This is a genomic window from Candidatus Sarcina troglodytae, from assembly GCF_015708635.1.
Lineage (GTDB): Bacteria > Bacillota > Clostridia > Clostridiales > Clostridiaceae > Sarcina > Sarcina ventriculi.
This window is the reverse complement of the sequence record NZ_CP051754.1, coordinates 1499460-1557130: the sequence shown is the minus strand read 5'-3', so window position 1 is coordinate 1557130 and position 57671 is coordinate 1499460. Positions and strand designations below refer to the sequence as shown.

At 27.9% G+C, this 57671-nt stretch carries 55 protein-coding genes (2 of these 55 cut by a window edge); 51 read left to right on the top strand and 4 right to left on the bottom strand.

What is annotated here, in order from left to right:
* From rlmN to HH195_RS06965, 6 genes are all read left to right on the top strand, one after another.
* Positions 1-664: the 3' portion of a dual-specificity RNA methyltransferase RlmN gene (gene rlmN, locus HH195_RS06990; protein ID WP_196370434.1), read on the top strand. The gene continues 374 nt to the left of window position 1, outside the view; the window shows 664 of its 1038 coding nt (coding positions 375-1038); its start codon lies off the left edge, out of view; its stop codon occupies positions 662-664.
* 11 nt (positions 665-675) lie between these two features.
* Entirely contained in the window at positions 676-1407 is a 732-nt protein-coding gene (locus tag HH195_RS06985; RefSeq protein ID WP_055257203.1) for a Stp1/IreP family PP2C-type Ser/Thr phosphatase, read from the top strand.
* Positions 1397-3637 carry a Stk1 family PASTA domain-containing Ser/Thr kinase gene (gene pknB, locus HH195_RS06980; RefSeq protein ID WP_196370432.1) on the top strand — a complete coding sequence of 747 codons (2241 nt, stop codon included), beginning with the start codon at positions 1397-1399 and terminating at the stop codon, positions 3635-3637. The genes HH195_RS06985 and pknB overlap by 11 nt, the downstream gene beginning before the upstream one ends.
* Positions 3638-3752: 115 nt before the next feature.
* A complete protein-coding gene (gene rsgA / locus HH195_RS06975; RefSeq protein WP_196370430.1) occupies positions 3753-4622 on the top strand; it encodes a ribosome small subunit-dependent GTPase A in 870 nt (289 codons plus the stop codon).
* Complete coding sequence (gene rpe, locus HH195_RS06970; protein ID WP_055257200.1) at positions 4616-5272, top strand: ribulose-phosphate 3-epimerase; 657 nt, start codon at positions 4616-4618, stop codon at positions 5270-5272. Before rsgA ends, rpe begins: the two co-directional genes overlap by 7 nt.
* A complete protein-coding gene (locus tag HH195_RS06965; protein ID WP_058991992.1) occupies positions 5273-5905 on the top strand; it encodes a thiamine diphosphokinase in 633 nt (210 codons plus the stop codon).
* Between the two features lie 260 nt (positions 5906-6165).
* On the opposite strand, the gene rpmB is transcribed toward HH195_RS06965, so the two are convergent.
* Positions 6166-6357 (bottom strand): 50S ribosomal protein L28, encoded by a 192-nt coding sequence (rpmB, locus tag HH195_RS06960; protein WP_055257198.1) that lies wholly within the window; start codon positions 6355-6357, stop codon positions 6166-6168.
* A gap of 189 nt (positions 6358-6546) precedes the next feature.
* Between rpmB and HH195_RS06955 the strand changes: the two genes are divergently transcribed.
* The 6 genes from HH195_RS06955 to HH195_RS06930 all read left to right on the top strand — a co-directional run bounded on the left by HH195_RS06955 (position 6547) and on the right by HH195_RS06930 (position 12353).
* Positions 6547-6894 carry an Asp23/Gls24 family envelope stress response protein gene (locus tag HH195_RS06955; RefSeq protein WP_055257197.1) on the top strand — a complete coding sequence of 116 codons (348 nt, stop codon included), beginning with the start codon at positions 6547-6549 and terminating at the stop codon, positions 6892-6894.
* Positions 6895-6906: 12 nt separating this feature from the next.
* Positions 6907-8550 (top strand): DAK2 domain-containing protein, encoded by a 1644-nt coding sequence (locus HH195_RS06950; protein ID WP_196370428.1) that lies wholly within the window; start codon positions 6907-6909, stop codon positions 8548-8550.
* A gap of 117 nt (positions 8551-8667) precedes the next feature.
* Positions 8668-10701, top strand: coding sequence for an ATP-dependent DNA helicase RecG (gene recG, locus HH195_RS06945; RefSeq protein WP_196370426.1), 2034 nt, complete (start codon positions 8668-8670; stop codon positions 10699-10701).
* A gap of 27 nt (positions 10702-10728) precedes the next feature.
* The gene (gene rsmD, locus HH195_RS06940; RefSeq protein ID WP_055257194.1) at positions 10729-11286 is read left to right on the top strand and encodes a 16S rRNA (guanine(966)-N(2))-methyltransferase RsmD; all 558 of its coding nucleotides are present in this window, start codon (positions 10729-10731) and stop codon (positions 11284-11286) included.
* A 1-nt stretch (position 11287) separates the two neighbouring features.
* Positions 11288-11791: a pantetheine-phosphate adenylyltransferase gene (coaD, locus tag HH195_RS06935; RefSeq protein ID WP_196370424.1), complete on the top strand. Its 504-nt coding sequence runs from the start codon at positions 11288-11290 to the stop codon at positions 11789-11791.
* The gene (locus HH195_RS06930; RefSeq protein WP_196370422.1) at positions 11784-12353 is read left to right on the top strand and encodes an ATPase; all 570 of its coding nucleotides are present in this window, start codon (positions 11784-11786) and stop codon (positions 12351-12353) included. Before coaD ends, HH195_RS06930 begins: the two co-directional genes overlap by 8 nt.
* On the opposite strand, the gene ylbJ is transcribed toward HH195_RS06930, so the two are convergent.
* Complete coding sequence (gene ylbJ, locus HH195_RS06925; RefSeq protein WP_196370420.1) at positions 12336-13496, bottom strand: sporulation integral membrane protein YlbJ; 1161 nt, start codon at positions 13494-13496, stop codon at positions 12336-12338. The two genes, HH195_RS06930 and ylbJ, sit on opposite strands and share 18 nt — an antisense overlap.
* 62 nt (positions 13497-13558) lie before the next feature.
* Complete coding sequence (locus HH195_RS06920; RefSeq protein WP_196370418.1) at positions 13559-14755, bottom strand: nucleotidyltransferase; 1197 nt, start codon at positions 14753-14755, stop codon at positions 13559-13561.
* Positions 14756-15066: 311 nt separating this feature from the next.
* Here HH195_RS06920 and pta point away from each other — a divergent pair, with 311 nt between their 5' ends.
* The 19 genes from pta (at position 15067) to HH195_RS06825 (ending at position 33825) form a co-directional block, all read left to right on the top strand.
* Positions 15067-16068 (top strand): phosphate acetyltransferase, encoded by a 1002-nt coding sequence (gene pta / locus HH195_RS06915; RefSeq protein WP_195925223.1) that lies wholly within the window; start codon positions 15067-15069, stop codon positions 16066-16068.
* A gap of 43 nt (positions 16069-16111) precedes the next feature.
* Entirely contained in the window at positions 16112-17302 is a 1191-nt protein-coding gene (locus HH195_RS06910; RefSeq protein ID WP_112365649.1) for an acetate kinase, read from the top strand.
* Between the two features lie 123 nt (positions 17303-17425).
* Positions 17426-17911 (top strand): YceD family protein, encoded by a 486-nt coding sequence (locus tag HH195_RS06905; RefSeq protein WP_196370416.1) that lies wholly within the window; start codon positions 17426-17428, stop codon positions 17909-17911.
* 12 nt (positions 17912-17923) lie between these two features.
* The gene (gene rpmF, locus HH195_RS06900; RefSeq protein WP_055257187.1) at positions 17924-18112 is read left to right on the top strand and encodes a 50S ribosomal protein L32; all 189 of its coding nucleotides are present in this window, start codon (positions 17924-17926) and stop codon (positions 18110-18112) included.
* A 55-nt stretch (positions 18113-18167) separates the two neighbouring features.
* A complete protein-coding gene (gene plsX / locus HH195_RS06895; protein ID WP_195925219.1) occupies positions 18168-19163 on the top strand; it encodes a phosphate acyltransferase PlsX in 996 nt (331 codons plus the stop codon).
* Positions 19164-19270: 107 nt separating this feature from the next.
* A complete protein-coding gene (acpP, locus tag HH195_RS06890) occupies positions 19271-19501 on the top strand; it encodes an acyl carrier protein (protein WP_055257185.1) in 231 nt (76 codons plus the stop codon).
* 90 nt (positions 19502-19591) lie between these two features.
* Positions 19592-20290 (top strand): ribonuclease III, encoded by a 699-nt coding sequence (gene rnc / locus HH195_RS06885; protein ID WP_196370414.1) that lies wholly within the window; start codon positions 19592-19594, stop codon positions 20288-20290.
* A 1-nt stretch (position 20291) separates the two neighbouring features.
* Positions 20292-21362: an elongator complex protein 3 gene (locus HH195_RS06880; RefSeq protein WP_196370412.1), complete on the top strand. Its 1071-nt coding sequence runs from the start codon at positions 20292-20294 to the stop codon at positions 21360-21362.
* Between the two features lie 171 nt (positions 21363-21533).
* Complete coding sequence (smc, locus tag HH195_RS06875) at positions 21534-25091, top strand: chromosome segregation protein SMC (protein ID WP_196370410.1); 3558 nt, start codon at positions 21534-21536, stop codon at positions 25089-25091.
* 13 nt (positions 25092-25104) lie between these two features.
* The gene (gene ftsY, locus HH195_RS06870) at positions 25105-26013 is read left to right on the top strand and encodes a signal recognition particle-docking protein FtsY (protein WP_055257181.1); all 909 of its coding nucleotides are present in this window, start codon (positions 25105-25107) and stop codon (positions 26011-26013) included.
* A gap of 192 nt (positions 26014-26205) precedes the next feature.
* Positions 26206-28194, top strand: coding sequence for an FUSC family protein (locus tag HH195_RS06865; RefSeq protein ID WP_196370408.1), 1989 nt, complete (start codon positions 26206-26208; stop codon positions 28192-28194).
* A gap of 105 nt (positions 28195-28299) precedes the next feature.
* Positions 28300-28635, top strand: coding sequence for a putative DNA-binding protein (locus tag HH195_RS06860; protein ID WP_055257179.1), 336 nt, complete (start codon positions 28300-28302; stop codon positions 28633-28635).
* Positions 28636-28646: 11 nt separating this feature from the next.
* Positions 28647-30005, top strand: coding sequence for a signal recognition particle protein (ffh, locus tag HH195_RS06855; protein ID WP_055257178.1), 1359 nt, complete (start codon positions 28647-28649; stop codon positions 30003-30005).
* A gap of 26 nt (positions 30006-30031) precedes the next feature.
* A complete protein-coding gene (rpsP, locus tag HH195_RS06850) occupies positions 30032-30277 on the top strand; it encodes a 30S ribosomal protein S16 (RefSeq protein ID WP_055257177.1) in 246 nt (81 codons plus the stop codon).
* Between the two features lie 102 nt (positions 30278-30379).
* Positions 30380-30877: a ribosome maturation factor RimM gene (rimM, locus tag HH195_RS06845; protein WP_196370406.1), complete on the top strand. Its 498-nt coding sequence runs from the start codon at positions 30380-30382 to the stop codon at positions 30875-30877.
* A complete protein-coding gene (gene trmD, locus HH195_RS06840) occupies positions 30867-31571 on the top strand; it encodes a tRNA (guanosine(37)-N1)-methyltransferase TrmD (RefSeq protein ID WP_055257175.1) in 705 nt (234 codons plus the stop codon). Before rimM ends, trmD begins: the two co-directional genes overlap by 11 nt.
* A 120-nt stretch (positions 31572-31691) precedes the next feature.
* Positions 31692-32042, top strand: a complete 351-nt coding sequence (gene rplS / locus HH195_RS06835) for a 50S ribosomal protein L19 (protein WP_196370404.1) — start codon at positions 31692-31694, stop codon at positions 32040-32042.
* A gap of 93 nt (positions 32043-32135) precedes the next feature.
* Positions 32136-32978, top strand: coding sequence for a ribosome biogenesis GTPase YlqF (gene ylqF, locus HH195_RS06830; RefSeq protein ID WP_055257173.1), 843 nt, complete (start codon positions 32136-32138; stop codon positions 32976-32978).
* A 22-nt stretch (positions 32979-33000) separates the two neighbouring features.
* Complete coding sequence (locus HH195_RS06825; protein ID WP_196370402.1) at positions 33001-33825, top strand: ribonuclease HII; 825 nt, start codon at positions 33001-33003, stop codon at positions 33823-33825.
* 58 nt (positions 33826-33883) lie between these two features.
* Here the strand turns inward: HH195_RS06825 and HH195_RS06820 are convergent, their stop codons facing one another.
* Positions 33884-34255, bottom strand: coding sequence for a YraN family protein (locus HH195_RS06820; RefSeq protein ID WP_058991950.1), 372 nt, complete (start codon positions 34253-34255; stop codon positions 33884-33886).
* 106 nt (positions 34256-34361) lie between these two features.
* Here HH195_RS06820 and HH195_RS06815 point away from each other — a divergent pair, with 106 nt between their 5' ends.
* The 20 genes from HH195_RS06815 to rbfA all read left to right on the top strand — a co-directional run.
* Positions 34362-35882, top strand: coding sequence for a YifB family Mg chelatase-like AAA ATPase (locus HH195_RS06815; RefSeq protein WP_196370400.1), 1521 nt, complete (start codon positions 34362-34364; stop codon positions 35880-35882).
* 1 nt (position 35883) lies between these two features.
* Positions 35884-36942 (top strand): DNA-processing protein DprA, encoded by a 1059-nt coding sequence (dprA, locus tag HH195_RS06810; protein WP_196370398.1) that lies wholly within the window; start codon positions 35884-35886, stop codon positions 36940-36942.
* Positions 36943-36982: 40 nt separating this feature from the next.
* Positions 36983-39070, top strand: a complete 2088-nt coding sequence (topA, locus tag HH195_RS06805) for a type I DNA topoisomerase (RefSeq protein ID WP_058991944.1) — start codon at positions 36983-36985, stop codon at positions 39068-39070.
* A 188-nt stretch (positions 39071-39258) separates the two neighbouring features.
* Positions 39259-40035, top strand: a complete 777-nt coding sequence (gene codY, locus HH195_RS06800; RefSeq protein WP_055257168.1) for a GTP-sensing pleiotropic transcriptional regulator CodY — start codon at positions 39259-39261, stop codon at positions 40033-40035.
* A gap of 211 nt (positions 40036-40246) precedes the next feature.
* On the top strand, positions 40247-40948 hold the full coding sequence (gene rpsB, locus HH195_RS06795) for a 30S ribosomal protein S2 (RefSeq protein WP_055257167.1): 702 nt from the start codon (positions 40247-40249) through the stop codon (positions 40946-40948).
* 76 nt (positions 40949-41024) lie between these two features.
* A complete protein-coding gene (tsf, locus tag HH195_RS06790) occupies positions 41025-41936 on the top strand; it encodes a translation elongation factor Ts (RefSeq protein WP_055257166.1) in 912 nt (303 codons plus the stop codon).
* A gap of 68 nt (positions 41937-42004) precedes the next feature.
* Entirely contained in the window at positions 42005-42718 is a 714-nt protein-coding gene (gene pyrH / locus HH195_RS06785) for a UMP kinase (protein ID WP_058991940.1), read from the top strand.
* Between the two features lie 12 nt (positions 42719-42730).
* On the top strand, positions 42731-43288 hold the full coding sequence (gene frr, locus HH195_RS06780; RefSeq protein ID WP_055257164.1) for a ribosome recycling factor: 558 nt from the start codon (positions 42731-42733) through the stop codon (positions 43286-43288).
* Positions 43289-43361: 73 nt separating this feature from the next.
* Entirely contained in the window at positions 43362-44138 is a 777-nt protein-coding gene (gene uppS, locus HH195_RS06775) for an undecaprenyl pyrophosphate synthase (protein WP_196370390.1), read from the top strand.
* Positions 44139-44153: 15 nt separating this feature from the next.
* A complete protein-coding gene (locus HH195_RS06770) occupies positions 44154-44957 on the top strand; it encodes a phosphatidate cytidylyltransferase (RefSeq protein WP_196370388.1) in 804 nt (267 codons plus the stop codon).
* 231 nt (positions 44958-45188) lie between these two features.
* Complete coding sequence (locus tag HH195_RS06765) at positions 45189-46343, top strand: 1-deoxy-D-xylulose-5-phosphate reductoisomerase (RefSeq protein ID WP_196370386.1); 1155 nt, start codon at positions 45189-45191, stop codon at positions 46341-46343.
* A gap of 21 nt (positions 46344-46364) precedes the next feature.
* Entirely contained in the window at positions 46365-47375 is a 1011-nt protein-coding gene (gene rseP, locus HH195_RS06760) for an RIP metalloprotease RseP (RefSeq protein ID WP_196370384.1), read from the top strand.
* A 20-nt stretch (positions 47376-47395) separates the two neighbouring features.
* The gene (gene ispG / locus HH195_RS06755; RefSeq protein ID WP_055257159.1) at positions 47396-48445 is read left to right on the top strand and encodes a flavodoxin-dependent (E)-4-hydroxy-3-methylbut-2-enyl-diphosphate synthase; all 1050 of its coding nucleotides are present in this window, start codon (positions 47396-47398) and stop codon (positions 48443-48445) included.
* Between the two features lie 86 nt (positions 48446-48531).
* Positions 48532-52836, top strand: a complete 4305-nt coding sequence (locus HH195_RS06750; protein ID WP_196371916.1) for a PolC-type DNA polymerase III — start codon at positions 48532-48534, stop codon at positions 52834-52836.
* A 211-nt stretch (positions 52837-53047) separates the two neighbouring features.
* Entirely contained in the window at positions 53048-53512 is a 465-nt protein-coding gene (gene rimP / locus HH195_RS06745; RefSeq protein WP_055257158.1) for a ribosome maturation factor RimP, read from the top strand.
* Positions 53513-53532: 20 nt separating this feature from the next.
* Entirely contained in the window at positions 53533-54621 is a 1089-nt protein-coding gene (gene nusA / locus HH195_RS06740; RefSeq protein WP_196370382.1) for a transcription termination factor NusA, read from the top strand.
* 28 nt (positions 54622-54649) lie between these two features.
* Positions 54650-54916 (top strand): RNase P modulator RnpM, encoded by a 267-nt coding sequence (rnpM, locus tag HH195_RS06735; protein ID WP_196370380.1) that lies wholly within the window; start codon positions 54650-54652, stop codon positions 54914-54916.
* The gene (locus tag HH195_RS06730) at positions 54909-55211 is read left to right on the top strand and encodes a ribosomal L7Ae/L30e/S12e/Gadd45 family protein (RefSeq protein WP_058991936.1); all 303 of its coding nucleotides are present in this window, start codon (positions 54909-54911) and stop codon (positions 55209-55211) included. The genes rnpM and HH195_RS06730 overlap by 8 nt, the downstream gene beginning before the upstream one ends.
* 29 nt (positions 55212-55240) lie before the next feature.
* Positions 55241-57301 carry a translation initiation factor IF-2 gene (gene infB, locus HH195_RS06725; protein ID WP_055257154.1) on the top strand — a complete coding sequence of 687 codons (2061 nt, stop codon included), beginning with the start codon at positions 55241-55243 and terminating at the stop codon, positions 57299-57301.
* A gap of 20 nt (positions 57302-57321) precedes the next feature.
* A protein-coding gene (rbfA, locus tag HH195_RS06720) for a 30S ribosome-binding factor RbfA (protein WP_055257153.1) crosses the window boundary here: on the top strand, positions 57322-57671 show its 5' portion. Its footprint extends 1 nt past the window's final position; only the first 350 of its 351 coding nucleotides appear in the window; the start codon lies at positions 57322-57324; only part of the stop codon is in view: it crosses the right edge, with 2 bases visible at positions 57670-57671.

Below are 57671 nucleotides of genomic sequence, written 5' to 3'. Positions count from 1 at the left end.
TAGAAATTTAACAGCAGGAGAAATATTATCACAAATTATTCTTTGTCAAAATGTTTTAGGGGATAGAATATCTAATATAGTTTTAATGGGAAGTGGTGAGCCATTAGATAATTATGATAATGTTATGAAGTTTTTAGAACTTGTAAATTCAGATTATGGATTAAACATTGGACAAAGACATATAACTTTATCAACTTGTGGTATAGTACCTAAGATATATGAGATGGCAGATAAGGAAATGCAAATAACTCTTGCAATATCTCTTCATGCTACAACTGACGAAATAAGAAAACAAATAATGCCAATAGCAAATAAATATGATATAGCTCAAATATTAGATGCTTGTAAATATTATATAGAAAAGACAAGTAGAAGAATAACCTTTGAATATTCATTAGTAAAGGGAGTAAATGACAGTAAAGAAGATGCTAAGAGTTTAGGTGCTTTACTTAAAAATATGTTGTGTCATGTCAATTTGATACCAGTTAATGAAATAAAAGAAAATTCATTTAAAAAATCATCTAAAAATGATATAGCTAATTTTGTATCTATATTAAAATATTATGGTATAGAAGCTACAGTAAGAAGAGAAATGGGATCTGATATTAATGCGGCATGTGGACAACTAAGGAGGAGTTATATTCAGTCTAAAAAGCAGGATTAGGGGGAACAAAAATGATTGGTTTTTTTACTGACAATGGTAATGTGAGGGAACTAAATGAAGATTATTTTGCATATTGTATAGAGGATAAATTCTCGCTTTATATAGTAGCAGACGGTATGGGAGGACATAATGCTGGAGAAGTAGCTAGTAAAATGGCTGCAGAAGGTATAATGAAGTATATAAAAGAAAAAATTGGTAAAATATCAATTGATAACATTTTAGAAGAGGCTATATCTAACGTTAATTTAGATATATATGAGTTAGCAACTTCGCAAAAAGGTTATGGTGGAATGGGAACAACTTTAACTGCAGCATTTGTATATAATAATAAAATACAAATAGCTAATGTTGGGGATAGTTGTTGCTTTGGTTTAAGTAATAAGGGGATAGATAAATTAACAAGAGATCATTCTTTAGTGCAAGAACTATTAGATAGTGGTTGTATAACTGAGGAAGAAGCTAAAAATCACCCAAGAAAAAATATAATAACGAGAGCTTTAGGTACTAATAATAGAGTAAATGCAGATATAATAGGAATGGATAAAAATGAATATGATTTGTTTTTATTATGCACAGATGGCTTTGCAAATGATTTAGAAAAAGATGAGATGTGGAGAGAAATAATAAACTCTAATGATTTGAATAAATCATGCGAAAAATTAGTTGAGGTAGTTAAACAAAGAGGGGGACGAGACAATATAACAGTTCTAGTTTTTGGAGGAGAGAGTCAAAATGATAGGTAGTATTTTAGGTGATAGATATGAAATCTTAGAGCAAATTGGCGAAGGTGGAATGTCTTATGTATACAAAGCTAGATGTAGAAAATTAAATAGATTTGTTGCGGTAAAAGTTTTAAAAGATTCATTTAAGGATAATGAAAATATAGTAAATAAGTTTAAAAAAGAAGCCACATCAATAGCTAATCTATCTAATCCTAATATAGTTAATGTATTAGATGTTGGAAGTACAGATGGTGTAAATTATATAGTAATGGAGTATGTAGAGGGAAAAACTCTTAAGGATATAATAAAAGAAAAGAAAAAAATTCCGTATGATATTGCTATAACATTTGCTATTAAAATAGCTAGAGCTTTAGATTGTGCACATAAAAATAATATTATACACAGAGATATAAAGCCTCAAAATATATTAGTAACAAGGGATGGAGTTGTTAAGGTTACAGACTTTGGAATAGCAAAATCCATGAGCGAATCAACTATATCTCATACTAATAGTGTTTTAGGCTCAGCTCATTATTTTTCTCCTGAGCAAGCTAAGGGAAGTTATGTAGATTATCGAACAGATCTTTATTCTTTAGGTATAGTTTTATATGAAATGGTAACAGGAGAGGTTCCTTTTGATGGAGATTCACCAGTAACTGTTGCAGTTAAGCATATACAAGAAAATCCTATTGAACCAAAAGTTTTAACATCTGAAATTCCAGATAATCTTAATAATTTGATAATGAAGGCTATTAGTAAAGATCCATCTAGTAGGTATCAAACAGCACTTGAATTTATAGATGCTCTTGAAAGAATTAAAAATAATGAAGATTTCACCATGATGATGGATAAAGTTGAGATTGATGATTCAGGATTTACAAGAGTAATGGATCCTATAGTAGATGATGATTTGGTTAAAGAAAATTCAAATAATAGCAATATGCAAAGTGAAGAAAATTCTAACGATAACAATGGAATAGATAAAGATTTAAAAAAGGTTTCTCAAATTCATGAATCAAAACCTATAAAAGATCCAAAGCCAATAAAAAAAGTACAAAATAAAGGAAATAAAACTATAATAGCTGGAGTAATAATAATAGCTATAGCAATAGTTGGTGCAGGTGCATTTGTTGGAATAAATATGGCTAAAGGCTCATCTAATGTAACATCATCAAGTTCCACAGCTCAAGTAACTGTGCCGGATTTAGTTAATCAAACAAATGCAAAAGCAAAAGCACAACTTACAAAGTTAAACTTAGTATATGAAGAAAAAACAGTGGAAAGTTCTGAAGCTGAAGGAACAGTATTAAGTACAAATCCAGTAGCAGGAACTAAAGTTACAGAGGGAAGTACTATAATAGTTACTGTAAGTGGAGGACAAACAACAATAAATCTTCCGAGTTTAGTTGGATTATCATTAGAAACAGCAAAATCAACTATAACTAGCAATGGACTAAAAGTTGGAACAATAACTTATGAATATAGTAATACTGTAGCATCAGGAAATGTAATAAGTAGTTCTCCAATTAGTGGAAGTGGAGTTCCAAGTGGATATAGTATAAATCTTGTGGTAAGTAAAGGAGCTAATTCATCAACAATTACAGTACCAGATTTGACAGGAAAAACAGTTGAAGAATCTAAAACAATATTAAAAAATTTAGGTCTTAACGTAAATGCTGTTAAAGGAGAAAATGCTCCAACATCATCACAAAATGGATTGATTTACAGTCAAGATCCAGCATCTAGTTATCAAGTGAAATCAGGTTCAACTGTAAATGTAACATATTATGGAGATTACGCAGATAACTCAAATAATAATTCAAACAATAATGCTGATTCGAATAATAACTCAAATAACAATAATTCAAATAATAGTTCGAACAGTAATAATAGCTCGAATAACAATAATTCCAATAATAATAACTCAAATAATAATAGTAATAGTTCGAATAATGACAATAATAAACAAGACAATAATTCAGGTAATAATTCTAATTCTAGCAAGCCTAATGACAATTCAAGTAATAGCACAGCTGGGAATACAGATAATAATAGTTCAAATGTTATAAGTACATCACCTCTTATTGGAATGACTGGTCAACAAGCTATATCATGGGTAGCATCTCATGGTGGTTCAATAAGGTTTGATCAAAAAGGAACTGCAGACATGAATTCATGGAAAGTTGTAAGTGTTAGTTCAAGCACAATGACTAAGGGTGGTTCAATAACAGCGACATTGCAAGCACCATAATAAAGATTAATTCAAGAGATTAGAGTAAATTTACTTTAATCTCTTAAATTTTATTTTGGATTATATTATTTTATAGTATATAATTATAAGTAAGATTAAAAAAATTGGAGGTATAATGGAAGGAATTATTTTAAAGGGAATTGGTGGATTTTATTACATAAAGGTATCTGATAATATAATAGAATGTAAAGCTAGAGGTAAATTTAGATATGAATCATTAAAACCTATGGTTGGAGATAGGGTGAAAATAAACATGGTAAATGGCAAAGGAACGATAGAAGAAATATTGCCAAGAACATCAACTCTTATAAGACCAACTGTGTCAAATGTTACACAAGCGTTCGTAGTTTTTGCAATAAAAAAGCCAGATATAAACTATGATCTTTTAAACAGATTTTTAGTTCTTTGTGAGTATAATAATATAAAATCAATTGTATGTTTAAATAAAAGAGATTTATGTACTGAACAGGAAAGGGAAGAAGTAAGAAAGACAATAAATAATATAGGATACGAAGTGTTGTTTATTAATGCTAAAGAAAAGCAAGGAATAGATGAATTACAGGAAAGATTAAAAAATAATATAAGTGTACTTTGTGGTCCATCTGGTGTTGGAAAATCGACGCTTTTAAATGCTTTAATAAATAAAAAACATATGGAAACTGGAGAAATAAGTGAAAAACTAGGTAGGGGAAAGCATACTACAAGGCATAGTGAACTAATAGAGATAAAAGATGGCTTTTTAGTAGACACACCTGGATTTTCTACATTAGGCTTAGATTTTATAGATAAAGATGATTTAAAATATTGTTTCCCAGAGTTTGAAAATTATAATGATTCTTGTAAATTTAAAGGGTGTAATCATTATAAAGAGCCAAATTGTGCAGTTAAAAAAAATGTAGAAGAAAATAATATAAATAGATTAAGATATGAATTTTATGTAAAGACATTAGAAGAAATAATGAATAGGAGAGTGACAAAATGGTAAATTTAGCACCATCAATATTATCAGCAGATTTTTGTAATTTAGGAGCACAAGTAAAAACAGTTGAAGAAACTAATACTGAATTTCTTCATATAGATATAATGGATGGTAGTTTTGTTCCTAATATAAGTTTTGGATTTCCAGTAATAAAAGCGCTTAGGAAAAATAGTAAAATGATATTTGATGTTCATTTAATGATAGAAAATCCATCAAAATATATAGATGAATTTGTAAATTGTGGAGCAGACATAATAACTTTTCATTATGAAGCTGAAAGACATATAGATAGAACAGTAAATTATATAAAGAATAAAGGATGTAAAGTTGGGATAGCATTAAATCCAGCAACTCCTGTAAGTGTTTTAAAAAATATATTACCAAGTTTAGATATGGTGCTTATAATGTCAGTTAATCCTGGATTTGGAGGTCAAAGCTTTATAGAATATTCTATAGATAAAATACAAGAAGTTAAAAATTTAGCTAAGAAGTTAAATAAGCAAAATCTTTTAATAGAAGTAGATGGTGGAGTAGATACACATAATATAAAATCTATTGTAGAAGCTGGTGCGAACGTATTGGTTGCAGGTTCTGCTGTGTTTAGAGAAAATAAAATAAAAGAAAACATAAATGCGTTGAATGAGGCTTTAAGATAAATGAAGGTTTTAATAGTATCAGGAGGAAATCCACCTAAAAAAGATATATTTTTAGAAGAAATGAAAAGTAGCGATATATTAATTGGAGCTGATAGAGGATGCGAAACATACTTTAAGTATGGCTTTGTTCCACATTATGCTCTAGGAGATTTTGATTCTATAGATGATTTTTATAAGGATAAATTAGAAGGTATAAATGTTTTAAAGTTTAATAGCGAGAAAGATAATACAGATTCAGAGATAGCTCTTTTAAAGGCTATTGAACTTAAAGCAGATAAAATATGTATTTTAGGAGTTACAGGAACTAGGTTAGATCATGTTTTGGGAAATTTAGGGCTTTTAAATATAGCGCTAAACAATAATATTGAATGTTATATAAGGGATAGTAATAATCTTATCTTGCTAACTAATAAGGATATTGTGCTAGAAGATAAAGGATATAAATATATATCTTTTCAAGCTTTTGGAAATGATGTTGAAGGTTTTTCTATAATAGGAGCAAAATATGAAGTTGAGAATAATATATTAAGTTTTGGAGAAGGTAAATTTATTTCCAATGAATTTTTAGATAATAAAAAGATAAATATAAAGTTTAAAAAAGGAAAAATTTTAATAATATATTCAAAAGATTAGCAATAAATTCATAAACCTAGAATATAATAAAATAAGAATAATTTTATTAGGGGGAAAATATGAGAATAGTTGCAGTGAAGTTACCAAAATGTTTATGTAGAATATTGAGAGTATTTAAGGGGAAAAAGAAAGATAAAACTACATAAAATAAAAAAGCAGTATCTAATTTTAGATACTGCTTTTTAATATATTAATGTATAAAATTTTTAAACAAAAGAAAAATGCAATTGTTTATCAATTGCATTTTCTACAAAGAACTATTATAGAGCTCTTTGTACTTTTCCAGATCTTAAACATCTAGTACAAACTGATATAGTTTTTGGAGTTCCATTAACTATAGCTTTAACTTTTTGTACGTTTGGAGCCCAAGTTCTGTTAGAGTGTCTATGAGAATGACTGAATTGTCTTCCAGATATAACACCTTTATCACATATTTCACATCTTCTTGACATTTTTAAAACACCTCCTACCTTATAATATAAATTTCAATAGGACGTTACTATTCTAACATAACATATATAAGTTACGCAAGTACAAAAATTAGATTATTACTAAATATTTTACATATTACATTATATAATTCTTGAATAATAAAAATATTTAATATAAAATATATTATATGAATAAGAGGAGGAATCGTAATGATTGGATATTCTAATGAACATGGTAATGTTATATATGCAGATGAAGTAATATCAAAGATTGTAGGTTTAGCTACAATGGAATGTTACGGTGTTGTAGGCATGGTTTCTAAAAGTGCAACAGAAGGTCTTTGGGAACTTATGCGAATTGAGAATTTAGCTAAAGGTGTAAAGATAGAGCATAAAGATGAAAAATTAATAATAGAACTTTTTGTTATGGTTGAGTATGGAACAAAAATATCTGTTATATCAAATAATATAATACAAAAGGTAAAATACAATGTAGAGAATTATACAGGATTAAAGGTGGCAGCAATAACAGTTAATGTTCAAGCAGTTAGAATTTAGGAGGTAGACGTGATGAATTTTACAAAGATAAATGGAGGTCATTTTTACTCTATGATGAGTAATGCGGCACTTAGATTAGAGGAGAAAAGTGATTATGTAAATTCTTTAAATGTCTTCCCAGTTCCAGATGGAGATACAGGAACAAATATGTCTATGACATTTAGAACGGCAGTTAAAGAAATAAGCGAAACGGATTTGAAAAGTATAGGAGAAGTTTCCAAAAAAATGGCAAAGGGAGCCTTGATGGGAGCTAGGGGAAATTCAGGAGTAATTTTATCTCAAATACTACGAGGAATATCAAAAGGATTAGAAAATAAAGAAGAAGTTAACAGTAAGGAATTTGCAAATGCTATATTAGAAGGAAGTAAGGCTGCATATAAGGCTGTTATGAGACCTACAGAGGGTACAATATTAACAGTTATAAAATCAGCAGGGGAAACTGCTATTAAAAATAATGATGTTGAAGATATAGCCAGCCTTATGAAAAAGATTTGTATTGAGAGTAAAATGACATTAGATAAAACTCCTGAGATGCTTCCAGCACTTAAGAAGGCTAAGGTTGTAGATTCAGGTGGAATGGGTCTTTTGATAATACTTCAAGGTATGTTAGAAGTATTAAATAATGATTTGGAAATATCTAATATAGAAAACAATAGTGGTATAACTATTAAAGAAAGTAATTTAAATACATTAAACGAAGAAGATATAAAATTTGGGTATTGCACTGAATTTATAATACTAGGTGATGCAAAGTATGCCGATGATTTTAGAAAATCAATAGAAAATATGGGGGATTCTGAAATAGTAGTAGGATATGATGACATAATAAAGGTTCATATTCATACAAATGATCCTGGAAAAATTTTATCAAAGGCTGTATTAATTGGTGAGTTATCTAAGATAAAGATAGATAATATGAGAGAAGAGCATAGAGAACTTTTAGGTGATTTACAAAATCAAATTATGGAAACTAGTGTAGCAAAAGAAATAGATGGAGGAAAAAAATATGCATTTGTTTCAATTGCTATGGGAGAGGGAATAGCAAATATATTTGAAGATTTAGGTGTTGACAAAGTTATAGAAGGCGGTCAAACTATGAATCCTAGCACTCAAGATATATTAAAAGCAATAGATACTATAAATGCTGAGCATATAATAATATTCCCAAACAATAAAAATATTATCATGGCAGCAAATCAAGCGGCTGAAATGTGTGATAAGGATATAAGAGTAGTTCCAACAAAGACAATTCCTCAAGGTATAACATGTATAACTATGTTTAATGGAGAAGATGATATAGATACAAACATGGAAAACTTAAATTCTGTAATGGAAGTGGTTAAAACAGCTTCTGTAACTTATGCTGTAAGAGATACAGAAATGGATGGAAAACAAATAAAAGAAGGAGATATTTTAGGGCTTATAGAAGGTAAAATATCTGAAGTTGGAAATGATGTTTGTGTTGTTGCTAGAAGATTATTGGAAAATCTAGTAAATGATGATTCTGAGCTTATAACTATATTTAAAGGAAAAGATATGAAAGATAATGATATATCTATGTTTATAAACGAGATAGAAGAGAAATATAGTAACTTAGATGTTCAATATTACAATGGTGATCAACCATTATATTATATGATAATGTCAGTGGAATAAAATTTTAGTACTACATTTTAAATTAGGCTTTGCTAAATTTGCAAGGCCTAATTTTCATAGAATTTTAATGAATTTCTGCTAAATTTATAAGTATAGAAAATAAAAGGAGGAAATATTTTGGATATATATTCAGATATATCTAGTATTGATGGGGTTGGAAAAAAAACTCAAGAAAAATTCAATAAATTAGGTATATTTACTGTTTTAGATCTTCTTTTATATTTTCCTAGGGATTATACATTTTTAAATGTAGATATTTTAAACATCAATAATTTAAATAAAGGAAAATCAATATTAAGGTGTAGGGTAGAAAAATATATAGGGACTGTTTTAACTAGGAGTGGAAAAAGATTAACTACAATAGAATTTTCCTATGGTAATAAAAGAGTCTTGGGAAAGTGGTTTAATAGTTCTTATATAAGTAAAAAATTTATCATAGGAAAAGAGTATAATCTTTTAGGGATTTTTAAAGAAGTTGGTGCTAATGTAGAAGTAATAAATCCTATAATATCATGTAATGATTCTTTTGAAAGTAGAATAATTCCTGTGTATAAATTAAAAGATGATATAAAAAATACTATGATAACTAAAGTTATAAATATCGTTTTAGATAACATAAGTATAAAGGATAATTTAACTGAGGATATAATAAAGAGGTATAATCTTATATCACTAGATAATGCAATAAGGCAGATACATTTTCCTAAAAATAAACAAGTTTTGAATGATGCGATAGAAAGATTGAAGTTTCAAGAATTGTTTACATATTCTTTGAAACTTATGATGCTTAAAAATAAGGTAAATAACAAAGAAGGTATAGAATTTAGGATATTTACTAAAGAGTTAATAGAGATAAAAAAATCTTTACCATATGATTTGACTAATGCACAAAATAAAGTTATAAGACAGATTTTACATGATGCAAAACGACCTGTAGCTATGAATAGATTGGTTCAAGGGGATGTGGGGTCTGGGAAGACATTAGTTGCATTAATTGCTCTTTTTAATGCTTACAAAAATAATTATCAGTGTGCATTTATGGCTCCAACTGAAATACTTGCAGTTCAACATTTTAATGAGGCTAAAAAAATTTTAAAAGATTTTAATGTATCCATAGAACTTTTAACAGGAAATACTAAGAAAAAAGAGAAGGATAGAATAAAAGATATAATAAGACAAGGGACTCCTGTTATAGTTATAGGAACGCATGCTTTGATAGAGGATAGTGTTGAATTTAAAAATTTAGGTCTCATAGTAACTGATGAACAACATAGATTTGGCGTTAAACAACGTAGTAAACTTATAAATAAAAATAAGATGTGTGATGTTTTGGTTATGACTGCAACACCAATTCCAAGAACGGTTTCTCTTTATTTGTATGGAGATTTGGAAATTTCAGTAATAGATGAGATGCCACCTGGCAGAAAGAAAATAGAAACTTTATTATTTGATAAGCAAAGTAGAAAAATAGCTTATAAAATGGCTTTAGATGAAATTAAAGAGGGAAGGCAGATATATATAGTAGCTCCGCTTATTGAAGATAATGAAAAATTAAAATTAAATTCAGTTGAAATGGTATATAAAGAAATTAAATCTTCTGTGTTTAGTAATATACATGTAGAAATTCTTCATGGTAAAATGACATCTAAAGAAAAAAATGATATAATAAATGGGTTTAAAGAGGGGGATATAAAAGCAATAGTATCAACTACAGTAATAGAGGTTGGAGTTAATGTACCAAATGCTAGCGTTATGATAATAGAAAATGCAGAAAGATTTGGGCTAGCACAGCTTCATCAATTAAGAGGAAGAGTTGGAAGAGGGGAATATAACTCTAAATGTTTTTTAATATCTGATGGTGTAAATTCAATAACTAAAAGAAGAATGGATATTATGACAAAAAGTAGTGATGGTTTTTATATAGCAGAACAAGACTTTAAACTAAGAGGTTCAGGAGAAATCTTTGGTGTTAAGCAACATGGAGATGATCAATTTATATTAGCTAATGTTATAGAAGATATAGATATTTTAAGATGTGCAAATAAAGAGGCAAGAGAAATTGTACAAAATAAAAATCAAGAAAGTAAAAAAATATGTTATGAAATATCAAGAGGTTTAGAAAATACTACAAAATATATATGTTTTAATTAAAATTTAATTTTATGGAGGAATATTTTTATGAGAATAATAGCAGGAAAAGCTAGAGGAAGAAAACTTTTATCGCCAGCTACGATGGAGACAAGACCAACATTAGATAGAGTAAAGGAATCTATGTTTAGCATGATACAAGCTTATATAGTTGATGCTGAAGTTATAGATGTATTTGCTGGAACAGGTAGTTTAGGGTTAGAGGCTGCAAGTAGAGGGGCTAAGGAGTGTTATTTAGTAGATAAAAGCCCAGTAACATTTCCAATACTAAAAAAGAATATAGAAAATTTAGGGTTTAAAGATTTTTGCACAGCTTTAAATACTGATGCATATTCAGCTCTTAGAAGTTTAGCAGCGAGAAACAAGGTTTTTGATTTAATATTTATAGATCCGCCATATTTAAAAAACTTAATTCCAGAGGCCATGGAGATAATAGATGAAAAATCTATGTTAGATCCTGATGGATTAATAGTAACTAAAATAGATACTAGTGAAGAGATTTTTCAAGGAACAAGACGTATAAAGTTAACAAGAACTAAAGTGTATGGAAATACAACAGTATGTCTTTATAAAATGGAGGAGGAGTAAAATGAAAAGGGTGGTATTCCCAGGTAGTTTTGATCCTATAACTAAAGGTCATTTAGATATTATAGAAAGAGCGGCGAAAATATTTGATGAAGTGATAGTTGCTGTTTTGGTAAACGTAGATAAAAAAGGATTGTTTACAATAGATGAAAGGGTTAAGCTTATAGAAAAAACTGTTTCTAATATTAATAATGTAAAGGTAAAAAGCTTTAAAGGTCTTTTGATTGATTTTTTAAAAAGGGAAGGATGTACAACCGTGGTAAAAGGTTTAAGAAATGCTACTGATTATGATTATGAGGTACAGATGGCTATAATAAACAAAGCTTTGGATGAGAAAATTGAAACATTATTTTTAATAGCCAAAAGTGAATATTGTAGCGTTAGTTCATCAGTAGTAAAACAAATCGGCATGTTAAATGGAGATATTAAAAAATTTATTCCAAGTTGTATTATTGAAGATTTTAATGATAAGATAAATAAGATTACCAGAGGTGGGGAAAATGAGTGATGGATATTATATAATGGAATTTGTAGATGATATAGCTAAAATAATAGATACAGCATCTAAGGTTCCTATGACAGGAAAAGTAATGCTAGACAAAAGAGAGCTGTTAGACATTATATATAGTGTGCAAGATCATTTACCAGAGGAAATAAGAAATGCTCAGCTTATAATAAACCAAAAGGATAGAATTCTACAAAATGCAGTAGCTCAGAAAGAACAAATGCTATATGAGGCTAAAAGAGATAGTGATAATCTAAGACGAGACACGATGGAAATGATGAAAAACAGGGTTCAAAATCATGATTACGTTAAAGAAGCTAAAGAGGTAGCAGAAAAATTAATAGCAGAAGCTAATGAAAATGCTACTGCTATTAGGCAAGATGCTGAAAATTATGTTGATAAATTATTAAATGATCTTGAAGAGGAAATTAAAATTAAAAATAAAGAGTTATTAAATTATATGAAGGTTAATATGGAGCAATTTGCATTAAATCTTTCTACTAATTTAAATGCTGCAACAGATGATATAAGGGACAATATAGATGTATTAAGAAGTAGAGATTAATTTATATATAATTGCGATTAATAAATTAATAAGTATAAATGTTATCAGAGGAGTTATATATAAGTAAACTATTGTACCGCTTGAGAATGTTGAAATACTTTGCTTAAAAAAAGAAAATATAAAAAACATAATTGCAAATGAAATGATGCCTTGCAATAATTTTGTGAAAAAATACTTAAGTATAGATATATTTTCTTTATAAAAGAAGGAAGTCGTTTGAGCGATTATTGATAATCCACCAAATGAACACAAAAAAGAAATTAAACAAAGTTTTAGCGAAATGTCTAAATTGCTTGATGAAATTATGTTACAACCATTAGTTGCTTCGATGCTTCCAAGTAATATTCCAGATATTATATCAAATGGAATGTTAAATTTTTGGCATAAATTAAATATTAGTTTATCAGAAAAAATTATTTCTTGAAGCATGCTTATAACAACAGAAAATATTGTAACATAACCACATAAAATAAGTGCGTTCAAAGCTGCATCAGAGATAGAATCTTTAATTATTTCGCCAATGTTTTTAGCTTTAACTGTATTTTTGATGGCGTTATTAAAAGAAGAGGTTAAAGGCCTCTTTTTTTTATTTTTTAACAGTATTCCAATTATAAAGCATGATAAATAGCTAGGAATTAGCAGTAGATAACCAAGTTTTGTACTACCAAGCATAGATGTACCAACAGTACCTATTAAAAATAAAGGTCCTATATTAGATGCTATATTTAAAAGTCTTGCAAATTCGTCTTTAGATATAAGATTTTCCTTATAAAGATTGGTTGAATATTTAGCACCTAAAGGATAGCCACAAAGAAAGCTAGCAATAATAGCGAAACTACATTGATAATTTAAGTTTAATGGTTTGCATATTAATGGGCCTAAAACTTTAGAATACATTTTTATCCCATCTAAAGCAATTATTAAATTACATATTACCATAAATGGGAACATTGTAGGAAAAACAGAGGAAAAAAATAGTTTAGCCCCGTTTAAGGAAGCATTTATACAAAGTTTAGGATTTAGAAGAAAATAAGTTACTGTTAGAGTTAAAAATATTGAGAAAATATTATTATATTTAATATTTAAAAGTTTTTTAAGAATCAGTGATAGTATAATTATTAATATAAGTAAAATACTGTACATAAATTCCTCCAAGTAAATTTTATATACAGTATTTATATTTGCTTAACATTAATAATATTATTTTATTTTAAAATTATAGGGCTTATTTTAAAATCAGCATTATGCATAATATTATTATTTAAAAGAGAGTAAAGGTTTGTGGCTTTTATATCTATAGATAGCATAGGGTCTGTATTTTTTGATGATATTTTATTAACAATTTTTATTTTAGAATTTTTTTTGATTTCTTTTAATATTTTAGCACCATTTTTATTTAATCCAAGAACTCTTATATATTGCGGTTTTGATTTACTAAGTAAAATATCTTCTTTACTTAAAGATAAAAAACATTGGCATAAAACCCTACTAATCCTAGTATAAGAATATCTTTTGCTTTTACAAGACATTATAAACTCATCAAAATTATTGAAATTACCTATATTGTTTAATATTTTATTCCCTAGTCCTTCATTTGCATCTGGGATATTACTTAAAAATTGAGGATTGCTTAAAAGTTTATATTTTACATAAAAAAACATTCTATCTAGGTCAGATATTTTAGAGTTTTCTAATATTTCATAAGTATACTTAGGAATAACATTAATACAGCTTTTTAAAGATTTCTCAGTTATAGCTTTTCTAATAGAAGATGCAGAAGAAAAGTTATATTGATTTAGATTGTTATCATTATAACCAGAGCCTTGTCTAGTTATTGTAATTGGATTTATATTACTTTTTAGCTTAAACAAAGATTTACAGTATTCAATGGCTAAAATATTGTTTGAAGAATTTAAAATATGTTCTATATTATCTATATTAGAATTTTTAATATATTTTTCAATAGCTATACTTCTAGCTTTAGGAAAAGATAGACCTAAGTTTAATTGTTCTTTTAAATCTTTTTTAAATTCTAGAGGTTCATTTACTAAAATTTCAGCAATTTTTTTTAATGTAGTTACATCTCCACATTCAGAACCAAAACATATATTATCAACTATATTTAAACTATTTAGAGTTGAAATAGCTCCAAAAGCAAAATATTCGGCTGAGGATACAGAATATATTGTTGGAAGCTCTAAAACCAAATCAACGCCTCCTAAGAGAGCCATCTTGGTTCTAGACCATTTATCAACTATGGCAGGAATTCCTCTTTGAACAAAATTACCGCTCATTATACAAATTGTATAATCACAGTTGGTTTTTTGTTTAGAAGAATTTATGTGAAATTCATGGCCTAAATGAAATGGGTTGTATTCAGTGATTAATCCTGTTATTTTCATAAACTATAATCATCCTTTTTATTATATAAAAATTTTTTATTGAGTTAATTTTTATACCATTTTATAATAAAAGAAATAAAAAATAAAGAATTTATGATATGTATAATTAAATAATTTTTTATAATTAAATAAAGGATATTGGAAATCTACATAAAAAACGCTTAAAATATACATATTAAAAAGAGTTAAAATTCTGATAATTCTTAATATAAGAGAAATAACTTTTTATTATTGAAAATAATACACAATTAGTAGTATAGTAATAACTATAGATTAAAATTACGTTTTTATTAGTGGAAGGAGAAATGAACATGGAACTTATGAAACAAATTTGGGATAAAGCCCGTAATAATAAAAAAACAATAGTATTACCAGAAGGTGATGAAGAAAGAACTTTAGTAGCAGCTCAAAAAATAGTAGAAGAAGGATTAGCTAACATTTGTTTAGTAGGAAATAAAGAGGATATAGAAAATAAAGCTGCAAAATTAAATGTAAATTTAGAAGGTGTAGAAATAATTGATTCAACAACTTCAGATAAGTTAGAAAAATATGTAAATGCATTTTATGAATTAAGAAAAGCAAAAGGAATGACACTAGAAAAAGCTGAAAAAATAGTAAGAGATCCATTATATTTTGCAACAATGATGGTAAAATTAGATGATGCAGATGGTATGGTATCAGGTGCTGTTCATACAACAGGAGATCTTTTAAGACCAGGTCTTCAAATAATAAAAACAGCTCCAGGAGTATCAGTTGTATCTAGTTTCTTTATAATGATGGTACCAGGATCAAGTTATGGTAAAGATGGAATGCTTTTATTCTCAGACTGTGCTGTTAACCCAAATCCAAATTCAGATCAATTAGCAGCAATAGCAATAGCTACAGCTGATACTGCAAAACATCTTTGTGGAATAGATCCAAAGGTTGCTATGTTATCATTCTCAACAATGGGAAGTGCAGATCATGAACTTGTAACAAAGGTTAGAACTGCTACAGAGAAGGCTAAAGAATTAAGACCAGATTTAGATATAGATGGAGAATTACAATTAGATGCAGCTATAGTTGAAAAAGTTGCTAATCAAAAGGCTCCAAATAGTAAGGTTGCAGGAAAAGCTAATGTTTTAGTATTCCCAGACTTACAAGCAGGAAATATAGGATATAAATTAGTTCAAAGATTTGCAAATGCAGAAGCTATAGGACCAGTTTGTCAAGGATTTGCAAAACCAATTAATGATTTATCAAGAGGATGTAGTTCAGAAGATATAGTAAATGTTGTTGCCTTAACAGCAGTTCAAGCACAAAATATAAAATAATTGATTTTTTATATAAATATTTCATATTGAAGGGGAGAAAAAAATGAAAGTATTAGTAATAAATTGCGGAAGCTCATCATTAAAATATCAATTAATAGATATGGCAAATGAAAAAACTTTAGCATCAGGATTAGTTGAAAGAATAGGAATTGAAGGTTCAAACCTTGCACAAAAAGTTGAAGGTACTCAAAAATATATAGTTGAAACTCCTATTAAGGATCATAATGAAGCTATAAAATTAGTGTTAGATGCATTAATTAATGGGGATAATGGTATTATAAAATCAGTAAATGAAATAGATGCAGTAGGTCATAGAATTGTTCATGGAGGAGAAAAATATACTAAATCAGTTATCATAACTGATGAAGTAGTAAGAGATATAGAAGAATATTCAAAATTTGCACCACTTCATAATCCAGCTCATATCATGGGAATAAAAGCTTGTCAAGCATTAATGAATGTTCCAATGGTAGCTGTGTTTGATACTGCATTCCACCAAACAATGCCAGAGAAAGCTTTCCTTTATGGACTTCCATATGAGCTTTACAAAAAGAATGGTATAAGAAAATATGGTGCACATGGAACTTCTCATAAGTATGTATCACAAAAAGTTGCAGAAGTTATGGGAAAAGATATAAAAGATTTAAAAATAATAACTTGTCATTTAGGAAATGGTTCAAGTATAACTGCAGTAAAAAATGGGGAATCTGTAGACACATCTATGGGATTTACTCCACTTGAAGGTCTTATAATGGGAACAAGATCAGGAAGTTTAGATCCTGCTGTTGTAACTTATATGATAGATGAACTTGGATATACAAGTGCAGAGGTTAATAATATTTTAAATAAAAAATCAGGTGTATTAGGTATTTCTGAAATAAGCAGTGATTTTAGAGATATAATAGATGCTAGAGATAATGGAAATGAAAGAGCAAAATTAACATTAGAAATGTTTGCATATAGAGTTAAGCAATACATAGCATCATATACAGTAGCTATGGAAGGCGTTGATGTTATAGTATTTACAGCTGGTGTTGGTGAAAATAGCATGGTATTAAGAGAAGATTTATGTGCTAATTTAGAATATATGGGAGTTGAATTAGATAAAGAAAGAAATAGAGTATTTGGAGAGATTGCCAAAATTAGCAAAGATTCATCAAAAGTTCAATTATATGTAATACCAACTAATGAAGAATTAATGATAGCTAAAGATACTATGCAACTTATAAAATAATAAAAAAGCTTGACTTTTAAAAGTGTAGTTAATATAATAAAATATGTGTCATTTAACTATTGACGCTATTTTATTTTAAGGAGTGTGAAAGTGACTAATTTGTTGTATTAGTTGCGGTCATTTATGGAATTAAATCTTTCAGACTTAATATCAAAAAAAGAAAAAGTAAAGAAAATAAATATTACTTTTAGTGTTAATTTAAAAGGGGAAGATTTCATTATTTCCAAACCATTAGCATTTAAAGGAGAAGCAAAATGTTCTGACGATATATTAACTATTATTGGAAATGTTAAAGGCTTAATTGAAATGCAATGTTCAAGATGTTTAGAAATTTTTTCGTATAATATCGATTTAGATATTTTCGAAGAATTTACAAATAACTCTGATAAAGAGGATGATTCTATTGCTTTTTTTGAAGATAATTTGTATCTTAGTGAAGTAATAGTAAATAACGTAATTTCAACCTTACCTATAAAAAAGCTTTGTAATGAAAATTGCAAAGGACTTTGTCATGAATGTGGTACTAATCTTAATTTAGGAACATGTAATTGCAATAGTGATAATATTGACATAAGAATGGCAAAGTTAATGGACCTGTTTAAGGAATAAGGAGGTGTAACAATGGGAAATCCAGCTAGAAAAATGTTCAGAGCAAAAAGAGATTCAAGAAGAGCTCAAACTATGAAAATGAGTTTACCAGGAATCGTAGAATGCCCACAGTGTCATGAAATGAAATTAGCTCATAGAGTTTGTAAAAGTTGTGGATACTACAAAGGTAAAGAAGTAGTTTCATCATCAGTTGAAGAATAAAAAGAAAGTCTTATGACTTTCTTTTCTTTGTATATAGAGAAAAAGAGGGGATAATATGAAGATTGCGATAGATGGTATGGGTGGAGATAATGCACCGGAGGCTGTAGTATCTGGTTGTATAAAGGCGTTAAGTGAATATAATGATATTCATTTGTATGTTACTGGACCAGAAGATGAATTAAGGGCTTTATTTGAAAAGAATTCATATGATAAGGAAAGAGTTGTGTTTGTAAATGCAACAGAAGTTATAGGAACTAATGAACATCCTGTTATGGCTCTTAGAAGAAAAAAAGATTCTTCTATAAGTAAAGCTTTAAATTTAGTTAAAGAAAAAAAGTGTGATGCTGTTATATCAGCTGGAAGTACAGGAGCCTTTTTAGCTGGATGTACTCTTGTTATAGGTAGAATTAAAGGCATAGAAAGACCAGCCTTAGCTCCTATTATGCCAGGTAAAAACGGACCGTTTATGGTTATTGATGCTGGAGCAAATGTGGATGTTAAACCTTTTTATTTAACGCAATTTGCGAAAATGGGAAGTATATATTTTGAAACAGTTATGGAACATACAAAACCTAAAGTAGGCTTGATAAATATAGGCGAAGAAGCTGAAAAAGGAAATGAATTGACAAAAGAAGCGTATAAACTTTTAAAAGATGAAAAAAATATTAATTTTGTTGGAAATGTAGAACCAAGAGAAGTGTCAAAAGGAGATGCTCAAGTTTTAGTTTGTGACGGTTTTGTAGGTAATACAGTTTTAAAAATGTATGAAGGAACAGCACTTACAATATTGTCTATGATAAAAGAAGAAATAATGGGATCTACTATGTCTAAAATAGGTGCTGTATTTATGAAATCTGCTTTTAAATCATTAAAAAAGAAAATGGATTATACAGAATATGGTGGGGCTCCATTTTTAGGAGTAGATGGACTTTGTGTAAAAGCTCATGGAAGTTCTGATGATAAAGCATTTAAAAATGCTATAAGACAAGCAAAAGCTTTTCATGATAAAAAATTGCTAGAAAAATTAAAAAATGGTATAAAAAGTTCTTAATTATTATTAATTTATATAATAAACGTAAAAAAATTTTATATCTATATTGACTAGAATGTAGATATGTAATAATATTTTATTAGATTAATTTAGGAGGTGAATCATTAATGTTTGATAAATTAAAAGAAATAATAGCTGATAAATTAGGTGTTAATGAAGATGAAATAACTATGGAGTCAACTTTTATTGATGATTTAGGAGCTGATTCTCTTGATATAGTTGAATTAATAATGTCTTTAGAAGAAGAATTAGAAATAGAAATTCCAGATGAAGACGCTGAAAAATTCAAAACTGTTGGAGATGTTGTTGAATACATCAATTCACATAGTGAACAATAAAAAAAGTCCCGCGAGATAGCGGGATTTTGCATTTAAAGTTTATTCTTGAATTTATTTTAAGAGAGCAAATTGAAGAATAAACCTTAGGAGATGAATAGGTTGAAAGATATTAATATAAAAAATATAGAAAATATATTGGGAATAGAATTTAATAACAAAGGTGTTTTAATAACAGCGTTAACACATAGTTCTTATGCAAATCAATTTAAGGATGTTAAATATAACGAAAGATTAGAATTTTTAGGTGATTCAGTTCTTCAACTTTGTATAACACAATATCTTTTTAATAATTATAAGGACAAATCAGAGGGAGAGTTAACTAAAATAAGGTCTTTAATAGTTTGTGAAAATTCTTTGTACGATGTAGCTAAAAAACTTAATCTAGGGGTATTTATAAGGATGAGTAAGGGTGAGGAGTCAACAGGCGGTAGAGAGAGAACATCTATACAAGCAGATTGCCTAGAAGCTATAATTGCTGCTATATACTTAGATAAAGGATTAGATGTAGCAAATGATTTTATATTTAAATATTTTGCAGAAATAATTGAGAAAGCTATAAAACATGAAATAATCTTGGATTTTAAAACTAAACTTCAAGAGATACTTCAAAAAAATGGAGAAGTAGAAATTAGATATGAGTTAGATAAGTATGAAGGTCCTCCTCATAGAAGAAAATTTTTTACAACTGTCATCATAGATAATAAAGTTATGGGAAATGGATATGGATATAGCAAAAAAGAATCAGAACAATGTGCAGCTAAAGAAGCATTAAGATTGTTAGGTGAGTAATATGAAAAGTTATTATATAATACCTATTTTTGTACCACATGAAGGATGTCCTCATGATTGTGTATTTTGTAATCAAGGTAAAATAACAGGAGAAAACAAACAGGATGTTAATGGTCCTAAAAACAAAATAGAAAATAGCGTTAATAGAGATTTTGTAATAAAAACAGTTGAGGAATATTTAAAGACTATAAATACTGACTCTTCGGTGATTGAAATATCTTTTTTTGGTGGTACATTTACAGCGATTGATATAGATAAGCAAAGAGAACTTTTAAGTGTAGCTAAAGATTATAAAGAAAAAGGTATAATAGATTATATAAGATTATCAACTAGACCAGACTATATAGATGACTTTATATTAAATCACTTAAAAGAACATAGTGTTGATATAATAGAATTAGGTGTACAATCATTAGATCCTGAAGTTTTAGAAAAATCAGGTAGAGGTCATGGAGTAGAAGAAGTCGAAAGAGCTTCTAAGCTTATAAATGATTATGGATTTATATTAGGACATCAGATAATGATAGGTCTTCCAGGAGATTCTAAAGAAAAAGACATCTATACAGCAAAGATGTCAATAGAGATGAAACCTGATATATGCAGAATATATCCAGCACTTACTATAAAAAATACTCCAATGGAAGATATGTATTTGAAAAATATTTATAAACCATATACTTTAGAAGAGGCAATAAATATTTGTGAGGAAATATATAATTTATATAAGAAAGCAAACATTAAAGTTATAAGAATAGGATTGCAACCAACTGATAACATAGCAGAGGGTAAAGATGTAATAGCAGGACCATTTCATCCTGCGTTTAGAGAACTTGTTGAAAGTAAATCTTTAAATGAAAAAATTTATAGTATTTTTAGCAAAAACAAAGGTGATATTGTTATTAGAATAAATAACAGAAGAATCTCTAAACTTTATGCAGGAAAAAAGATGTTTTTTAATGAATTAAAAGATAAAGTCAATTCTAATTCATTAAATGTTATATTAGATGATAATATAGAGTTAAATAGTGTTTTAATTGATATTAATAATGAACTTTATAAAATTTGTATATAATTAAATACTTAATAGGGTTCCATTTTATATTATAATTAAATGGAACCCTAAATTTATAATAAAGATTTTTAAAGGAGTAATTTTACGAATAAAATGTAACAGAAAATAGATAGATTTTTATCTATTTTAGTTTTATATTAATATTAGATGTATTAGATAAGAGGTGAATTTATGTTTTTAAAGTCTCTTGAAATAAGAGGATTTAAATCATTTGCAGATAAAACTGAATTGAAATTTAAGCAGGGTATAACAGCAGTAGTTGGACCAAATGGTAGTGGTAAGAGTAATGTATCTGATTCTGTTAGATGGGTTTTAGGAGAACAAAGTGCTAAAATTTTAAGGGGTACTAAGATGGAGGATGTAATATTTTCCGGTACAGATTATAGAAAACCTTTAGGTTTAGCTCAAGTTTCTTTAACGTTAGATAATACAACAGGTGAACTGCCAATAGAATATAATGATGTTAAAATAACACGGAAAGTTTTTAGATCAGGCGATAGTGAGTATTTAATAAATAATACGCCTTGTAAACTTAAGGACATAGTAAATCTTTTTATGGATACAGGAATAGGGAAAGAAGGATATTCATTAATAGGACAAGGTAAAATAGATGCTATTTTAAATGGTAAAAATGAAGATAGAAGGGCTCTTTTAGAGGAAGCAGCTGGAATAGTTAAATTTAAATCTAGAAAAATAGAAGCAGAGAGAAAGTTAGAGAATACTAATAAAAATTTAATAAGAATAAATGACATAATGTTTACCTATGAAGAAAGAATCGTTCCTTTAGAAGAGGAAAAACTTAAGGCAGAAAAATATTTAAATTATGCTCAAAAGCTTAGAGAAAAAGAAATAGGTTTGATTTTAAATAATTTAGATAAAATAAAAAATGAATTGGGAAATCAAAAGACTAAAATTAATAATTTTTTAAAGGATAATTTAGAGTATAAGGAAAAGTATAAAGAAAAAAGAGAATATTTAAGTACTTTAAAAGAGAATATAGAAATTATTGAAAAAAATAAAAACAACAAACAACAAGGTTATTTTGAAAAAAAAGAAAACATATCAAAATTATTAAGTGAAATTGAACTTTTAAGAGAAAGAATAAAAGGTTTTGAAAATTATATAAATTCTAATACTTTAGAATTAGAAGAAAATGAAAAAAGAATAATTGTTATAAAAGATAAAGAAAAAAAGTTAAATGATGATTTAGAAAAAAATAATAATGAAAATATAATTTTAGACAATAAAATAGAAAGCTTAGAGAAGAAAATAAGCAGTTTAAATAATCTTTTAAAAGATAATGAAAGAGAAAAGGAAGTTATAAATAAAGATGAAATAAAACATTTAAAGGATATTGCAAACTGTAAAAATGAAATAATATTATTAGAAAATCAAAATTCTTCTTTTTTAGAAAATATACAATTAGTAAAAGATAGTGAGCTAGGTTTAGATAAAAATTTAAAGATAAATATAAAAACTAAACAGGAATTAGATGAAAAATTAAATATTTCGTTGGAAGAAAAAAGTGTTTTAGAAAAATTTATTATTAATTCTTTAAACGATGAAAAAAAATTGCAAGATGACATTAATAAAATAAATTATGAGTTAAATGATGTTAATAAAAAGATACATGTTTTAGAAGCTAATAGAGAAATGTTAAAAAATCTAGAAAGCGAATATGAAGGGTATAGCTTTTCTGTGAAAAATTTAATGAAAGAAATGACAAAGGGAAATCTTAATGAGTATGAGCAGTCGTGTTCTATTCTTGGTGATACTCTAAAGGTTAAAAAGGGATATGAGGTAGCTGTAGAGATGGCCTTAGGTGGTGCTATTTCTAATATAATAACTGAAAATGAAAATATAGCGAAAACTTTAATAGAGTATTTAAAGAAAAAAAGATTAGGAAGAGCAACATTTTTACCGTTGTCTATAATAAAATCAAAAAAAATAAATTTAGATGATAGTGTTAAAAATATTAAGGGATATCTATGTTTAGCTTGTGAAGCTGTGAATTTTGAAAATAAATTTGAAAATATTGTAAATAATGTTTTGGGAAAAACTATAATATGTGATAATATAGATAATGGCTTGGTTCTAGCTAAAAAACTAAATTATAAAAACAGAATAATAACTTTAGCAGGTGATGTAATAAATTCAGGAGGAGCTTTAACGGGAGGAAGTATATCACAAAAAAATCTTGGTATAATGTCAAGAAAGGCTGAAATAGAATTTTTAAATGATAAAATAATAAAAATTAATGTTAAAAGAGATGAGTTACTTTCAGCTATAAAAAAATTAGAAGATAAACAAAATGTTTTGCAAAATTTGAAAAAAGAAAATACTGAAAAAATGTATAATAATAAAATAGATATTATAAATTTAAAAAATAAAATAAATAATTTGAGTAACGATATAAATAAAATACGGAATACTCTTGAAACATCAGAAGTAAAAATATTTGATTTAACAGAAAAAATAGAAAAAAATAAAGAACAAATTTTAAATAAAAATAAAGAATTAGATGGTATAGGAAGTAAAACAGCTAATAATAATAATAAGCTAAAAAATATTAATAAAAATTTAGAAATATTATCAAAAGATATATTGGAATTGAGAGATAATTTAACTCATCTTAAAATTAAAAAAGCAAAGATTCAAGAAATTTTGGTGAATTTATCTAAAGAGATTAAAAGGTATGATGAAGATTATATAAATTATTCAAAAAGATGTGATGTATTAAAAGAATATATAAACACAAATTTTGTAGAAAAAGAAAATAGTATAAGAAAGATAAATGAAAATGATTTTTTTATTAAAAAGCAAAAAGAAGAACTTGTTTTACTTGAGGAAGATGCAAAAGTTTATGAAAATAATAGAAAGAAAATAAAGTTAGAAATAGAAAATGTTGAAGATAAATTGGAACTTATGGCAGTTGATATAGCTAAAAAAGATGAGGAAATCCATAGAAATGAAATAATTTATACAAAACAAAATAATGAGAGAAAATTTCTATTATCTAGATTAGAAGAAGAATTTAATACAAATGAAGAAAGTGAAATGAAAAATTTCACCAAAATAGAAAATTTGCAAGAGTATAAAAAACAAGTTGATATACTTAAAAATAAGATGAATAATTTAGGTCAAGTCAATGTAAATTCAATTGAAGAATTTAAAGAATTATCGCAAAAATACAACTTTATAAAAATGGAAAAGGAAGATTTAGAAAAAGCTAAAGAAGAACTCTTAGGTGTTATAGATGAAATGTTATCTAAAATGAAAGTTGTATTTAGACAAAATTTTAATATTTTAAATAAAAATTTTCAAGAAACATTTAGAGAATTATTTAAAGGTGGAAATGCAAAACTTATACTAGATAAAGATGATGAATTGAATGGAAACATTGAAATAAATGTTCAACCGCCTGGGAAAAAGGTTCAAAATATAAATCTTATGTCTGGGGGGGAAAAAGTATTATCTGCCATAGCAATGCTTTTTGCTATTTTAAAGATGAAACCTACTCCATTTTGTATTTTAGACGAAATAGAGGCGGCTTTAGATGATGCAAATGTAAATAAATATGCACAGTTTTTAAAGAAATTCTCTAAAGAGGTTCAATTTATAGTTATAACTCATAGAAAGGGTACAATGGAATCTTCAGATGTGATGTATGGGGTTACTATGGAGGAAAAAGGAGTATCAAAGATAGTATCAGTAGATTTAGTAAAATAGAGGAGGAAATTTTATGTTTGGAAAATTTTTTGATAAATTAAAAACAGGACTTAGTAAAACGAGAGATAATCTAACAGATAAAATTAACGAGGCATTAAATATTGCAATAGCAATTGATGATGATTTATATGAAGAGTTAGAGGAAATACTTATAATGTCAGATATAGGTATGGAAACTACAATAGAGATAATAGATAGATTGAAGGAAAAGATAAGAAAAGAAAAAATAAATGATGTAGCAGAGGTTAAACCAGCTTTAAAGGCAGTAATAGCTGAAATGCTTACAGAAGGAGATTATGAAGATTCTGATGATGAAAAAAAGGTTATGCTAATTATTGGGGTAAATGGTGTTGGAAAAACTACATCTATAGGAAAACTTGCAGCCAAAAATAAAAAAGAAGGAAAAAAAGTTCTTTTAGCAGCGGCAGACACATTTAGAGCAGCAGCTATAGATCAATTAGATATATGGAGCAAAAGGGCTGGAGTCGACATAGTAAAACATCAAGAAGGATCAGATCCAGCAGCTGTTGTGTTTGATGCAGCGAGCGCAACAAAGGCAAGAAATGTTGATCTTTTAATATGTGATACGGCTGGAAGACTTCATAATAAAAAAAATCTTATGGATGAGTTGGCTAAAATAAATAGAATAATAGATAGAGAACTTGGAGATATAAAAAAGGAAACTTTACTTGTTTTAGATGGAACAACAGGACAAAATGCTGTTATTCAAGCTAAGCAATTTATGGAATCTTGCCCTATAGATGGGATAATACTAACTAAATTAGATGGTACTGCTAAGGGGGGAGTAGTTATATCTATAAAAAATACATTAAATATACCAGTTAAATATATAGGTATCGGGGAAGGAGTTGATGACCTACAAAAATTTAATGCAGAGGAGTTTGCACAAGCTATATTATAGGTAAAATTAAAAATTTTTATTTTTAATATAATATAAGCATTTAGATTATAGGGGTAGCATTAAAGTTTTGTAGACATTTTGTGATTATATTAAACAGTTTAGTTTATTATCATATGAGAAAAACACTTTCTGAAATACCAGAAAGTGTTTTTTTGTATTAAATTTTTATAATTTAAATCAGGAGATGATAAAATGAATAAAAAAGTCTTTATGGCTAATAATATTATATTTATTATTTCAGTTATATTTGTTTATATGTCTATTGTGTATTTAGGAAGAGATAATTTAATGGTAGGTATTACGGGAATATTTCTTTTAATAGCAATAATTAATAAAGATTTTTCTAGAAATCCATTAAGAGCTATTTTTAAGATATCGTTTTTAACTGCATTTATAGCATTTATGCCATATTTAGTTAATCTAAATATATATAGTGGCTTAATTATAAATTTTTTAGCAGTATTTACAACAATATATGTCGTTGTATATACACTTAATAAAACAATATATTTTCCCTTTTTATTTGGATATACATTACTTTTAACTACTAATGTAGGTGGTAGAGATTTATGTAAGAGAATAATAGCTCTTGTTATAATTGGAATAGTAGCAGTAATATTTCAAATAGTATTTTCTAAGATAACATTTAAAAAAAATGAGAAAAATAAAATGTTAATAGAAATAATTGAAACTTTTTTAAATAATATAAATGATTTAAAAGTAGGAAATTTTAATTTTAAAAATAAAGAAAAGTTAAAGGAACTTAGTACATATTGGAGTAGAGATATTTTAGAGAAAAGAAATAATAGTTTTTATTTAAAGGATAATGAAAATATTAAACTAAATTTAATAGCTGCAATAGAGAAGCTAGATAGAGTTTTAGAAGAAATATCACAAATGTTAGAAAATAATAAAGAGTACATAAAATTTATAGAAGATTTAGGAGTTTGTTTAGAAAATTTAAAGTTATTTTTACAGACGGAAACGAGAGTTGTTAATCTTAGTTTATCAATAAAAAAATTGAATAATGATTATGAATCTATCAAAATAAAAGATATAAAAATATATGAAGCTATAGAGGCTTTAAATATTATAGATGGTTTAACTAGTGAATTGCTTGAAATAGGAAAAAAAGATTATATAGAAATAAAGTTTGGGATGAAGGAGATAAAGGAAATAAAAAACTTACTATGGGCAGATTTTAATAAAAACTCAGTTCGATTTATATTTGCTTTTAGAACTGCTATATTAATTTCTGTATCTTATTTTGTAATTGAATGTTTGCATTTGGAATTGGGGAAATGGATGATGTTTACGATAGCTTCAGTATCACAGCCTTATAATGATACTGTATGGGGAAGGGCTAAAGGAAGAATTTTGGGAACTTTAGTTGGTGTTACTATTTATTTACCCCTTTCATATATTGTTACTTCAGTTGAATATAGAATAATTATTATAGCAATAGCGGTGTATTTTATGATATCATTTAAAAAATATTCTTATAGTATGTCTATGTTAACAGTTTTATTTTTAGGAGTTGTAACAATTGATATTTCTAATATTTTTTCTTTTGCTGAAGATAGAGTATTGTTTGTAGCGTTAGGTGTGGTTATAGTCCTTTTAGGAAATAGGTTTATTTTACCTTATAGTTTAAAGAAGGAAACTATAATACTCATTGATAAATATTATAATTGTTGTACTGAAATACTAGATAAAACACTGCTTTTATATAAAAAAAGTGGAGTGAGAGAAGAAATAAGAAATCTTATTATAATAGCAAAAGGTATTGAAAACAAAATTCTTTTAAATAATACTGATATAGATAGTGATACGATAAGAGAATTTAGAAATGAGTCAAGAAGACTTTTAAATAATATAAACAGCGTTTTAAATAGGGTAGAATATATTGATAGAGAGTTAAAGTCAAGTGGTTATGAGCGAATGAATAATATAGCACTTATGAGAGAAGAAATGGAAAATAAATTGGGAGAAGAAAATTTATATTATATATTAGATAGGTACATAAAGCCTGTGAAAAAAGTAAGTGAAAAATTAATATACATAGATGTTTATGAAATGATTATATCTAAAAATATATGTGAAAGATTAAAAAATGAGTTAATTAAAAAAAAGGAAGGGGTTAGTTCAAAAAATGTATATGTTTACAAAAAACAAGATTAAGATGTAATTGTATCATCTATTAATAAAAAAATATTGTGTTAAGTAAAAACACTTGACACAGTATTTTGTTTTTGTTAAGATATACTTCGTAAGTAAGGTGGTTATATGGAAGATAGATTTAAAATATCAATTTTGCTAGACCACTATGGTCCTTTATTAACAGAAAAGCAGCTCGACATAATGAGTCTTTATTATAATGAGGATTTATCTTTAGCTGAAATATCTGAGATAAATAAAACCAGTAGGCAAGCAATATATGATTTAATAAAAAGATGCTGTAAGCAATTATTAGTTTATGAGAAGAAGCTTGAACTAATGAAAAAACAAAATTACAGATTAAGAAAAAAAGATGATTTAATGCAAAAAATAAAAGAAAATCATATAAGTGAAAAACTGTTAAATTATATAGAGATAAATATAGACGATATTATAAATGCTTAGGAGGGTTGAGAATGGCTTTTGATGGTTTAGCATCTAAATTGCAAGATGCACTTAAAAAACTTAAAGGAAAAGGGAAACTTACTGAAAAAGATATAAAAGAAGCTATGAGAGAAGTTAAACTTGCTTTATTAGAAGCCGATGTTAACTATAAAGTAGTAAAACAATTTGTATCATCAGTAAGTGAAAAGTGTATAAATGAAGAAATATTAGGAAGCTTGACTCCGGGGCAACAGGTTGTAAAAGTTGTAAATGAAGAACTTACAAAGCTCATGGGGGAATCAGAAAGCAAGCTTAAGTATTCTGATAATGGGCCAACTGTGTTTATGTTGGTTGGACTTCAAGGTGCTGGTAAAACAACAATGGCTGGAAAGCTAGCGCTTCATCTTAGAAAAGGAAATAAAAAACCATTATTAGTTGCTTGTGATATATATAGACCAGCTGCAATAAAACAACTAGAGGTAGTTGGTAAACAAATAGATATTCCAGTATTTTCTTTAGGTGATAAAGTTAAAGCAGTTGATATTGCTAAAGCTGGTATAAAACATGCTAAAGAAAATGGTAATAATATAGTAATAATAGATACAGCAGGTAGACTTCATATAGATGAAGAACTTATGCAAGAACTACAAGATGTAAAGACAGCAACAAATCCTAATGAAATATTATTAGTAGTAGATTCTATGACAGGACAAGATGCTGTGAATGTAGCACAAACATTTAATAATTCTCTAGATATAAGTGGTGTAATACTTACAAAATTAGATGGAGATACAAGAGGTGGTGCTGCGCTTTCAATAAGACATATCACAGAAAAGCCTATAAAATTTGTTGGTGTTGGTGAAAAAATGAATGATATTGAAGTTTTTCATCCAGATAGAATGGCATCAAGAATATTAGGAATGGGAGATGTCTTATCTTTAATAGAAAAAGCTCAACAATCCATAGATGAAAAAGAAGCTTTAGAGCTTAGCGAAAAAATGATGAATCAAGAATTTAATTATGATGATTATTTAATGGCTATGGAACAAATGAGCAAACTTGGTCCTTTAAATAAGTTAATAGAAATGATTCCAGGGGTTAATACAAAGGAATTGCAAGGTGTAGATTTTGGTGCTGGAGAGAAACAGCTAAGTAGGGTTAAGGCTATAATTCAGTCGATGACAGCAAAAGAAAGAAAAAATCCTACTTTAATTGCAAGTTCTAGTTCAAGAAAGAAAAGAGTTGCAAGAGGTTCAGGAACTACTATACAGGAAATTAATAAACTTATAAAAGGACATGAAATGATGAAAAAACAAATGAAGCAAATGAAAGCTTTCACTAAAAATTCGTCAAAAAAAGGTTTCTTAGGTAAAATGCCTTTTATGAAATAAATTAAAATTTAAGGAGGAAAACACAAATGGCAGTTAAAATAAGATTAAGAAGAATGGGAGCTAAAAAAGCACCTTTCTATAGAGTTGTTGTTGCAGATTCAAGAAGTCCAAGAGATGGAAGATTTATAGAGGAGATAGGTTATTATAACCCAGTTGCTCAACCAGAAGCTGAAGTTAAAATAGATTCAGAAAAAGTTGAAAAATGGTTAAAAAATGGTGCTCAACCAACAGATGTTGTAAAAAGACTTTTCACTAAAGCTGGAATAAAATAATTTTTTAAAAATAGAATTTTATAAATCAATAAAATATAAAATATTATTGAAAGAGTTAGGTTATCCTAACTCTTTTCTATATAAAAAAAAGAGGTGAACATTTTGAGAGATTTTTTAAGAGTAGGACAAATTACAAATACTCATGGTGTTAGAGGTGAAGTTAAAGTTTTACCATTAACTGATGATATGAGAAGATTTGATGATTTAGATTATGTTTATATAAATAGAAAAGAAGTTAAAATAGAGAATGTTAAATATTTAAAAGATAAAGTTATTTTGAAGCTAGAAGGTATAGATTCTATGAATGATGCAGAGAAGCTTAAGCCAACATATCTTGAAATTAAAAGAGAACAGGCGATAACTCTTACTAAAGATACTTATTTTATAACAGATCTTTTAGAGTGTAAAGTTTTAGATACTGATAATTTTGAGTATGGTGTTATAAAAGAAGTTATAAAAACTCCTAATAATGATGTTTATTGGGTTAAAGGTAAAAAAGAGATTTTAGTTCCGGTTTTAAAAGATATAGTTTTAGACATAGATGTTGAAAATAGAAAAATTTTAATAAAACCATCAGGAGAATGGCAAGATGAAGATTAGTATTCTTACTTTATTTCCTAATATGTTTAATATATTTGATGAAAGTATAATAGGCAAAGCTAGAGAAAAAGATATAATAAAATTAGACGTAATAAATATTAGGGATTTCACTAAAAATAAGCATAAAAAAGTTGATGATTATCCTTATGGAGGAGGAGCTGGAATGGTAATATCTCCTCAACCAGTTGTAGACTCTATAAGATTTGCTAAAAAAGAGAATAAAGGAAAAGTTATTTTTTTAGGACCAAGAGGTGTAACTTTTAATCAAGAATTGGCAAAAAAATTATCAAAGGAAGAAAATCTTATATTTGTTTGTGGTCATTATGAAGGAATTGATGAGAGAGCATATAAATATTTTGACATGGAGATATCTTTAGGGGATTTTGTATTAACAGGAGGAGAGATGGCATGTATTCCAGTTATAGATAGCATATGTAGGCTTGTGCCAGGAGTCTTAGGAAAAGAAGAAAGCTTTATGGATGAGAGTTTTTATCATGGGGTATTAGAATATCCTCAGTATACAAGGCCAGAAGTTTTCGAGGGTGAAAAGGTACCATCAATTCTTTTATCTGGGCATCATGAAAATATAAGAAAATGGAGAAGGCAACAATCTCTTTTAATAACTAAAGAAAAAAGGAAAGATTTGTTTAATTCTTTAGAGTTAAGCAAGGAAGATAAAAAGTTACTAAAATAAAGAAAAGTATTGAATAGCTATTTAAGTTATGATAGAATAAGCTTTGTGTTAGTACGGGCGTTCCTCTGACATATAATTTTGTTTAAGAACGTCAAATACATAATTTAGGAGGGACTACACATGAACGAATTAATAAAATCAATTGAAAATGAACAAATAAGAGAAGATTTAGTTAAATTCAGCGTTGGAGATACTATAAAAGTACACGTTAGAATTAAAGAAGGTAACAGAGAAAGAATTCAAGTATTTGAAGGAACTGTTATAAAGAAACAAAACGGTGGATTAAGAGAAACTTTCACAGTAAGAAGAGTTGCTTATGGAACTGGTGTTGAAAGAACTTTCCCAATGAATGCTCCAATTATAGAAAAAATTGAAGTTGTAAGATTAGGTAAAGTTAGAAGAGCTAAATTATACTACTTAAGAGATAGAGTAGGTAAAGCTGCTAAAGTTAAAGAATTAAAAACTAGATAATTCTAGACAATTTTAGTATAGAATTAATGGGACTTATAAAAGTCCCATTTTTTTGTATTTAGATATATAAATAAGTGAAAGGATGATACATATATGGCTATAAATTGGTTTCCAGGGCATATGGTGAAGACTAAAAGAGAAATAAAAGAAAATTTAAAGCTTGTTGATGCTGTTATCGAAATAAGAGATGCTAGAATACCTAATTCATCAAAAAACCCAGATATAGATCAATTATGTAAAGGAAAACCTAGAATAATACTTTTAAATAAATGTGATTTAGCAAATGAAAAAATAACAAAGGAATGGAAGAAAAGTTTAGAAAATAATGAAACTGTAGTTTTAGAAGTAAATGCTTTAAAAAATGATGGACTTAAAAATATAAAACCTGCTCTTTTAAAGCTTCTTAAAGAAAAACATGATAGATTAAAGGCTAAAGGGCTTGTAAAAATAACTACAAGGGTTATGGTAGTTGGGATTCCTAATGTTGGTAAATCGACATTTATAAATAAAATGGCTAGAAATAATATTGCAAAAACTGGTGATAGACCAGGAGTTACAAAATCTAAACAATGGATAAAAACATCCATTGGAATAGAACTTTTAGATACCCCAGGAGTTTTATGGCCAAAGTTTGAGGATGAACAAGTAGGCTTAAATTTAGCTTTTACTGGAGCTATAAAAGATGAAATAATGGATATAGAAGAACTTGCATTTAATTTAGTTAAAAAACTTGAAGTTGATTTTAAAGATGAATTAATGACAAGATATAAATTAGAACATTTAAGTGAAGAAACTATTGAGAATTTAGATAATATAGCAAGAAAAAGAGGATGTTTAATCTCCGGAGGTAATATAGATTACAATAGAATTGCTGTTATATTATTAGATGAGTTTAGGGGTGGAAAAATAGGAAGAATATCTTTAGAGAGACCTTAAAATTTGAGGAGGTATTCTAAATATGGAAAATTTATTAAAAATCAAACAAAATTTAACCCAATATTCTTTTAAAGTGATTAAAGAAAGTGTTGATGGAGTAAAGATTAATAAAGATTCAATTAAAACATTAAAACTTATGGAAAAGATTCTTTTAAATGATTCTAGAAAAAATGTTATAGGTCTTGGCAGTAAGCTAGGTAGAAGCATAGAGAAATATATAAAAGAACAAAAAAGAGTAGAATCTATGTATAAATTTGATAAAGCTTTCTTAGAAAAAGGATTTATAGCTGGTGTTGATGAGGTAGGAAGAGGACCGCTTGCAGGCCCAATAGTTGCCTGTGCTGTTATATTAGATTTGAATGATTTGGGTGATATTATATTAGATATAAATGATTCAAAACTTTTATCAAGGCAAAAGAGGGAAGAATTAGATAAAATAATCAGAGAAAAAGCTATAAGTTTCTGTATAGCTGAAATAAATAATAAAATTATAGATGAAAAGGGTATAGGTTATGCTAATAACAAAATTTTTATTGATGCGTGCAATGGACTTAGTAAAAAGCCAGATTTAGTTTTATCCGATGGCTATTTAATAAAAAATTTTAATATAGATAATAAGCATATTATAAAGGGTGATAGAAAAAGCGCATCTATTGCCTGTGCATCTATTTTAGCTAAAGTTTATAGAGATAATATAATGAGAAATTATCATAAAAAATATCCTAATTATGATTTTGAGAATAATGTAGGTTATGGAACTAAAAATCATTTAGATGGTATAAAAAATCATGGAATCACACCAATTCATAGAAAAAGCTTTTTGAAAAACATAATAAACAATTTATAATATTTAAGAAAATTTACATAGCTAATCATAAACTTATATGATTAGCTATTTTTATAAATTAATATAATCTAAAAGCATCTTTTATATGATTTAAGTCATAATTAGTATTATTTAAATCAAAAATTATTTCAATGACATCAAATTGAATATTATGGTTATATAAATTATTTTTGAATATATAATACTTAGCAGAATTTATTATCTTTAGTTGTTTCAAATGTGTTATAGATTCTATTGGTTTGCCAAAAGATGTGAAAAATCTAGATTTAACTTCTATAAATGAAATAGTAGAATTTTTAATTGCAATAATATCTATTTCACCACTTTTACATCTAAAGTTTCTATTTAAAATTTTGTAATCGTGTTTTTTTAAATATTTTATAGATAAGTTTTCTCCTAAATCTCCAATATCTTTATTTAACTTTTTCAATTGAGTACCTCCATAACAAATATTTTTAACATTAAATTTAAATTTTAGACAATTGTTGATTAAATTAATTTTTAATGGAAATGAATATTTAAAAGGAGGTGTTATTTTGACAATTAGTTTAAATAGTGCAAGCTTTAATGGAATAAATGGATTTATGGTTAGTGTAGAGGTGGATATTTCTAAAGGAATGCCCTCATTTAATATAGTTGGGCTACCTGATGTATCAATAAAAGAGGCGAAAGAAAGGGTTCGTTTAGCTATAATAAATAGCGGATTTGAATTTCCTTTAGGTAGAATTACTGTTAATTTAGCTCCTGCTAGTTTAAAAAAAGTAGGATCTTTGTTTGATTTACCGTTAGCTTTAGGAATTTTAGCAGAAAGTAATCAGATAGATAAAAAAAGCATAGAAGAGTATATAGCAATAGGAGAATTATCATTAAATGGAGAAATAAGAGCAGTTGAAGGTGCATTTTGTTGTGTTGTCGGTACTATGGAAAGTAAAAAAAGAGGATTTATATTACCTTATGGGAACTGTCATGAATGTTCGGTTTTAGATAAAGTTAAGTTATATGGTTTTTCTAATTTAAAGGAAGTTATAAATTTTTTAGATACAAATAATAAAAAAGAATTTATAAGGGAAAAAGTGAAAATAGAGGATGATAAAAACATACCATTTTTTGATATATGTGGTCAAGAGAGTGCGAAAAAAGCATTAGTAATAAGTGCATCGGGAAAGCATAATTTAATTTTTCAAGGGCCACCAGGATCGGGAAAAACTATGCTTGCAAAATCAATAATAGATATTATGCCTGAATTAACTTATAAAGAATCATTAGAGAGTGCAAAAATATATAGTGTATCAGGAAATTTTAACAAAGAAAATATTATAGGGAAAAGACCATTTAGAAATCCTCATCATACAACAACTAAAATATCTTTGCTTGGTGGAGGAAGAGATTTAAGAGTTGGTGAAGTAACACTAGCTCATAATGGAGTTCTTTTTTTAGATGAACTCTTAGAATTTGATAGGGGTACTATAGAGTCTTTAAGAGAGCCTTTAGAGAATAAAGAAGTAAGGATAAGTAGAAATTCGGGTTCTGTAAAATATCCTAGTGATTTTTTGTTTATAGGAGCATTTAATCCTTGTCCTTGCGGGAATTATTTAAGTGGTATAAATGGTAGGGAATGCACTTGTAGAGAAAGTGAGAGGATAAGATATCAAAATAGGTTATCGAAAGCTATTTTAGATAGAGTAGATATGTTTTCTTTTGTAAATTATGTTTCTTATAAAGAAATAAATGCTAATAAACATAATGGGATTTTAAATCCTAAAGAGATGGTTATGGATTGTAGAGAACGACAGGAGCACAGATTTAAAAACACCCATTTAAAGTATAATTCTCAAATGTCTCATAAAGATATTAGAAACTTTATAAAAATAAATGAAGAGTGTCATAAGAGTTTAGAAAAAATATATAATAAGACAGGAATAAGTACGAGGGGATTAGATAGAATAATAAAACTTTCAGTGACTATAATGGATTTAAATAAGGAGAATGTTTTAACTAAAGGACATATTTATGAAGCTATATCATATAGAAAGAATATAAATGGAGAAGTAATATAATATGGAAGATTTTTTTGAATATAAAGTATGGTTTTCTACAGTTAATATAAGTAATAAAAAGAAATTTATATTATTAGATAATATGGAAAATGAGAAGCATATATATGAAAATAGAAAGTTTTTATCTAGAAAAAATAAATATTTAAAAAATTTAGATGTGGATATGCAAAATGAAGAAGTTGAAAATATTATAGAAAACATTGATAAAAATAAGTATAAATTTACGACTTTTTCAGAGAATAATTATCCAAATACGTTAAAAGATATAGATGATAAACCATATTCTTTATTTTATAAAGGAAATATAGATGAATTAAATAATAAGATATCTTTAGCTATAGTTGGTTCTAGAAATTGCACATCTTATGGACGAGAAATTGCTAAGAATATTGCTTTTGAACTTGGAAAAAGAAATATTAACATAGTAAGTGGTGGAGCGCTTGGTATAGATACGGTAGCTCATGATATTTGTAATAAAAATAATTTTTATAATGCTGCAATTTTAGGGTGTGGAATAGATATTTGTTATCCTTCCTACAATAAAGGGTTATATAATAATATTGAGAAAAATGGGGTTATAATAACTGAATATATTCCTAAAACACCACCATATAGATATAATTTTCCTAAAAGAAATAGGATAATAAGTGGAATATCAAAAGCTGTGATAGTAGTTGAAGCAAGTAGTAAAAGTGGTGCTTTAATAACCTGTTCTCAAGCTATAGAGCAAGGAAAAGATGTTGTTGCAGTACCAGGAAATGTATTTTCATCTCAAAGTATAGGTTGTAATAAGTTGATAAATGATGGTGCCTATCTATTTACAAATATAGATGATATGTTGTACAATCTTTCTATTGATTGCAATTATAAAAATAATTGTGAGTGTAATGGTTTAGAAAAATTGATATTAGATAAATTAACAGGAAAAATCATGAATATTGATGAACTTATCAGATTGGTTGATGTTGACACATCTGTTATACATGAGTTATTATGTGAATTGCAATTTGAAAATAAAATAATAAATATATATGGAAATTGTTATACAAAAATTCTATAGGATTTAAGGGGGTGAACTCTGAGTTTTTCAGAGATTGTAAATGGGTCAAAATTTAGTAATTGTTGAATCGCCAGCTAAAGCGAAAACTATAGAGAAATATTTAGGAAAAAATTATATAGTAGAAGCTTCTATGGGACATATAAGAGATTTACCTAAAAGTCAACTAGGTGTTGATATAGAGGGAGGATATATACCTAAATATATAACTATAAGAGGAAAAGGTGAGCTTTTAAATAAATTGAAAAAGTTAGCTAAAAAAAGTGATAAAATATATCTTGCAACGGATCCAGATAGAGAAGGTGAAGCGATTTCATGGCATTTAGCTAATGCTCTTCAAATAGAAGAAAATAAAAAGTGTAGAATAGAATTTAATGAAATAACAAAATCAGCAGTAAAGGCTTCAATAAAAACTCCAAGAGCTATAAATATAAATTTGGTAGATGCACAGCAAGCAAGAAGAATTTTGGATAGATTGGTAGGATATGAAATAAGTCCTATACTTTGGAAGAATATAAAATGGGGTTTAAGTGCTGGAAGAGTTCAATCAGCTGCTCTTAAAATTATATGTGATAGGGAAGAAGAAATTAAAAAGTTTATTCCAAAAGAGTATTGGACTGTGGATATAAAACTTAAAAAAGATAAAAAAACTTTCTCTGTTAGATTATTATCAAAAAATAAGAAGAAAATAGAGATAAATAGCAAAGAAGAAAGCGACTTCATTATAAATGAATTAAAAAATAATGAATACGTAGTTAAGAAAGTTAAAAAAGGAACCAAAAATAAAAATCCATTACCTCCTTTTACAACTAGTACACTTCAACAAGATGCAAGTAAAAAGATTAATTTTATGACTAAAAGAACTATGTCAGTGGCTCAACAGCTTTATGAAGGTGTTGAAATAAAAGGATATGGAATAGTAGGACTTATAACATATATGAGAACAGATTCAATTAGAATATCTAAAGAGGCTCAAGATAAGGCTTTAGGATTTATAGAAGAGGTATATGGTAAAGAATATATTCCAGAATCTCCAAGAGTATATAAGAGTAAAAAAAATATTCAAGATGCTCATGAAGCCATAAGACCGACATATATTGAGATAACACCAGAGATTGCTAAAAATAATTTATCTCAAGAGCAATATAAACTATATTCGCTTATATGGAAGAGATTTATTGCAAGTCAAATGGCATCATGTATTTTAAATACTAATAGTATAGAGATTCAAAATGGAGAATATAATTTAAGAGCTAGTGGTTCTAATATAAAGTTTGATGGATTTATGAAACTTTATGAATATTTAGGTGAAGAGGATGAGGCAGAATCTCTTCTTCCAGAAATTAATGTAGAAGAAATATTAAAAGAACACTCAATAGAAGGTAAACAACATTTTACACAACCACCAACAAGATATACAGAAGCTTCTTTTGTTAAGCATTTGGAAGAAAAGGGTATAGGAAGACCGAGTACTTATGTACCTACAATATCTACATTATTAGATAGAAAATATGTTCAAAGAGAAAAGAAAAATTTAATTCCAACAGAGTTAGGCTTTATAGTAAATAATATAGTGTCTGAATATTTTCATCAAATAGTAGATGTAGATTTTACAGCTGAAATGGAACAAAAGTTAGATTGTATTGAACTTGGAAAAGAAGAATGGAAAAATGTAGTGTCTGAATTTTTTAATCCATTAAAAGAAGCAATTGATAAGGCTGAAAAGGAAATTTGTAAGGTAGTAATTGAGGATAAAGTAAGCGATGTTCCATGTGATAAATGTGGAAGGCTTATGGTTATTAAACATGGAAGATTTGGAGATTTTTTAGCGTGTCCTGGATATCCAGAATGCAAAAATACAAAGCCAATAGTGGAGGAAATCGATGCTATATGCCCTAAATGTGGTGGAAAGATAGTTGCAAAAAGAAGTAAAAAGGGTAGAAGGTTTTACGGATGTTCTAATTATCCTGAATGTGATTTTGTAAGCTGGAGTGAGCCAACAAATGAAAAATGTCCTAAGTGTGGCTCTATAATGGTTAAAAAGTATTCAAAATCTAAGGGAGAATATTTAGAGTGCATTAATCAGGAATGTAAAGAAAAGAAAGAATTATTAAAAAAAGATGTTGAATAAATATTTTTAATTTAGCAGTGTGGTTTTTTAATATTATTATAAATAAAATATATTAACATATAAAACAAATATATTAAGTAGAATAAATGTTGAAAAGTGTCTATTCCTATGATACTATTTAAATAAAGATATATTATTAGAAAATTGAAAAAATTTAAAAAATTAAAATTGCAGTATGGAGGATAGATATGTCTACATTACTTAATAAGACAAGAAGATTAAATAAGATATTGCAAAAATCAAGAACAGATGCAGTTGCATTTTATGATATATGTGAAGTATTAAGCGATGTGATGGATTGTAATGTTTATTTAGTTGATAAAAAAGGGAAGATTTTAGGTTATAAATTTTCAGGAAAATTTGAATGTGAAATTATGAAGAAAAAAGTAACAATAGATAAAAAATTCCCAGAAGATTACAATGATAAACTTTTAAATATACAAAATAGTTTGGCGAATTTGCCAAGTAAAGGTGAATGTGTATTTAGTGGTGAAGGTGAGTGTGGAATATCAGAGAAATTAACTACTATAGTTCCTATAATAGGAAATAGAGAAAGAATAGGAACTTTGATGTTAGCTAGATTTGGAGAGAATTTTGGTGATGATGATTTAGTTTTAGCAGAGCATAGTGCAACTATAGTTGGAATGGAACTTTTAAGGGCTAAACAAGAAGAGTTGGAAGAAGAGACTAGAAAAAAAGCTATAGTTCAACTTGCAATAGGTACCTTATCATATTCGGAATTAGAAGCAGTAGAACATATATTTAGCGAACTTGGTGCTAATGAAGGTCTTTTAGTAGCATCAAAAATTGCAGATAAGGTTGGAATAACTAGATCGGTTATAGTAAATGCTCTTAGAAAATTTGAAAGTGCTGGAGTTATAGAGTCTAGAAGTCTCGGAATGAAGGGAACTCACATAAAAATATTAAATGATAAACTTATGGAAGAATTAGAAAAAATAAAATAATTTTTTATGCAGAGTAATCTAATGATTGCTCTGTAATTTTTTTATTTATAGAATTAAAATTTATTATTGCCTGTTTAGTTTTGCTATGGTATACTATCAAAGGTAATAAATACACACATTATCTTATTTATATAGTGGTGGCTTCTTAATGAAGATATTTATATAAGAAAAGATAGTGGAGGAAATAACCAATTTTAAGGAGGACACAAAAATGTCAGTAATTTCAATGAAACAATTATTAGAAGCTGGTGTTCACTTTGGACATCAAACAAGAAGATGGAACCCTAAGATGGCTCCTTATATATTCACAGAAAGAAACGGAATATATATAATAGATCTTCAAAAAACTGTTAAAAAAGCAGAAGAAGCTTATTTCTTTATTAAAGATATAGCTGCTGAAGGAAAAGATATACTTTTTGTTGGAACTAAAAAACAAGCACAAGAAGCTATACAAGAAGAAGCTATAAGATCAAATATGCATTTTGTAAATAATAGATGGTTAGGTGGAATGTTAACTAACTTTAAAACTATAAAGACAAGAATAGCTAAATTAGAACAATTACAAACTATGGAAGAAGATGGAACTTTCGAAGTTTTACCTAAAAAAGAAGTAACTCAACTTAAAAATCAAATGGCTAAATTAGAAGCTAATTTAGGTGGAATTAAAAACTTAGATGCTAGCAATATTGGAGCATTATTTGTAGTTGACCCAAGAAAAGAAAAAAATGCTATAGCAGAAGCTAAAATTTTAGGAATACCAGTAGTTGCAATAGTAGATACTAACTGTGATCCAGAAGAAGTTGATTATGTTATACCAGGAAATGATGATGCTATAAGAGCCGTTAAATTAATAACTGCTAAAATGGCAGATGCTATAATAGAAGGAAGACAAGGCGAACAATTAGCTGAATAAAATTTAAAATATTGAGGTGGATGAAAGCATAATTTTCGTTTACCTCTTATAATTAGTATTTTAGGAGGAGTTAAAAATGATAACAGCTCAAGCGGTTAAAGAGTTAAGAGAGAGAACTGGCGCAGGAATGATGGACTGCAAAAAGGCATTAACAGAAACAAATGGAGACATGGAAAAAGCAGTAGAAGTTTTAAGAGAAAAAGGATTAGCAGCTGCAGCTAAAAAAGCTGGAAGAGTTGCTGCTGAAGGTATAGTTAAAACTTTTATATCAGAAGATATGAAAAAAGGTGCAATGGTTGAGGTTAACTGTGAAACTGATTTCGTTGCAGACAATGCTGAGTTTATAGAGTTTGCTGGAAAAGTTGCTGAAATGGCAGCAAACAATGATGTTTCAACTGTTGAAGAATTAGTTGCTTTAAAATACAATGATGATAAAACAGTTCAAGAAGTTTTAACTGAATTAATAGCAAAAATCGGTGAAAACATGACAGTAAGAAGATTTGAAAAAGTAGCTGTAGAAAATGGAGTAGTTCAAAGCTATATTCACGGTGGCGGAAGAATAGGAGTTTTAGTTCAATTAGCATGTGATTCTAATTCTTCAGAATTAACTCAAGTTGCTAAAGATGTTTGTATGCAAATAGCAGCAGCAAATCCATTATTCTTAAGTGAAAATGAAGTTGATTCTAAAGCATTAGAAACTGAAAAAGAAATATATAGAGCACAAGCTTTAAATGAAGGAAAACCAGAAAAAATAGTTGAAAAAATGGTTGAAGGAAGAATTAAAAAGTACTATAAAGAAGTATGTCTTTTAAATCAACCTTGGGTTAAAGATGCTGATAAATCAATATCTAAATATTTAGAAGAAAAATCAAAAGAAGTAGGTTCTCCTATAACTGTTCAAAAGTACTTCAGATTTGAAAGAGGCGAAGGTATAGAGAAAAAAGAAGAAAACTTTGCTGAAGAAGTTGCTAAAATGGGAGCAAAATAATAATATAAGAGAACACTGAGTGTTCTCTTTTTTTAAAATATTTCATAGAATTAAGTTGGAGGATTAAGATGGGGACTTGTAAGTTTAAAAGAGTTATGCTTAAATTATCAGGAGAAGCTTTAGCAGGAAAAAATGGTTTTGGAATAGATTTCTCAGTAGCTATGAGAATAGCTAAAGAGATAAAAGAATTAGTAGATATGGGTGTTGAAGTTGGCGCTGTAGTTGGCGGTGGTAACATATGGAGAGGAAGAGAAGGCGAAGGTATGGATAGAGCTACTGCTGACTATATGGGTATGTTAGCTACATCAATAAATGCTTTAGCGTTACAAGATTCTCTAGAACAATTGGGTGTAAGCACTAGAGTGCAAACAGCTATAGAAATGAAAGAAATTGCAGAACCTTTTATAAGAAGAAGAGCTATGAGACACTTAGAAAAGGGAAGAGTAGTGATATTTGGAGCTGGAACAGGTAACCCATATTTTTCAACTGATACAACAGCAGCTTTAAGAGCAGCCGAAATAGAAGCAGAGGTTATACTTTTAGCTAAAAAAGTTGATGGTGTTTATGATAAGGATCCACATAAGTATAATGATGCTAAAAAGTATGATAAATTATCTTATATAGAAGTTTTAGAAAAAGAACTTCAAGTAATGGATTCTACTGCTACATCTTTATGTATGGATAATAATATCCCAATATTAGTATTTGCTTTGGATGAAGACGGAAACATAAAAAAAGCAATACAAGGTGAGAGTATAGGAACAATAATAACTAGAAAATAGGAGAGTGTTTTTATGGTTAAAGATATAGTAAATAAATTACAAGAAAAAATGACAAAGACGATTTCAGTTTTAAAATCAGATTTATCAACAATGAAAGCTGGAAGAGCTAATCCAACAATGTTAGATAGAATACAAGTTGAGTGTTATGGTAGTATGTGCCCTATATCACAGGTAGCTAACATTTCATCACCAGAACCAAGGTTATTAGTTGTGACACCTTGGGATAAATCCACACTAAAAGATATAGAGAAAGCTATATTAAAATCTGATCTTGGAATAAATCCTAATAATGATGGTAGTGTTATAAGATTATTAGTACCTGAACTAACAGAAGAAACAAGAAAAACTATCGTTAAAAATGTTAAAAAAACAGGTGAAGAGTCTAAGGTAGCTTTAAGATCAATAAGAAAAGATGCTAATGATAAGATAAAAGCTCTTAAAAAAGATGGTGAATTAACAGAAGACGAAACTAAAAAAGCTGAAGATGAAGTACAAAAGATAACAGATAATTTTGTTAAAGAAATAGATAAAATAGTAATTGCTAAAGAAAAAGAAATAATGTCAGTGTAAAATGGAAAGGCCTGCTTCTTTAGTAGGCTTTTTTATTTTTTGAATATTAATTAATATATATGAGGTGTTTGTTTTGGTAAAGTTTTTCGGAGGAAAAAAAACAATAGATGAAAATAGTAGTGAAAATCAAAAAATAGTTTTGGATATGAACAATATACCTAAACATATAGCTATAATTATGGATGGAAATGGAAGATGGGCTAAGGCAAGAAATCTTCCAAGAAGTATGGGACATAAAGCTGGAGTTGAATCTATAATTAATATAGTAAAAGAGTGCGATAAAATAGGAGTGAAATACCTCACTTTGTATGCTTTTTCAACTGAAAATTGGAAAAGACCAAAAGATGAAGTAAGTGCCCTTATGAATTTAATAGTTGAATATCTTAAAAGAGAATTGGACGAAATGCATAGGAATAATGTTAAAATAAAAAGTATGGGTGATTTAACAAAATTACCGGATAAATGTAGAAAAGCTTTAGAGGATGCTTTTGAAAAGACTAAAGATAATACTGGGGTAGTTTTAAATATAGCTTTAAATTATGGTGGAAGAGATGATATAATAAGAGGCGTGAAATCATTGGTTAAAGATGTACAAGGAGGTAAATTATCTATAGAGGATATAAATGAAGGCATGTTTAATGATTATTTATATACTAAAAATATTCCAGATCCAGATTTAATAATAAGACCAAGTGGAGAGCAAAGACTTAGTAATTTTCTTCTTTGGCAGTGTGCTTATTCGGAGTTTTCATATTCTGATATAAATTGGCCAGATTTTAAACCTCAAAATCTTATAGAAGCTATTTATGATTATCAAAACAGAAATAGAAGATTTGGAGGAATTAAGTAAATAGAAGGTGATGGAGTGAAATCAAATAATAGATATTTAGGGGCATTAATATTGTTACCACTTATAGTATTTTTATTTTTAGGTGGAGTGTGGCTAAAATATGCTAATTTAGTATTAGGTGGTTTAGCTATGTATGAATTTTATAAGGTATCTAAGTTAAAGAATATAAAACCAATGTCAATAATTGCGTATATAATGCTTGTTGTTTATTACATAACAGGAAATGATTTTACTATTTTATCTTATATAATAATTATTGGAGCATTTGTGCTTCTTATGGTACCTATATTAAATATAAAATATAATTTTATAGATGTAGCTATAACTTTATTAGGTTTTATTTATGCTGGAATATTTTTTAGTTTTATAACATTAATAAATCAAAAACCAGGTGGAGAATTTTTAGTGTGGTTGCCACTTATAGCATCATGGGGATGTGATATCTTAGCTTATTATTCAGGAAAGCATCTTGGAAAGCATAAATTATGTCCTAGAGTAAGTCCTAAAAAGACCGTTGAAGGATCAATTGGAGGAATTTTAGGAAGTACAATAGTTTGTGGTATATATGGAATAATAATTTATCAATTTTTTCCTCAATTCTCTATGTTAAATTATTTTATAATAGGTGCACTATGTGGTGTGTTCTGTCAATTTGGAGATTTAGTAGCATCATCTGTCAAAAGATATGTTGGAGTTAAAGATTATAGCAATCTTATTCCAGGTCATGGTGGAATACTAGATAGATTTGATAGTGTCCTTTTTGCGAGTGTAGTAGTTTTTGTTTATTTAACAATTGCAACAATTATAATACATTTATAAATATAGCATAAGTATAAAAAATCCGTTATGTATTTTTAGGATTAATTTCTAAAAATTTATAACGGACTTTTTATTAGATAAATTATGACTAATATTATATTTAATGGTATAATAGGAGGAAATGAATATAGAGTTATTATAATAAAAATGAAAAAATATTTTACTTTGGTGCAATAATAGACATATAATTATATGTAGATTATTATTTATAACTTAGGAGGAATTAAAGTTATGAAAAACATTTCTATTTTGGGGGTTACGGGTTCAATAGGGACTCAGGCATTAGATGTTTTACGATTTCATAAGGATAAATTTAAATTAGTAGCAATAAGTGCATATAAAAACATAGATTTAACTTTAGACATAATAGAGGAATTTAAACCAAGAGTTGTAGCGATAAATGATAAAGCTTCTTTTGAAAAATTGAAGAATATTAAGGGTACTTTAGATTATGATTTTGAATTACTTTATGGTATGGAAGGGCTTATAAAGGTTGCAACTTTAAAAGAAGTTCATACAGTTTTGACATCAGTAGTTGGAATGATAGGATTAAAACCTACATTAGAGGCTATTAAATGTAAAAAGGATATTGCTTTAGCTAATAAGGAAACATTGGTAGTTGCAGGGGAACTTGTAATGAATGAAGCTAAAAAATATGGAGTTAAAATATTGCCAGTAGATTCAGAGCATAGTGCTATTTTTCAATGTTTTCAAGGTAATGATTTAAAAAGCGTTGATAAAATAATAATAACCGCATCTGGAGGACCATTTAGAGGTTATTCTAAAAAACAATTAGAAAATGTTAGTTTAAATCAAGCATTAAATCATCCTAAATGGAGTATGGGAAAAAAGATAACTATAGATTCATCCACTCTTATGAATAAAGGGTTAGAAGTTATAGAAGCTCATTGGCTTTTTGATTGTGATTATGAAAATATAGAAGTTGTAGTTCATCCACAATCTATAATACATTCAATGGTTCAATATAAGGATGGAGCAGTAATTGCACAGCTTGGAGTAACAGATATGAAACTTCCAATACAATATGCTTTAAACTATCCGCTTCGTGATAATAATATAAGTGAAAAATTAGATTTTTACAAGATAAATGAACTAAATTTTTATAAACCAGACACAGAAGTTTTTAGATGTTTAAAATTAGCTTATAAGGCAGGAAAAATGGGGGGATTAATGCCTACTATATTAAATGGTGCTAATGAAGTATGTGTAGATTTGTTCTTGAATGAAAAAATAAAATATTTAGATATTCCAACAATAGTTGAAGAATGTATGGAAGTGTTTAAAAATAATATGGAGGTTTCTCTAAAGAATATAATAGATTTAGATAAAAGTGTTAGAGAATATATAATGAATAAATATAATTAAAAATTTAAGGAGGGAAAAATTTTGTACTTGATTTTTGCTTTAGTTGCGTTTAGTATTTTAATAATAATACATGAGCTTGGTCATTTTACCTTAGCTAAATTAAATGGAGTATGTGTTGAAGAGTTTGCAATAGGTATGGGGCCTAAATTATTTGGATTTAAAGGAAAAGAAACAGAATATAATTTAAGAGTATTGCCTTTTGGTGGATTTGTAAGAATGCTTGGAGAAGAAGGAGGGGCAATTAAGGATAATAGAGCTTTTAATGTCAAAACACCTCTTCAAAAAATTTCTATAATTGTAGCAGGAGCGACTATGAACTATGTTTTAGCGCTTTTAATTTTTGGATTAATAGCGTTGAATTTTGGATTTGCAAAACCAGTTGTATCAGAAGTAGCTTTAAATTCTCCAGCACAAAAAGCTGATCTTAGAGTTGGTGATAGACTATTAAAAGTAGATAATAGCACTATAAATACAACTAGTGACTTAAAACTTGGAGTGATACTAGCAAAAGGAAATGCTATAACGCTTGAAATAGAACGAAATGGAGAAAAGATTATTAAAGAAATTGTGCCAACTATTGATGAAACTGGAAATGCAGTGATTGGGATAACTCATGAATTTGTGAAGAATCCAACTATAGGAGAAAGCATAGTTCAAGGATTTAAAGATACTATTACAATGGTAAGTCAAACTTTTAAATCTTTAAAAATGATGCTTACAGGAGAGGCGAATTTCAAAACTGATGTAGGAGGTCCTATAACTATAGTTAAAATGTCAAGTCAAGCTGCAAAAGCAGGAATATGGACACTTATGGAATTTACTGCATTTATGAGTGTTCAATTAGCAGTGTTTAATCTTTTGCCACTTCCAGCTCTTGATGGAGGTCTTATATTAATTCAAATTTTAGAATTAATAACTAGAAAAAAAATACCTGAAAAATTTGTAGGAGTAGTAAACAGTGTTGGATTTGCGCTTTTGATGTTACTTATGGTTGTAGTGACATTAAAGGATATAATATTCCCTGTTTTATAAAATAGGAGTTGATAAATAAAATGGAAAGAAGAAAAACCAAAGTCGTGAAGGTTGGTAATGTGCTTGTTGGTGGTGATAATAGAATTTCTGTTCAATCAATGACAAATACAGATACTAGAGATGTGGAGGCTACTATAAAGCAGATAAGAAAACTGCAAGATGCAGGGTGCGATATAGTTAGATGTGCAGTTTTAGACATGGAAGCTGCAAGAGCTATAAAAAAGATTGTAGAGAAAATAGATATTCCTTTAGTAGCAGATATTCATTTTGATTATAAATTAGCTTTAGAATCAATAAAAAATGGAGTATCTGCACTTAGGATAAATCCAGGTAATATTGGAAGTAGAGAAAAAGTAGAAATTTTAGCTAAAGCTTGTATGGAAAAAAAAATCCCAATTAGAATAGGTGTAAATTCAGGATCTCTTTCAAAAGAAATTTTACAAAAGTATGGTAAGGTAGTTCCAGAAGCTTTGGTTGAAAGTGCTTTAACTCATATAAAGATATTAGAAGAAGTAAATTTTAATGATATAGTTGTATCTATTAAATCATCAAATATAGAAACTATGATAAATAGTTATAGGTTAGCATCACAAAAATTCGATTATCCTCTTCATCTAGGAGTTACAGAAGCGGGAACACCATGGAGAGGAACTATAAAATCAGCAATCGGTCTTGGAGCGTTATTATCAGAAGGTATCGGAGATACTATAAGGGTTTCTTTAACGGGAGACCCAGTCGAGGAAATAAAAGTAGGACGTGAAATACTTAAAAATTTTGGACAAATAAAAGAAGGAATAGAATTTATATCTTGTCCAACATGTGGTAGAACTCAAATAGATCTTATAAATATTGCAAAAGAGGTCGAGAATAGATTAGAAAATTGTAATAAGTCAATAAAGGTTGCTGTTATGGGATGTGTTGTTAATGGACCGGGAGAAGCTAAAGATGCAGATATTGGAATAGCAGGTGGAATTGGTGAAGGTCTTATATTTAGAAAAGGAAAAATAGTAAAAAAAGTTAAAGAAGAGGATTTAGTTGAAGAACTTATAAAAATTATAGAAACACTTTAAAGTAAAGAAGGGATATCCCTTCTTTATAATATTTATAAAGAATTTAAGGGGAGGATTTAATTTTGGGCACAGAGTTTATAGGGAAAATGAATAAATATTTGAGTTCCCAAGCGGAATTAGAGGATTTAGAGTTTTCTATACACAAATTCCAACTTTTAAAGAAAAACAATATTTTAAGAATACTTATAAAATCTGATAAGAATATATCTAAAGAACAGGAAGATTTTATAAAAAAATACATATTAGAAACTTTGCAAATGAATATAGATATAGAGATAATTTGCTATATAGATGCATCCAGTTTGTCTTTAGATGAAATTATAAATAAATATTGGTTAGATATAGTACAAACAATAATTAACAAACATCCTATTTTAAAAGGAATTTTAATGGATTCAAAAAGGAATATAGAAAAAAATTATATAGAAATATCAAGTGGAATAAACTTTTTGTGTGAATTTATAAAAAAGAAAAAAATAGAAGAAGAAATAGTAGATAAAATAAAAACTCTATTTGGAATAAATGTTAAAATCAATTTCAAATATGATGAATCATTGAAAATAGAAGATTATGAGAAAATTAAATTAAATGAAAATTTAAAAATTGTTCAAAATGCTTTATCAAACACACAAATTAAAAATGAAATTTCTAAACCAAAAGAAGTAAAAAAAGAAGATAAAAAGCCAAAATACACTTATGAAGATAGAAAAAGTGAGCCAAAGAGTGAAAATAATATTTTGGGCAGAAATATTAAAGATGAGCCTGTTTTAATTGAAAGTATAAATGATACCTCTGGAATAGTTACGGTGGTTGGAGAAGTATTTAAAACAGAAATATTTGAAACTAAAACAGGAAGAATAATATTAACATTTTTTATAACAGATTATAGCAGTTCTATATCGGTTAAATGTTTTATAAAGCCTAAAGAACAAGAAACAGTTTTAGAAAATATTAAAAAAGGTCTTTATTGTAAAGTTCGAGGAGAAGCTATAATGGATCCTTATGCTAAGGAAGTAGTAATAATGGCAAGGGATGTATTTAAAATGACTAAAACAGAAAGAATGGATACATCAGAAGAAAAAAGGGTAGAACTTCACCTTCATACTAATATGAGTAGTATGGATGGTATAACTTCTGTTGGTAAAATAATTGAAAAGGCAGCTAAATTTGGTCATAAAGCAATTGCGATAACAGATCATGGAGTGGTACAGGCATTTCCAGATGCTCAAATTGCAGCGAAAAAAAATAATATAAAAGTTATATATGGGGTTGAAGGATATTTAGTTGATAATGGAACACCTATTGTAATAAATGAAAATGATGCAAAATTTTCAGATGAATTTGTGGTATTTGATATAGAAACAACAGGATTTTCAAGCAAAAATGATAAGATAATAGAGATTGGTGCAGTGAAAATTAAGGGATATGAAATAATAGACAGATTTAGTTGTTTTGTAAATCCTCAAGATTCAATTCCATATAAAATAACAGAGCTTACTGGAATAACAGATGAGATGGTAGAAAATGAACCAACTATAGATAAGGTTTTGCCAGAATTTATAAAGTTTATAGGAGAAAGTATTATAGTAGCCCATAATGCTAATTTTGATATGTGTTTTATAAATAAGAATATACAAAATTTAAAACTTGATAAATTAACAAATCCAATAATGGATACTGTACCTCTAGCTAGATTTTTGTATCCAGAACTTAAAAGAGTTAAATTAAATACTGTTGCGAAACATTTAGGTGTAAGTTTAGAAAATCATCATAGAGCAGTAGATGATGCTAAAGCGACTGCAGATATACTTTTAATATCTTTAAAAAAACTAGAAGAAGAGAAAAAAATTTATGATATAAAATCTTTAAATAAGGAATTTTTAAATAATGTTGATATAAAAAAACAGCCAACGTATCACATAATAATATTGGCTAAAAATCAAGTAGGTCTTAAGAATTTATATAAATTGATATCAAAAGCTCACTTAGATTATTTCTTTAAGAGGCCAAGACTTCCAAAGAGTATTATAAGTGAATATAAAGAAGGGCTTATAATTGGTGCTGCTTGTGAAGCTGGGCAAGTTTATAAGGCAGTTTTAGAAGGAAAATCAGATGATGAAATTAAAGAAATAGCATCTTTTTATGATTATTTAGAAATACAACCAATAGAAAACAATGCTCATCTTATAAGAAATGGAAGTGTTAAAGATGAGGAGGAACTTAAACAAATAAATAAGAAAATTTATGATTTGGGGAAAGAGATGAAAAAATTAACTGTTGCAACTTGTGATGTTCATTTTCTAGAACCAAAAGATGAAGTGTTTAGAAGAATAATTATGGCAGGACAGGGGTTTAGTGATGCTGATAATCAACCACCTCTATATTTTAGAACTACAAATGAAATGCTTAAAGAATTTTCGTACTTTGGAAAGGAGATAGCAAAGGAAGTTGTTATTTATAATACTCAAAAAATTGCTGATATGATAGATGTTATAAAACCAATTCCAGATGAAACTTATCCTCCTAAAATAGAAGGAGCAGAGGATGATATAAGAAAAATGACTTTAGATAAAGTTCATTCTATTTATGGGGATAATTTACCTGAGGTTGTTCAAAAAAGGCTAGATAAAGAATTAAATTCTATAATAAATAATGGCTATGCAGTCTTATATCTTATAGCACAAAAATTAGTTGCAAAATCTTTAGAGGATGGTTACTTGGTAGGCTCAAGAGGTTCAGTTGGATCATCTTTTGTAGCTACAATGTCTGGAATTACAGAGGTAAATGGTTTACCACCACATTATGTATGTCCTAACTGTAAAAAATCTGAATTTTTCTTAGATGGTTCGGTGAGCTCGGGAGCAGATCTTCCAAATAAAAAGTGCCCAGATTGTGGAAGTGAATATATAAGAGATGGTCATGATATACCTTTTGAAACTTTTTTGGGGTTTGAAGGAGATAAAGAACCTGATATAGATTTAAACTTTTCGGGAGAATATCAAGGAGTAGTTCATAAATATACAGAAGTACTTTTTGGAAAAGGATATACTTTTAAAGCAGGAACAATTGGAACGGTTGCTGAAAAAACTGCTTATGGATTTGTTAAAAAGTATCTTCAAGAAAGGGATAAAGTAGTATCTAATGCTGAAATAGAGAGATTGACTATTGGTTGTACTGGGATAAAAAGAACTACAGGACAACATCCAGGTGGGATAATGGTTGTTCCAAATGATAATGAAATATTTAATTTTTGTCCTATTCAAAGACCAGCAGATGATACAACATCAGATATAGTAACAACTCATTTTGATTATCATTCTATAAGTGGTAGATTATTAAAATTAGATATATTAGGACACGATGATCCGACTGTTTTAAGAATGCTTCAAGATTTAACTGGAGTTAATCCTAAAACTATACCTTTAAATGATGAAAAGGTCATAAGTCTTTTTACAAAACCAGATGCATTAGGAGTAACTAAAGAGGAATTAGAGTGTGAAGTTGGAAGTTATGGTCTTCCTGAGTTTGGAACGAAATTTGTAAGACAGATGCTTTTAGACACACAGCCAAAATCTTTTGCAGATTTAGTTAGAATATCAGGACTTTCACACGGGACAGACGTATGGCTTAATAACGCGCAGTATTTTATAAAGGAAGGTTATACAACATTAAAAGATTGCATAGCTACAAGAGATGATATTATGGTTTATCTTATGTATCAAGGGGTTCCTCCTAAAATGTCCTTTACTATAATGGAGAAAGTTAGAAAAGGTAAGGGATTAAGTGAGGATGATGAAAAGGTAATGAGAGAAAACAAAGTACCAGATTGGTATATAGAATCTTGTAAAAGGATAAAATACATGTTTCCAAAAGGGCATGCAGTTGCTTATGTTATGATGGCAGTTAGAATAGCATATTTTAAAGTTTATTATCCAGAAGCCTATTACACAACATATTTTTCGGTGAGAGCTGATGATTTTGATGCAGAGCTTATATGTAAAGGAGAAAAAGCTATAAAAAATAAGATGGATGAATTGTATTCATTAGGTAATAATTTGACACAAAAAGATAAAGGGCTTTTAACTATTTTAGAATTATCCTTTGAAATGTATAAGAGAGGTTTAAAATTTTTAAAAGTAGATATTTACAAATCAGAAGCAACTAAATTTAAAATAGAGGAAGATGGTATAAGACCTCCTATAAATGCCCTTCAAGGAGTTGGGGAAAATGCTGCTAAAAGTATTGTTGAATGTAGAGAAAATGGGGAATTTATATCTAAAGAGGATTTAAGAATAAGGGCAAAAGTATCAAAAACAGTAATAGAAACGTTGAGTATACATGGATGTTTAAATGGAATGCAAGAGAGTAATCAGTTAAGTTTGTTTGGTTAGTTTTAAAATGCTATTGTAATATAAACTTAACTATGATATTATAATAATATAAGTTTTACTATTAAGAAGTTAAGGAGTGGGGTTAAAACCCGCTCTTTCTGTTTGTAACGCAACTATATAATTTATAAGTTGCGTTTTTCCATACTTTTGATTTGTATGTCGTTAAATAGGGTATAATATAACAAAATTTAATAAGGAGGAACAAAATATAATGAAAAAAGAAAAGTTTCTTTTAGACTTAGAAGAGATGTTTTTACCTATAATAAATAGTTTAAATTATGAACTTTATCATATAGAATATGTTAAAGAGAACAATGAATATTATCTAAGATTATACATAGATAAAGAAAATGGTAGAATATCATTAAATGATTGTGAAACTGTAAGTAGAAGAATAAGTGAACTTTTAGATGAAAAGGATCCTATAAAAGATCCATATTATTTAGAAGTATCATCTCCAGGACTAAATAGAAAACTGTATAAAGATGAGCATTTTAATAAATTTTTAGGCAGTAATGTAAAAATTGTTTTCACAAAGGTTATAGATGGAAATAAAAATATACAAGGTATATTAAAAGATAATAAAACAGATGTAATAGTACTAGAAGTTGAAGGAAATGAAATTAATGTTCCTAAAGATAAAATAAAAAGTGCTAATCTAGAGGGTGAAATATAATTTAAGGAGGATTATTAAAAATGAACGAAGAATTTCTAGGAGCATTAAGTGAAATAGTTAAAGAAAAAGGAATAAGCGCAGAATCGCTATTAGAAACTATTGATGAAGCTATAATTGCAGCATATAAAAAGAATTATTCAAACGCTGGTGTTGCAGCTCAAAACGTAAAGGTTAAAAGAGAACCTAAAACAGGGGAAGTAAAGGTATTTGCTCAAAAATTAGTTGTTGAAGAAGTATTTGATGATATAACTGAAATAAGTTTAGAAGATGCAAAAGCAATAAATCCAATATTTCAATTAGATGATATTGCAGAAATAGAAGTTACTCCTAAAGATTTTGGAAGAGTTGCTGCACAACTTGCAAAACAAATGGTAATTCAAAGAATTAAAGAATCAGAAAGAAATATAATATATAATGAATTCGCTGAAAAAGAATTTGACATTATGACAGGAACAGTTATAAGAAAAGATAAAGGAAATGTTTTTGTTAATTTAGGAAGAATAGAAGCAATATTAGGACCTAATGAACAAATGGCAGGAGAAAGTTATGTGTTTAATGAAAAACTTAAACTTTATATAGTAGAAGTTAAAAAAACATCAAAGGGTGCATCAGTATTATGCTCTAGAACACATCCAGGGCTTGTTAAAAGACTTTTTGAACTTGAGGTTCCTGAAATATATGAAGGTGTAGTTGAAATTAAAAGTATTTCAAGAGAGGCAGGGTCTAGAACGAAAATAGCTGTTCATTCTAATGATGAAGCAGTAGATGCTATGGGAGCTTGCGTAGGTCCTAAAGGAGTTAGAGTTCAAAATATAGTAAACGAACTTAAAAATGAAAAAATAGATATAATAAAATGGAGTAAAACTCCAGAGGAGTATATATCAAATGCTTTAAGCCCAGCAAAAGTTATAAATGTTATTATTGATGAGGAAAATAAATCAGCGAAGGTTATAGTTGATGATTCTCAATTGTCATTAGCAATAGGAAAAGAAGGGCAAAATGTAAGATTAGCAGCTAAACTTACAGGATGGAAAATAGATATAAAGAGTAAATCTAAAGCAGAAAGTGAAAAGATAGATGAAGAAAATGCTTTAGAGGATAACGAGTAATAGTCTTTTTGTTTTAGGAGGTGAGTCTGTGAAGGTTAAAAAAATTCCTATGAGAATGTGTAATGGATGCATGGAGATGAAACCTAAAAAGGAACTTATAAGAGTTGTAAAGACTAATGAAGAAGAAGTTTTAGTAGACTTAACAGGAAAAAAATCTGGTAGAGGCGCTTATGTTTGTAAGAACATAGAGTGTCTAGAAAAAGCTTTTAAAGCAAAAAGGTTAAATAAGAATCTTCAAACAAATATATCTGACGATATATATAATAAATTAAAGGAAGAGATACTAAATGGATAAGTTTTTAAATTTTTTAGGCTTAGTTAAAAGATCAGGCAATATTTTAGAAGGATATAATAAATGCGAAGAGGCGTTAGGTAAAAAGAGTATATATTTAATAGTATTATCTAATGATATATCAGAGCGAACTAAAGAAAGATTTTTAAAATATTGCTTAAAATATAATATTCCTTATATAAATAAGTTTTCAAAGCAAGAACTTGGATATAGTGTAGGAAGAAATGAATTAAATATTTTAGCTATTACAAACTTAAATATGGCTAATAAACTAAAGTCTTATAATGAAAATAACTAGTTCATTTTAAAATTTTCGGAGGTGGATATATGTCAAAACTAAGAGTATATGAATTAGCTAAAGAGTTAAATGTATCTAGTAAAGACCTTATAGAAGTATTAATGGATGAATTTAATGTTGAAGTTAAGAATCATATGAGTGTTATAGAGGAAGAAGACGCAGAACTTATAAAAGAACTTTTAGCTGGTAATGAAGGAAAATTAGCAGAATTAACTTCAAAAACTATTGTGGATGAGTATGAAGATATTTTAAATAAGGAAGTTGGAAAAGTAAAAAAACATAAAAAGAAAAGAAAAGGCGATGAATCACAGGATAAAAAAATGGTTGATGTAGAAGTTATAGAAATTGGTGAAACTATAACTGTTAAAGATTTAGCCGAACAAATAAACAAGCCGGTTAACGATGTAATTAAAACATTAATGTTTTTAGGTGTTATGGCTGCTATGAATCAAGAAATTGATTTTGAAACAGCTAAAAAAGTTGCAGAAAAATATGATATAGAAGCTTATGTTAAAGAAGAAGATTCTACTTTAGAAGAACATTTTGAAGAAGATGAAGAAATAGAAGATGAAAATTTAGAAAGTAGACCTCCTATAATAACTGTAATGGGGCATGTTGACCATGGTAAAACATCACTTTTAGATGCTATAAGAAAAGCAAAAGTTACAGATACTGAAGCTGGAGGCATAACTCAACATATAGGAGCTTATACTGTCGATATAAAGGGACAAAAATTAACGTTCTTAGATACTCCAGGACATGAAGCTTTCACAGCTATGAGAGCAAGAGGAGCTCAAATTACTGATATAGTTATTTTGGTAGTTGCAGCAGATGATGGGATAATGCCACAAACAGTAGAAGCTATAAATCACTGTAAAGCGGCTGATGTTCCTATGATAGTTGCTATAAACAAGATAGACAGAGAAGGAGCAAATCAAGACAGGATAAAACAAGAGTTGACAGAACATGGCTTGGTTGTTGAAGATTGGGGTGGAGATGTAATAGCAGTTCCAGTATCAGCTAAACAAAATTTAAATATTGATACTTTACTTGAAATGGTTGTTTTAACAGCAGAAATGTTAGAGCTTAAAGCAAATCCAGCAAGAAAAGGAAAAGGAACAGTAATAGAAGCTAAATTAGACAAAGGTAGAGGTGCTGTTGCTTCACTTTTAGTTCAAAATGGTACATTACATGCAGGAGATTCAATAATAGTTGGTTCAACTTATGGTAGAATAAGGGCTATGTTTGATGATGCAGGTAAAAAAATAAAAAGTGCAGGACCATCTATACCAGTTGAAGTTTTAGGGCTTTCAGAAGTTCCAGCTGCAGGAGATAGATTTACTGTTGTTAAAGATGAAAAAACTGCAAGACAAATGGCTGAAGCTAGACGTGAAAAAGAAAGACAAGAAAACTTTAATTCAGCTCACAAAGTATCATTAGAAGACCTTTATAGCCAAATAAAAGAAGGAAAAGTTAAGGAATTATCAGTAATAATAAAAGCAGATGTTCAAGGTTCTATAGAAGCTATAAGAGGCTCTTTAGAAAAACTTAGTACAGACGATGTAAAGGTAAGGGTTATTCATGGTGCAGTAGGTGCGATAACCGAAACAGATATAACACTTGCATCAGCTTCTAATGCAATAGTTATTGGATTTAATGTAAGACCAGAAAATAGTGCTGTGGTTTTAGCAGAGAGAGACGGAGTAGAGGTTAAAACTTATAGAATAATATATGATGCTATAGAAGATGTAAAATCTGCTATGATAGGTATGTTAGATCCTGAATATAAAGAAGTTGTATTAGGAACTGCAGAAATTAGAAATACATTTAAAATTTCAAATGTGGGTACAATAGCTGGGGGATATGTTTTAACAGGTAAACTTACAAGAAATGCTGATGTTAGACTTATTAGAGACAATATAGTTATATTAGATTCAAAACTTGCTTCATTAAAAAGATTCAAGGATGATGTTAAAGAGGTAAATGCAGGGTATGAATGTGGATTTAGCCTTGAAAAGTTTAATGATATAAAAGAGGGAGATATAATAGAAGCTTATACTATGGAGGCTATAAAGAGAAAAGAACTTTAAAAATTTAAGGAGTGATTTATATGGCTAACTATAGAGGTGGAAGAATCAACGAAGAAGTTAGGAAAGAAGTTAGTGATATTATTAGAAATAATATAAAAGATCCAAGACTTACTGCAATGGTATCTGTAACTAGTGTATCTGTAACTAAAGATTTAAGGTATGCTAAAATTTTTGTTAGTGTATTTTCTAATAATGAAGAAGAAAAGAATAATTCTTTTTTAGCTCTTAAAAATTCTGCTGGATTTGTAAGAAAGGAACTTGGGCATAGAATAAATTTAAGATATACACCAGAGGTATTATTTGAATTAGATAATTCAATTGATAAAGGAATGCATATAGATAGTCTATTACAAAAAATTAAGGAGAAATA

Coding starts and splice junctions, on each gene's coding strand:
- HH195_RS06985 (WP_055257203.1), top strand. CDS start 676: ATGATTGGTTTTTTTACTGACAATGGTAATGTGAGGGAACTAAATGAA.
- pknB (WP_196370432.1), top strand. CDS start 1,397: ATGATAGGTAGTATTTTAGGTGATAGATATGAAATCTTAGAGCAAATT.
- rsgA (WP_196370430.1), top strand. CDS start 3,753: ATGGAAGGAATTATTTTAAAGGGAATTGGTGGATTTTATTACATAAAG.
- rpe (WP_055257200.1), top strand. CDS start 4,616: ATGGTAAATTTAGCACCATCAATATTATCAGCAGATTTTTGTAATTTA.
- HH195_RS06965 (WP_058991992.1), top strand. CDS start 5,273: ATGAAGGTTTTAATAGTATCAGGAGGAAATCCACCTAAAAAAGATATA.
- rpmB (WP_055257198.1), bottom strand. CDS start 6,357: ATGTCAAGAAGATGTGAAATATGTGATAAAGGTGTTATATCTGGAAGA.
- HH195_RS06955 (WP_055257197.1), top strand. CDS start 6,547: ATGATTGGATATTCTAATGAACATGGTAATGTTATATATGCAGATGAA.
- HH195_RS06950 (WP_196370428.1), top strand. CDS start 6,907: ATGAATTTTACAAAGATAAATGGAGGTCATTTTTACTCTATGATGAGT.
- rsmD (WP_055257194.1), top strand. CDS start 10,729: ATGAGAATAATAGCAGGAAAAGCTAGAGGAAGAAAACTTTTATCGCCA.
- coaD (WP_196370424.1), top strand. CDS start 11,288: ATGAAAAGGGTGGTATTCCCAGGTAGTTTTGATCCTATAACTAAAGGT.
- HH195_RS06930 (WP_196370422.1), top strand. CDS start 11,784: ATGAGTGATGGATATTATATAATGGAATTTGTAGATGATATAGCTAAA.
- ylbJ (WP_196370420.1), bottom strand. CDS start 13,496: ATGTACAGTATTTTACTTATATTAATAATTATACTATCACTGATTCTT.
- HH195_RS06920 (WP_196370418.1), bottom strand. CDS start 14,755: ATGAAAATAACAGGATTAATCACTGAATACAACCCATTTCATTTAGGC.
- pta (WP_195925223.1), top strand. CDS start 15,067: ATGGAACTTATGAAACAAATTTGGGATAAAGCCCGTAATAATAAAAAA.
- HH195_RS06910 (WP_112365649.1), top strand. CDS start 16,112: ATGAAAGTATTAGTAATAAATTGCGGAAGCTCATCATTAAAATATCAA.
- HH195_RS06905 (WP_196370416.1), top strand. CDS start 17,426: ATGGAATTAAATCTTTCAGACTTAATATCAAAAAAAGAAAAAGTAAAG.
- rpmF (WP_055257187.1), top strand. CDS start 17,924: ATGGGAAATCCAGCTAGAAAAATGTTCAGAGCAAAAAGAGATTCAAGA.
- plsX (WP_195925219.1), top strand. CDS start 18,168: ATGAAGATTGCGATAGATGGTATGGGTGGAGATAATGCACCGGAGGCT.
- acpP (WP_055257185.1), top strand. CDS start 19,271: ATGTTTGATAAATTAAAAGAAATAATAGCTGATAAATTAGGTGTTAAT.
- rnc (WP_196370414.1), top strand. CDS start 19,592: ATGAATAGGTTGAAAGATATTAATATAAAAAATATAGAAAATATATTG.
- HH195_RS06880 (WP_196370412.1), top strand. CDS start 20,292: ATGAAAAGTTATTATATAATACCTATTTTTGTACCACATGAAGGATGT.
- smc (WP_196370410.1), top strand. CDS start 21,534: ATGTTTTTAAAGTCTCTTGAAATAAGAGGATTTAAATCATTTGCAGAT.
- ftsY (WP_055257181.1), top strand. CDS start 25,105: ATGTTTGGAAAATTTTTTGATAAATTAAAAACAGGACTTAGTAAAACG.
- HH195_RS06865 (WP_196370408.1), top strand. CDS start 26,206: ATGAATAAAAAAGTCTTTATGGCTAATAATATTATATTTATTATTTCA.
- HH195_RS06860 (WP_055257179.1), top strand. CDS start 28,300: ATGGAAGATAGATTTAAAATATCAATTTTGCTAGACCACTATGGTCCT.
- ffh (WP_055257178.1), top strand. CDS start 28,647: ATGGCTTTTGATGGTTTAGCATCTAAATTGCAAGATGCACTTAAAAAA.
- rpsP (WP_055257177.1), top strand. CDS start 30,032: ATGGCAGTTAAAATAAGATTAAGAAGAATGGGAGCTAAAAAAGCACCT.
- trmD (WP_055257175.1), top strand. CDS start 30,867: ATGAAGATTAGTATTCTTACTTTATTTCCTAATATGTTTAATATATTT.
- rplS (WP_196370404.1), top strand. CDS start 31,692: ATGAACGAATTAATAAAATCAATTGAAAATGAACAAATAAGAGAAGAT.
- ylqF (WP_055257173.1), top strand. CDS start 32,136: ATGGCTATAAATTGGTTTCCAGGGCATATGGTGAAGACTAAAAGAGAA.
- HH195_RS06825 (WP_196370402.1), top strand. CDS start 33,001: ATGGAAAATTTATTAAAAATCAAACAAAATTTAACCCAATATTCTTTT.
- dprA (WP_196370398.1), top strand. CDS start 35,884: ATGGAAGATTTTTTTGAATATAAAGTATGGTTTTCTACAGTTAATATA.
- topA (WP_058991944.1), top strand. CDS start 36,983: ATGGGTCAAAATTTAGTAATTGTTGAATCGCCAGCTAAAGCGAAAACT.
- codY (WP_055257168.1), top strand. CDS start 39,259: ATGTCTACATTACTTAATAAGACAAGAAGATTAAATAAGATATTGCAA.
- rpsB (WP_055257167.1), top strand. CDS start 40,247: ATGTCAGTAATTTCAATGAAACAATTATTAGAAGCTGGTGTTCACTTT.
- tsf (WP_055257166.1), top strand. CDS start 41,025: ATGATAACAGCTCAAGCGGTTAAAGAGTTAAGAGAGAGAACTGGCGCA.
- pyrH (WP_058991940.1), top strand. CDS start 42,005: ATGGGGACTTGTAAGTTTAAAAGAGTTATGCTTAAATTATCAGGAGAA.
- frr (WP_055257164.1), top strand. CDS start 42,731: ATGGTTAAAGATATAGTAAATAAATTACAAGAAAAAATGACAAAGACG.
- HH195_RS06765 (WP_196370386.1), top strand. CDS start 45,189: ATGAAAAACATTTCTATTTTGGGGGTTACGGGTTCAATAGGGACTCAG.
- ispG (WP_055257159.1), top strand. CDS start 47,396: ATGGAAAGAAGAAAAACCAAAGTCGTGAAGGTTGGTAATGTGCTTGTT.
- HH195_RS06750 (WP_196371916.1), top strand. CDS start 48,532: ATGAATAAATATTTGAGTTCCCAAGCGGAATTAGAGGATTTAGAGTTT.
- rimP (WP_055257158.1), top strand. CDS start 53,048: ATGAAAAAAGAAAAGTTTCTTTTAGACTTAGAAGAGATGTTTTTACCT.
- nusA (WP_196370382.1), top strand. CDS start 53,533: ATGAACGAAGAATTTCTAGGAGCATTAAGTGAAATAGTTAAAGAAAAA.
- HH195_RS06730 (WP_058991936.1), top strand. CDS start 54,909: ATGGATAAGTTTTTAAATTTTTTAGGCTTAGTTAAAAGATCAGGCAAT.
- infB (WP_055257154.1), top strand. CDS start 55,241: ATGTCAAAACTAAGAGTATATGAATTAGCTAAAGAGTTAAATGTATCT.